Source organism: Hymenobacter segetis, from assembly GCF_038448715.1.
Lineage (GTDB): Bacteria > Bacteroidota > Bacteroidia > Cytophagales > Hymenobacteraceae > Hymenobacter > Hymenobacter segetis.
In genome coordinates this window covers 55861-113531 of the sequence record NZ_JBCEVZ010000007.1, presented here as the reverse complement: position 1 = coordinate 113531, position 57671 = coordinate 55861, and the positions used below count along the sequence as shown (strand labels likewise).

General features: G+C 63.1%; 42 protein-coding genes and 1 other RNA gene (2 of these 43 only partly in view). 17 read left to right on the top strand and 26 right to left on the bottom strand.

Going from position 1 to position 57671, the window contains the following annotated elements; genetic code table 11:
* Window positions 1-407, bottom strand: an RNA gene (gene rnpB, locus AAFH49_RS05055) — RNase P RNA component class A (it extends 4 nt beyond the left edge of the window).
* A 352-nt stretch (window positions 408-759) separates the two neighbouring features.
* On the opposite strand from rnpB, the gene AAFH49_RS05050 reads away from it, so the two are divergent.
* A complete protein-coding gene (locus tag AAFH49_RS05050) occupies window positions 760-4161 on the top strand; it encodes an SBBP repeat-containing protein (RefSeq protein WP_342296414.1) in 3402 nt (1133 codons plus the stop codon).
* Window positions 4162-4343: 182 nt separating this feature from the next.
* A complete protein-coding gene (locus tag AAFH49_RS05045) occupies window positions 4344-4766 on the top strand; it encodes a nuclear transport factor 2 family protein (RefSeq protein ID WP_342296413.1) in 423 nt (140 codons plus the stop codon).
* A gap of 127 nt (window positions 4767-4893) precedes the next feature.
* On the opposite strand, the gene AAFH49_RS05040 is transcribed toward AAFH49_RS05045, so the two are convergent.
* From AAFH49_RS05040 to AAFH49_RS04985, 12 genes are all read right to left on the bottom strand, one after another.
* Window positions 4894-5583 carry a hypothetical protein gene (locus tag AAFH49_RS05040; RefSeq protein ID WP_342296412.1) on the bottom strand — a complete coding sequence of 230 codons (690 nt, stop codon included), beginning with the start codon at window positions 5581-5583 and terminating at the stop codon, window positions 4894-4896.
* Window positions 5584-5624: 41 nt separating this feature from the next.
* Entirely contained in the window at window positions 5625-7487 is a 1863-nt protein-coding gene (locus AAFH49_RS05035; protein ID WP_342296411.1) for a M1 family metallopeptidase, read from the bottom strand.
* A 189-nt stretch (window positions 7488-7676) separates the two neighbouring features.
* The gene (locus tag AAFH49_RS05030) at window positions 7677-9851 is read right to left on the bottom strand and encodes an RCC1 domain-containing protein (protein WP_342296410.1); all 2175 of its coding nucleotides are present in this window, start codon (window positions 9849-9851) and stop codon (window positions 7677-7679) included.
* A 157-nt stretch (window positions 9852-10008) separates the two neighbouring features.
* Entirely contained in the window at window positions 10009-10941 is a 933-nt protein-coding gene (locus AAFH49_RS05025; RefSeq protein ID WP_342296409.1) for a metallophosphoesterase, read from the bottom strand.
* 267 nt (window positions 10942-11208) lie between these two features.
* Window positions 11209-13185, bottom strand: a complete 1977-nt coding sequence (locus tag AAFH49_RS05020) for an ATP-binding protein (RefSeq protein ID WP_342296408.1) — start codon at window positions 13183-13185, stop codon at window positions 11209-11211.
* A 238-nt stretch (window positions 13186-13423) separates the two neighbouring features.
* On the bottom strand, window positions 13424-14056 hold the full coding sequence (locus AAFH49_RS05015) for a hypothetical protein (protein WP_342296407.1): 633 nt from the start codon (window positions 14054-14056) through the stop codon (window positions 13424-13426).
* A 771-nt stretch (window positions 14057-14827) separates the two neighbouring features.
* Entirely contained in the window at window positions 14828-16435 is a 1608-nt protein-coding gene (locus tag AAFH49_RS05010) for a tail fiber domain-containing protein (protein WP_342296406.1), read from the bottom strand.
* A 57-nt stretch (window positions 16436-16492) separates the two neighbouring features.
* On the bottom strand, window positions 16493-20410 hold the full coding sequence (locus AAFH49_RS05005) for a beta strand repeat-containing protein (RefSeq protein ID WP_342296405.1): 3918 nt from the start codon (window positions 20408-20410) through the stop codon (window positions 16493-16495).
* Between the two features lie 144 nt (window positions 20411-20554).
* Window positions 20555-21226 carry a response regulator gene (locus AAFH49_RS05000; protein ID WP_342296404.1) on the bottom strand — a complete coding sequence of 224 codons (672 nt, stop codon included), beginning with the start codon at window positions 21224-21226 and terminating at the stop codon, window positions 20555-20557.
* Window positions 21227-21367: 141 nt separating this feature from the next.
* Window positions 21368-21871 (bottom strand): hypothetical protein, encoded by a 504-nt coding sequence (locus AAFH49_RS04995; RefSeq protein ID WP_342296403.1) that lies wholly within the window; start codon window positions 21869-21871, stop codon window positions 21368-21370.
* Window positions 21872-22063: 192 nt separating this feature from the next.
* Window positions 22064-23290 (bottom strand): Smr/MutS family protein, encoded by a 1227-nt coding sequence (locus AAFH49_RS04990; RefSeq protein WP_342296402.1) that lies wholly within the window; start codon window positions 23288-23290, stop codon window positions 22064-22066.
* A 134-nt stretch (window positions 23291-23424) separates the two neighbouring features.
* The gene (locus AAFH49_RS04985; RefSeq protein ID WP_342296401.1) at window positions 23425-24237 is read right to left on the bottom strand and encodes a DUF2279 domain-containing protein; all 813 of its coding nucleotides are present in this window, start codon (window positions 24235-24237) and stop codon (window positions 23425-23427) included.
* 381 nt (window positions 24238-24618) lie between these two features.
* Between AAFH49_RS04985 and AAFH49_RS04980 the strand changes: the two genes are divergently transcribed.
* Entirely contained in the window at window positions 24619-27477 is a 2859-nt protein-coding gene (locus AAFH49_RS04980; RefSeq protein ID WP_342296400.1) for a DUF4961 domain-containing protein, read from the top strand.
* 86 nt (window positions 27478-27563) lie between these two features.
* On the opposite strand, the gene AAFH49_RS04975 is transcribed toward AAFH49_RS04980, so the two are convergent.
* The 4 genes from AAFH49_RS04975 to AAFH49_RS04960 all read right to left on the bottom strand — a co-directional run bounded on the left by AAFH49_RS04975 (window position 27564) and on the right by AAFH49_RS04960 (window position 34314).
* Window positions 27564-28418 (bottom strand): N-acetylglucosamine kinase, encoded by an 855-nt coding sequence (locus AAFH49_RS04975; protein WP_342296399.1) that lies wholly within the window; start codon window positions 28416-28418, stop codon window positions 27564-27566.
* A gap of 244 nt (window positions 28419-28662) precedes the next feature.
* Complete coding sequence (locus tag AAFH49_RS04970; RefSeq protein WP_342296398.1) at window positions 28663-29484, bottom strand: SusE domain-containing protein; 822 nt, start codon at window positions 29482-29484, stop codon at window positions 28663-28665.
* Window positions 29485-29553: 69 nt separating this feature from the next.
* Window positions 29554-31299, bottom strand: a complete 1746-nt coding sequence (locus AAFH49_RS04965) for a RagB/SusD family nutrient uptake outer membrane protein (protein ID WP_342296397.1) — start codon at window positions 31297-31299, stop codon at window positions 29554-29556.
* 12 nt (window positions 31300-31311) lie between these two features.
* The gene (locus AAFH49_RS04960; protein WP_342296396.1) at window positions 31312-34314 is read right to left on the bottom strand and encodes a SusC/RagA family TonB-linked outer membrane protein; all 3003 of its coding nucleotides are present in this window, start codon (window positions 34312-34314) and stop codon (window positions 31312-31314) included.
* A 643-nt stretch (window positions 34315-34957) separates the two neighbouring features.
* Between AAFH49_RS04960 and AAFH49_RS04955 the strand changes: the two genes are divergently transcribed.
* The 13 genes from AAFH49_RS04955 (at window position 34958) to AAFH49_RS04895 (ending at window position 48130) form a co-directional block, all read left to right on the top strand.
* Window positions 34958-35659, top strand: a complete 702-nt coding sequence (locus AAFH49_RS04955) for a hypothetical protein (RefSeq protein ID WP_342296395.1) — start codon at window positions 34958-34960, stop codon at window positions 35657-35659.
* 3 nt (window positions 35660-35662) lie between these two features.
* Window positions 35663-36880 carry an alpha/beta hydrolase-fold protein gene (locus tag AAFH49_RS04950; protein ID WP_342296394.1) on the top strand — a complete coding sequence of 406 codons (1218 nt, stop codon included), beginning with the start codon at window positions 35663-35665 and terminating at the stop codon, window positions 36878-36880.
* Between the two features lie 312 nt (window positions 36881-37192).
* The gene (locus AAFH49_RS04945; RefSeq protein WP_342296393.1) at window positions 37193-38620 is read left to right on the top strand and encodes an anthranilate synthase component I family protein; all 1428 of its coding nucleotides are present in this window, start codon (window positions 37193-37195) and stop codon (window positions 38618-38620) included.
* Window positions 38621-38635: 15 nt separating this feature from the next.
* Complete coding sequence (locus AAFH49_RS04940; RefSeq protein ID WP_342296392.1) at window positions 38636-39205, top strand: anthranilate synthase component II; 570 nt, start codon at window positions 38636-38638, stop codon at window positions 39203-39205.
* A gap of 136 nt (window positions 39206-39341) precedes the next feature.
* Window positions 39342-40337, top strand: coding sequence for an anthranilate phosphoribosyltransferase (trpD, locus tag AAFH49_RS04935; protein WP_342296391.1), 996 nt, complete (start codon window positions 39342-39344; stop codon window positions 40335-40337).
* Between the two features lie 50 nt (window positions 40338-40387).
* Window positions 40388-41215 (top strand): indole-3-glycerol phosphate synthase TrpC, encoded by an 828-nt coding sequence (gene trpC / locus AAFH49_RS04930; RefSeq protein WP_342296390.1) that lies wholly within the window; start codon window positions 40388-40390, stop codon window positions 41213-41215.
* A gap of 39 nt (window positions 41216-41254) precedes the next feature.
* Window positions 41255-41959: a phosphoribosylanthranilate isomerase gene (locus AAFH49_RS04925; protein WP_342296389.1), complete on the top strand. Its 705-nt coding sequence runs from the start codon at window positions 41255-41257 to the stop codon at window positions 41957-41959.
* Window positions 41956-43158 (top strand): tryptophan synthase subunit beta, encoded by a 1203-nt coding sequence (gene trpB, locus AAFH49_RS04920; RefSeq protein WP_342296388.1) that lies wholly within the window; start codon window positions 41956-41958, stop codon window positions 43156-43158. The genes AAFH49_RS04925 and trpB overlap by 4 nt, the downstream gene beginning before the upstream one ends.
* 26 nt (window positions 43159-43184) lie before the next feature.
* Window positions 43185-43964, top strand: a complete 780-nt coding sequence (gene trpA / locus AAFH49_RS04915) for a tryptophan synthase subunit alpha (RefSeq protein WP_342296387.1) — start codon at window positions 43185-43187, stop codon at window positions 43962-43964.
* A gap of 77 nt (window positions 43965-44041) precedes the next feature.
* Window positions 44042-45046: a 3-deoxy-7-phosphoheptulonate synthase gene (gene aroF / locus AAFH49_RS04910; RefSeq protein WP_342296386.1), complete on the top strand. Its 1005-nt coding sequence runs from the start codon at window positions 44042-44044 to the stop codon at window positions 45044-45046.
* A gap of 261 nt (window positions 45047-45307) precedes the next feature.
* The gene (locus tag AAFH49_RS04905) at window positions 45308-46024 is read left to right on the top strand and encodes a phenylalanine-4-hydroxylase (protein ID WP_342296385.1); all 717 of its coding nucleotides are present in this window, start codon (window positions 45308-45310) and stop codon (window positions 46022-46024) included.
* A 45-nt stretch (window positions 46025-46069) separates the two neighbouring features.
* Window positions 46070-47452: a helix-turn-helix domain-containing protein gene (locus tag AAFH49_RS04900; RefSeq protein WP_342296384.1), complete on the top strand. Its 1383-nt coding sequence runs from the start codon at window positions 46070-46072 to the stop codon at window positions 47450-47452.
* Between the two features lie 96 nt (window positions 47453-47548).
* Entirely contained in the window at window positions 47549-48130 is a 582-nt protein-coding gene (locus tag AAFH49_RS04895) for a hypothetical protein (protein WP_342296383.1), read from the top strand.
* Window positions 48131-48163: 33 nt separating this feature from the next.
* Here the strand turns inward: AAFH49_RS04895 and AAFH49_RS04890 are convergent, their stop codons facing one another.
* The 9 genes from AAFH49_RS04890 to AAFH49_RS04850 form a co-directional block, all read right to left on the bottom strand.
* Window positions 48164-48634 carry an Mpo1 family 2-hydroxy fatty acid dioxygenase gene (locus AAFH49_RS04890; RefSeq protein ID WP_342296382.1) on the bottom strand — a complete coding sequence of 157 codons (471 nt, stop codon included), beginning with the start codon at window positions 48632-48634 and terminating at the stop codon, window positions 48164-48166.
* 119 nt (window positions 48635-48753) lie between these two features.
* The gene (locus AAFH49_RS04885) at window positions 48754-49626 is read right to left on the bottom strand and encodes a dienelactone hydrolase family protein (RefSeq protein WP_342296381.1); all 873 of its coding nucleotides are present in this window, start codon (window positions 49624-49626) and stop codon (window positions 48754-48756) included.
* A 41-nt stretch (window positions 49627-49667) separates the two neighbouring features.
* A complete protein-coding gene (locus tag AAFH49_RS04880; protein WP_342296380.1) occupies window positions 49668-50213 on the bottom strand; it encodes a hypothetical protein in 546 nt (181 codons plus the stop codon).
* A gap of 44 nt (window positions 50214-50257) precedes the next feature.
* Window positions 50258-51565 (bottom strand): ABC1 kinase family protein, encoded by a 1308-nt coding sequence (locus AAFH49_RS04875; protein ID WP_342296379.1) that lies wholly within the window; start codon window positions 51563-51565, stop codon window positions 50258-50260.
* A gap of 6 nt (window positions 51566-51571) precedes the next feature.
* Window positions 51572-52201: a TetR/AcrR family transcriptional regulator gene (locus tag AAFH49_RS04870; RefSeq protein WP_342296378.1), complete on the bottom strand. Its 630-nt coding sequence runs from the start codon at window positions 52199-52201 to the stop codon at window positions 51572-51574.
* 70 nt (window positions 52202-52271) lie between these two features.
* On the bottom strand, window positions 52272-53597 hold the full coding sequence (locus AAFH49_RS04865; protein ID WP_342296377.1) for a cryptochrome/photolyase family protein: 1326 nt from the start codon (window positions 53595-53597) through the stop codon (window positions 52272-52274).
* A gap of 9 nt (window positions 53598-53606) precedes the next feature.
* Window positions 53607-54323, bottom strand: a complete 717-nt coding sequence (locus tag AAFH49_RS04860; protein ID WP_342296376.1) for an SDR family NAD(P)-dependent oxidoreductase — start codon at window positions 54321-54323, stop codon at window positions 53607-53609.
* 69 nt (window positions 54324-54392) lie between these two features.
* Complete coding sequence (locus AAFH49_RS04855) at window positions 54393-54974, bottom strand: hypothetical protein (protein ID WP_342296375.1); 582 nt, start codon at window positions 54972-54974, stop codon at window positions 54393-54395.
* A 26-nt stretch (window positions 54975-55000) separates the two neighbouring features.
* Complete coding sequence (locus AAFH49_RS04850) at window positions 55001-55612, bottom strand: hypothetical protein (protein WP_342296374.1); 612 nt, start codon at window positions 55610-55612, stop codon at window positions 55001-55003.
* A 174-nt stretch (window positions 55613-55786) separates the two neighbouring features.
* Between AAFH49_RS04850 and AAFH49_RS04845 the strand changes: the two genes are divergently transcribed.
* Window positions 55787-57671: the 5' portion of a pyruvate carboxylase gene (locus AAFH49_RS04845; RefSeq protein WP_342296373.1), read on the top strand. Its footprint extends 1556 nt past the window's final position; the window shows 1885 of its 3441 coding nt (coding positions 1-1885); it begins with the start codon at window positions 55787-55789; its stop codon lies beyond the right edge, outside the window.

The window sequence follows — 57671 nt, the reverse complement described above, 5'->3', positions numbered from 1 at the left end:
GTGATGGGTCTGTAAGCCGGGTTTTGTCCGGGGCCGAAGCCCCTGCCTCACCATTTATCTAGGCCAGTCCTCGCGGAAAGGCTCCATCAACCTACCCGCTGGCGCCGGACGAGCCGCCCGGAGCCGATGCGGCCGAAGCCGCGCCGGCGTACCAGCTTATTTGGTCTTTCAACCCCTGAGGTTTACCCAGCCGGGACGGTTGCCCGCCCGCTGGTGCGCTCTTACCGCACCTTTTCACCCTTACCGGCACCGGCCCGAAGGCCGGTACGTAGGCGGTAATTTTCTGTGGCACTCGCTGTCCTGGTTCGCATTATGCTTGCCAGTCCTTCCCGTTAGGAAGCAAGGTGCTCTGCGTTGCCCGGACTTTCCTCGTCGCCCGAAAGCGCCGCGGTGAGGCGACCCATCACTGCGGGCAAAGGTACGCACGCCGCCGGAATGGAAGGATGCGCGCTCGAGATGCCCTTTCCGGTCATTTAGGGCTTGTTTCGGCCCGATAGAGGCCCATTCAGACAGATTTGCGGGGGAATTAAATTAAATTATTGCAATTATAAATTAAATATATACATTTACAATTGTACTGACGCGACGGCTACGCTTATCAGCCCCTTCCACCCCCCGGGTGCCCGTTCCCCCACTGGCCCCGGCAGCAAAGTAGATTCCCAATTCCCGGCGCGGCTGCAAGATGCTCGCGCCGCCCCCTTGGCCCCCTCTCACAAGAGGGGAGAGGGCTGCTTGTGCCACTTTCCCCCCCTTTTCCTTATGGCTGATACTTCCTACTCCCGCTTTTATGTCGGCACGGTTTGCACGCGTCTGCTGCTGATTTGCTGCTGTTTGTTTCTCACCCATGCGCTACAGGCGCAGCAGCAGGTCACGGAGGAATGGGCCGCGCGCTACGACGGCCAGGGCCGCGCGACGGCCGGTGCCCCCATTCTGCCCGACCAGCCCATCTCGATAGCGGTGGACCATGCCGGCAACAGCTACGCCACCAGCACGGCCCGGGACAGCGGCGCGACGGCCTCGAAAATGGTAACGATAAAGTATTCGCCGACCGGCGAAAAGCTCTGGTTGCGCACCTACGCCGGGGGAAGTGCCCAAGCCATTGCGGTAGATAATGCCGGGGGCGTTTACGTCATGGGCACCGTTATATCCACCTACTCACTTACCGACTACCTGACCGTGCGCTACGACGCCGCCACGGGAACGCAAAGCTGGGCCCGCACCTACAACGCGTTGTACGGCGACCCCTCCCTGGGCAATGACAACCCCATTGCCATCGCCGTAGATAATGCCGGCGGCGTTTATGTCACGGGAACCAGTACCCGTTATCGAGTGAGGGTCTTCAGTACCGTGCGCTATGACGCGGCCACCGGGGTTGAAAGTTGGGCCCGGATACACGGCCTTTTCTCCCGCGCCCTGGCCATTGCGGTCGACAACGCCGGCGGGGTCTACGTCACGGGTACCAGCATCGATAATCCTACATTCCCCACCAAACATTACTACGAGACGGTGCGCTACGACGCCGCCACGGGGGGCGAGAGTTGGTACAATACGTACAACCCCATTATTAGTACCAGTACGTACAATTATAGCGACGCCAGCGCCATCGCGGTGGACAACAGCGGCGGGGTCTACGTCACGGGCACCAGCCATGGCGGCTGCGCCACGGTGCGCTACGCCGCGGCCACCGGAGCCGAGAGCTGGGTGGGCACCTATGCGAGTAGCAGTGCCCAGGCCGTTGCGACGGACAACACCGGCGGCGTCTACGTGGCGGGGACCAAAAACGGGGACTACGTGACTGTTCGCTACGCCGCGGCCACGGGGGCCCAAAGCTGGGCCAGCACCTACAACGGCCCGGCCAATGGCTACGACGGCGCCCGCGCCATTGCGGTGGATAACAGCGGCGGGGTGTATGTCGCGGGCATCAGCCCCGGTACCGCTGATAATGACTATGCCACGGTGCGCTACGCGGCGGCCACGGGCGCGCAAAGCTGGGCCAGCCGCAGCAGCGGCCCGGCCAGCGGCAGCGACGACCAGGCCCGCGCCTTGGCGGTAGACGCCGGGGGCGTCTACGTCACGGGCAGCAGCCAGGCGCCTGGGACCAGCCCAATCCTTTACACGGTAAAAATCCAGGCTGCTACCGGTGCCGTCGGATGGTCGGATTCGTATTCCGGGGCCGCCAGTCTGTGGGACGGTGTCACGTCTATAGCGGTAGATAACGCTGGGAACAGCTACGTGACCGGAACATCCAGCGGTAATACAGTGGGCAGTATCAGGGTGGTAACGGTAAAGTATTCGCCCGCCGGCCAACAGCTCTGGATGAGCGAGTACAGTGGCGGGCAAGCCAGTGCTATTGCGGTAGATAATGCCGGTGGGGTGTACGTCACGGGCTATAACAACATCTACGGCACCCCTGGTGGTGACTATGTAACGCTGCGCTACGATGCTGCCACGGGCGCGCAGAGCTGGGTCAGCTTCTACAATGCCCCCGACAACGGCGACGACAGGCCCCGGGCCATTGCCGTGGACAATAGCGGCGGCGTCTACGTCACGGGCTCAACCAATGGCGCAAGCCGGGACTTTGCTACGGTGCGCTACGCGGCGGCCACGGGCGTGCAAACCTGGGCCAGTCGCTATAATGGCCCCGCCAATAGCTACGACCAACCCTTTGCCATCGCCGTGGACAACAGCGGCGGCGTCTACGTCACGGGCCTAAGCAATAACGGCGTACTCTACGATAACGACTACGCCACGGTGCGCTACGCGGCGGCCACGGGCGTGCAAACCTGGGCCAGCCGCTACAATAGCCCTGCCAACGGCGACGATGCGGCCTACGGCATCGCTGTGAACGGCGGCGGCGTCTACGTCACCGGGGTATCAGATAAAGACATGGCTACGGTGCGCTACGCCGCTGCTACCGGGGCGCAAAGTTGGGCCAGCCGCTACAACAGCCCCGCTAACGGTGACGATTTGGCCAGCGCAATAGCCGTGGACAATGCCGGTGGGGTTTACGTCACGGGCTATACCGACATTTTCGGTGCCAACAACGGTGACTATATCACGATGCGCTACGCCGCGGCCACCGGGGCGCAGAGCTGGGCCAGCACCTACAATGGCCCGAGCAACGGTTACGACGCGCCCTGCGCCATCGCGGTGGACAACAGCGGCGGCGTCTACGTCACGGGCAACAGCCTCAATACAGCTTCAATCGGAACCTTCACCGTGCGTTACAATAGCCTGGATGGTTCGGCTGCATGGGGAAAAAGGAATGAAATCCTCAGACCCATAGGTTTGGCCGTGGACAATAGCGGCAACGTGCTGGTGACCGGCAGCAGCACGGGAGCCGTCACCGGCCCCGACTTCCTCACCGTGAAATACAGCCAGGCGCTGGACAACACCTACGCCTTCTACCGGGCCATCAACCTGAATGGCCCGGCCCTCACGCTCGACGGCCACGCCTGGGCCGGCAGCACGGCCCCAAACTATTCGACCAACGGGGCGGGCTTCCAGAACCAGAATGTGCCCTTGGTGCCGGCCACCGACGCGGCCCGGGCGGGCATGATTCGGGCCTCGGTGTACGGCCCCAGCCTGAAACTGACGCTCTCGGCCGTGCCGGCCGGCACTTACATGGCCTACCTCTACGTGTGGGAAGACAACAACCCGGAAGTGTATAGCCTGAGCCTGAACGGGCAGGTGGTGCGGCCCAACTACAACAGCGGCCCGGCCGGCACCTGGGCCAAGCTCGGGCCCTACCCGGTCACGCTTGGTCCGGCCGGCACCATTCGGTTCACCACCACCGGCGGTTGGCCTAATTTCTCCGGCGTCGAGCTCTGGCAGCAAATCGGGGCTCCACCGGCCGGCCGCCTGACCACCGCCAGCCAGCCGCAAGCAGAAACCCTGGGGGCATTCCGGGTGCAGGCCTACCCCAATCCCTCGGCCACCGGCCGGTTCACGCTGGTGCTGCCCGAGGGCGTACAAGGCGCGGTGACGTACTCCCTAGTGTCGGCGCAGGGCCAGCGGGTGGCCACCGGCCAGTTGCCTGCCTCCGCCTCCGGCGCGGCGGTGGAACTGGACCTCGCCCGGCAGATGGGGAGCGGCGGCATCTACTACCTGCTGCTGAGCGGTACCCAGGGCCAGGCCCGCCTCCGCCTGGCGCGCGAGTGAGCACGAAGATGCCAGCGCCCTCGGAAATCAATAGGAAAATTGGTATATTGAAGAAGCTGCGGAGGCAAGCGGAACGCTAGTCGTGAGCCCCGCCGCGGCCGCAAAAAGCGTCTGTTGCCGATAGGGTTGCGGGAAGAGATGAGCTATGTGACAACCCCTCACCATTTATCCATCTCACGGCCATGAATGAGCAACAAAACACCCAGACGGTAAAAACCGGATACGAGCTGTTCAGCAAGGGCGATATTCCCAACTTGCTGAAACTGTACACGGACGATGTTGAATTTATTATTCCCGGCGCATTGAAGGTCATTCCGTATGCCGGCGTGTACCGCGGCAAGGAAGCGGTGGCCTCGTTCTTCAGCAAACTGCACGAGGCCATGGAATTCGAACGCTTCGAGCCGGTAGAATTCATCGCGCAGGGCGATAAGCTGGTGGCGCTGGGCTACGGCAAAGCCCGGGCGCGGGCCACGGGCCAGTCCGAAGAAGAAGAGTGGGCCCACGTCTTCCAGATGCGCGACGGGAAAGTGTCGCGTTTCCAGGTCTACACCGATACAGCGGCGGTAGCGCAGGCCTTCCAGCGCAGCAGCCAAATGGCGATGTGAGTGCTGCCGCTCAGATTTATCGCTGCGGCCCTGAGCTATTGTCAGGGCCGCAGCAACTCGTTTCTGGTTAAGTGGCCAATGCCTGATAAAAAACGGCAAAGAGAATCACGTTGCACTATAATTTTAATTAACCAGGCATATCAGCTTCAAAGCTTTCGGTTAGTTTCTCCATTTCTATCCAATGAATTGTTAACTCGATTAGCTTTTTTAGGTCAGTTAGATTTTTTCCTTCCCACTTCCTTACATAATGAGTCTCATCATTGCCCAGCCATACGGCACGTTTAGCTACTGCTTTGATTCTAGTGTCACTGACGTAATCAGTTATGCATCCCATAAGGGCCTTTTTCTCGATAATTTCCTTTGCGGACGGGTCTTTTGAAATAGCATAGTCTTTTATCAAAAATTCCAATGCTTTTCGATAACCCATTCCGCATATTTCTAATAGTTCAGATTGTTCCGCATGATAAGCTTGATTGTAAATTGTCATAAAAGTCGGAGATATCAACTCTACCGTTTGATTTATGGGAGCTTTGCTAAATGTGCCAATATTAGTTTTCTCAATAAACCAGTATTGAGTTTTCATTAAGTCGGGGTGAGACCCTACTTCTTCGCGTGTGTAATACCCGAAAAAGGCTTTATCACATTGCCGATTAGGACAAACTAATAACAAGGACAAGTCGGTTTGATAGTGGTTTAAGTAGCCATACAAAGCGTAAGGTCTAATGTGCCGATGACAGTTTGGGCAGTGTTGAGGCAATCCAACTATTGTAACTCTGCCACCATTGGTTTCTACAGAAAACGAGGTGTTATCAAACATTAGCGTTTCGTTTAAAACATTGCTTTATTGTAAAACTAACCCTACTTCCCCTCCCACACATTATCCTTCGGGTAGCTGTCCGGCACGAGGGTGCTGCCCAGCGTCACGCGCTTCACGGGTTGCTTGGTGGGGACGGGGACGGTGACGGAATTGGCCCCCGTTTCCCAGACGGCGATGCTGCGGTGGATTTTCTGGGTGGTATTGTCGGCGAAGGTGACGGTGAGGTCGACGGGGACGGGCTTGCTGCCTTTGGCCTGGACGAGGACGTCGTAGCCGGCGGTGCTTTTGGTGACGCGGGCGATGGCCAGGTCCGGGTAGCCGTCATCGAAGAACCAGCGCTGCCAGAACCAGTTGAGGTTTCGGTTGGCGCCGGTATTCATGCTGTTGAAGAAGTCGTAGGGCATGGGGTGCTTGCCGTTCCAGTTGGTGATGTAGGTGTGCAGGGCCTGCGTGAAGAGCTTGTCGCCGAGCATATCCTTCACGTAGAGGTAGCCCATGCCGGGCTTGGGGTAGGAGTTGAGGAAGAAGGGCATCCCGGTTTGCTGGGTGCTGAGCGTGGTGATGGGCAGGTCGTTTTCGGAGGCGGCGTTCTGGGCGTAGCGGGCCACGCCGTAGTCGTCGTCGAGCTTGGGGTCGATGATGCCCGAAATCAGCCACTCGCCGATGGTGGCCCAGCCCTCGTCCATCCAGCCGTACTTGGTTTCGTTGATGCCCATGTAGAAGGGGAACATCGTGTGGAAGATTTCGTGGTCGGTGAGGGTGATGGCGTCCTCGCGGGTGGCGGTGGGGTTGTCGTTCACCATCATGGGGTACTCCATCTGGTCGAGGCCGTCGAATACGGTTTCGTGGGCGTAGGGGAAGGGCCAGCGGGGGAAGGTGTAGCTCATGGCCTCCACCGTTTTGCGGCTGAAGTTGATGACTTCCTTGTAGTCCTCGTGCTTAGGATTATAAGCGGCATCGACGCGGGTGCGGCGCTTGGTGGCGGGGTCCACCACCAGGCTGGTGCTCTGCCACACGTAGTGGTCGGCGGTGGCGAAGACAAAGTCCGTCACGTTCTTCGCCTCGAAGCGCCAGGTATTCTGGTCGGCCTGGGCGGTGATGTCGTGCCGCTTGGCATCGTCCTCGCTGATGATGCTCACCACGGCGTCCTGCTGCTCGGCGTCGCGCAGACGCTGGGCGTACTTGGGGGCCAGCACTTCGGCAGTGTTGGTGAGGTCGCCGGTGGCCCAGACCACGAAGTTTTTAGGCACGGTGACGGCGGCTTTGAAGTTGCAGAAGTCGTTGTAGAACTCCTGGTCGCCGGTGTAGGGCACGCGGTTCCAGCCGTCGATGTCGTCGTACACGGCAATGCGGGGGAAGAAGTAGGCCACGAAATCGGCTCCCGGCTCAATCTCGCCGGTGCGCTGGTGCGAGCCTTTGTTGAGGGTGTAGGCGTAGGTGGCGCGCACCGTAGCCACTTGGTGGGCACCCAGGGCGCGGCGCAGCGTCACGGGCATATTGGTGGCATCGGACTTCAATTTGCTCACATCAAAGGCTTCGCCGTTGATGGTGAGGTTGAAGATTTTGACGCCGTCGCTCACGTCCTCCGGGGCGATGGCGCGGCTGCGGGGGGCACCCTTCTGGTAGAGGTTGGGGTAGAGCTTGAACCAGATTTGCTTGAGCGAATCGGGGCTGTTGTTGATGTACTTGATATCCACCGTGCCGGACACGAGGCGGGTGCCGGGGTTGAAATTGACGGCCAGGTCGTAGTCGGCGGTGTTTTGCCAGTAGCGGGGGCCGGGCGCGCCGGTTTCGGCGCGGGTGCCTTTGGTGTAGGGGACTTGCAGGTTGCGCGGCAGGGGCAGCGGGCGCTGAGCCAGGGCGGGGCCGGCCAGCAAAAGGAGGGCAAAGGGGAGGAAACGCATGAAACGGAAGAAGCAGAAGAAACGGCAGCAGCGCCGCCAAAGCACAAAAGAACAGTGGGCGAGGTGAAAGAACGTGATGCCGGGCACACGTAGGGGCGGGGCTTGCCCCCGCCCGGACGTTGGCACCGTCGCAACGATTCCGTTCAACGCCCGGGCGGGGGCAAGCCCCGCCCCTACTTGCGCTCAGCCCTAAAACACCTGCAGCGGCACCGCACTCATCATCACCAAACCCAGCTGGGCCGACTCGTTGCCGCCCCACATCCAGAGGGTGCCGTCGTCGCGCACGGCGGCGGAGTGACTGTTGCCGGCGCTGGCCGCCTGCCACTGCTGGCGGCTAAACAGCTCGGCGGGCTGCGGGCGGGCATTGGTGGTGCCGTCGCAGAGCTGGCCGGAGCTGTTGTTACCCCAGCCGTAGAGGGTGCCGTTGGTGTCCAGGGCCAGGATGTGCGCGTTGCCCGGGCTGATGCTGTGCCAGCCGCCGGTGGCCGGGGCGGGCAGCGCGTGGAGGGCGTGCGCGGTGTCGGTGTAGGGGCCGGCGGGCGACTGGCCCCAGGCCCAGAGGCTGCCGTCGGCCCGCAGGCCCAGGAGCTGGCCGTTACTGGTGTAGACGCTCTGCCAGGTTTGGCCGGGGGCGAGGGCGGTGGGCGTGGGGTAGTTGGAGGCGGGGTCGGGCTGGGCCTGCGGGTTTTCGCCCCAAGCCCAGAGGGTGCCGTCGGTGCGCAGGGCAAGGCTGCTGGCCGCGCCGGCGCTCACGCTGCGCCAGTTGCTGTCGCGGCCCACCTGCCGGGGCTCGAAGTAGGGGTCGACGCTGCCGATGCCGAGCTCGTGCCGCTCGTTTTCGCCCCAAGCCCAGAGGGTGCCGTCGTCGCGCACGGCCAGGGTGTGCTGGGGGCCGGCGCTCACGGCCTGCCACCGCATATCGTTGTTGATTGCAGTCGGCCAGAAGCAGTCCTTGAGCTGGCCCACCCCGAGCTGGCCTGCAAAATTGCCTCCCCAGGCGTAGAGGGTACCATCGTCGTGCAGGGCCAGGCTGTGGGCCATGCCGGCCAGCACGGTGCGCCAGCCGCCGTAGGTGGTAATCTGAACCGGCGCGGGGCGGTCGGTGGTGGTGCTGTCGCCGAGCTGGCCGTAGCCGTTATTGCCCCAGGCCCAGAGCGTGCCGTCGGTGCGAATGGCCAGGGTGTGCATGCCGCCGGCGCTCACGCTGCGCCAGTTGCGGTCCTTGCCCACTTGCAGGGGCGCGGGGTTGGCGTGCGCGCCCAGGTCGCGGTGGCCCACCTGACCCTGGTCGTTGTAGCCCCAGGCCCATATCTGGCCGTAGGACCGTAGCGCCACCGAGTGACTGGCCCCGGCGCTGAATCCCTGCGCGTCCCAGTCATTGGCCGAGCCCACGCGCACGGGGGCGTAGCGCATCTCGGTGCTGCCATCGCCGAGCTGGCCGGTCTGGTTCAGCCCGAAGGCGTAGAGCTGGCCGCTGCGCGTCGCGTCGCCGGGGCTGCTGCTCAGGGCGAGGGTGTGCATCTCGCCGGCGCTCACGTTCTGCCAGCTGCTGCCGATGCCCACACGGGTGGGAGTGAGGCGGTCATTATAGTCGTCGTCGCCGCGCTGGCCGCAGCCGTTATTGCCCCAGGCCCAGAGCGAGCCGTCGGCGCTGACGCCTGCGGTGTGGTGGGTGCCGGCGCTCACGGTCCGCATTCGCACGGCCCCGAGGCTGACGGGGTGCCGCCGCAGGTCGGTGGTGCCGTCGCCCAGCTGGCCCTGCTCATTGAAGCCCCAGGCAAATACTTCGTCGTCGGTGCGCGTGGCTACGGTGTGGCGCAGGCCAGCGCTCACGCTGCGCCAGCGGGTGTCGGTGCCGATTTGGGTTGGGGACTGGTGCCGGATGGTGTTGTCCGGGCCCAACTCGCCCAGGAAGTCGTGCTCGTTGTAGCCCCAGGCCCAGAGGGTGCCGTTGGCACGCACGCCCACCGAGTGGCTGTCGCCGGCGCTCACGCACTGCCAGTCGGTGGCGGTGCCAATTTGCACGGGCCGGTGGCGGGTTTCGCTGGTGCCATCGCCGAGTTGACAATAGCTGTTCTGGCCCCAGGCCCAGAGGGTGCCGTCGGTGCGGATGGCGAGGCTGTGGCCCGGGCCGGCGCTCACGCTACGCCAATCGGTATCCTGCCCCACCCGCACGGGGCCGTTGCGCGGGGTGGTGGTCCCGTCGCCGAGCTGACCGTAGCTGTTGCTGCCCCAGGCCCAGAGCGAGCCCTCAGCCCGAATGGCCAGGGAGTGGTACCGGCTGGCAGCGGCATAGAAAGCGCCCGTGGGCAGCTGGGGTAGGGCGCGTAGTAGCGGCGGAGCGGCGGGGGAGTTGTTGGGCATTAATTAAGAGGGAAAAGGGGTGAAGGGTAAGGGTTTGGAATGATTGGGCAAGCCGCACGATGTAGGGGCGGGGCCTGCTCCCGCCCGGACGTTCGCGCCGCTGCAACGATTCCGTTCAACGACGGGCGGGGGCAGGCCCCGCCCCTACATCGTGCGGCTAATGCCCGCCTACCGCGCGCACCAGGCCGGTGGGCGTGAGCGTTTGCTCGCCGTGCCAGCGGTAGCCCACCAGCTCGCCGCCCCGGGCCACGCTGTAGTCGAGGCACACGGAATGGGGCGTGAGCAGCCGGGGCTCGCCCTTTAGCCAGTAGTGGCCGAAGAAAACGGGCGTTTCGTCCTGGTAGTAGCTGGCGTTGGGCAGGGCGGCTACATCCACGGGCTGGCCGGCCAGGGCTTCGATGGGTTCGAGGAAGTAATCGTTGTAGGTGGCGGCGGCCGGGTCGCGCCACCAGGCGGTGCGCATCTTGGTGCGGCGGTGGCCGTCTTTGTCGAAGAAGTGGTGGGGGCGGGGCAGGTCGGTTTCGTGCCCTTTGAGGGTGATTTCGACGGCATTCATCTCCTCGGAGCCCTTGCGGCTGGCCCGCAGCAGGAAATCGGGTGTGAGGCGGTCGTCGGGGAGCTGTGCGCGCAGGTAGGCAATGTAGCGGGCATCCCAGCAGGCGTGCACCACGCGCAGGCCGGGCAGCTCCAGAAACAGCGGCAGCGTGTAGAACCACGCCAGGTAGTCCTGCCATTCCACAAAAAGCTCCTTGCTGCGGAATTCCTTAATGGTTTCGATGTGCTGGAGAATGTGGTTCGGGAGGTGGGGCCGTACGTGCCCGCCGCCGGGGTAAAAGCTCCAGAAGGCAAGCGCGTTGTACTCGTGGTTGCCCATCACGGCGAGGGCCGCGCCGCCGTCCACCATGCCGCGCACGATTTGCAGCGTCTCGCGGATGGCCGGCCCCCGGTCAATAAAGTCCCCCACGAAAATGACCTGCCGGCCGCCGGCGTGGCGGTACACGCCGGCATCGTCAGGAAGATAATCAAGCTGCTGGAGTAGCTGGCGCAGCTCGGTAGCATGGCCGTGGATGTCGCCGATGAGGTCGTACATGGGAAAGGGGGAATGAAGAAAGGAAATCGAAACGCAATGTTAATCAGTTACAGCCGCAGCCAACCAAACAGCAGGCCCAGCGGGGCGACATGTCGGTAGTAAGACCGTAATAATTACATCGCCAAAGCCCCGGCGGGGCGGCACTCGTTCAATGAGTGTCGCCCCGCCGGGGCTTTGGGGTTTTCTTCAGCTGGTTTTGCTACCGATATGTCGCCCCGCTGGGGCTTACCGAGGCTTGCAGCTCATTTCAAGTCATACGCTGCCCACCTATCCCGGCAAACACGCCACCACGTCAAACCCCGTAGCCTCCGCCACGACGTTCAGCGCCCCGCCCACGGCCTCGGCACGCTGGCGCATGTTGGCCAGGCCGTGGCCGCCGGGGCGGGCGATGGGGGCGGGGCCGGGGGCGTCGTCGCGCACGGAGAGGCAGAGCCGGCCGGCGTCTTCGGTGAGCCGCACGGTAACGCGGGTGGCGCGAGGGGCGTGCTTTACCACGTTGTGCAGCGCTTCCTTGTAGATAAGGTAGAGGTTCTGGCACACGGCCACGCCGGGGTGCAGGGCGGCGGCGGCGGGGCTCACGGCAAAGTCCACGGCCAGGTCGGCATCGGCCAATACCTCGTGAGCGTGGTCGCGCATGTGGGCCAGCACCTCGGGCAATTGGGCGGAGGAGGTGTGCAAGCCCCACACCACGTCGGCCATCTGGCGGGCGGCGCGGCGGCTGGTGTCGCTCAGGCGGTTGAGGCGGGCCAGGGTGGCTTCGGGCGGGGCGGGGGCTTCACGGAGCAGGTCGCTTTGCAGGCTGATTTGGGTGAGCAGCGCCCCCACGTCGTCGTGCAGGTCGGCGGCCAGGCGCTGGCGCAAGGCCGCGTCGCGGGTGGACTGGCGGCGCTGCTGCCGGCGGCGGTAGCGCCAGAACAGCCCGCCCGCCAGCACCAACGCCCCCAGCACCAGCGCCCCGATGCCCGCCAGCTGGCGCTGGGTGCGCAGGCGCTCCAGCTCCTGCCGCTGCCGCAGCAGGCGCTCGCGCTGGCGCACCACGTTCAGCTCAATACCGGTGCGCGAGCGGGCGGCGCGGGCCTGCACGGCCGCCAGCCGGCGGCCATTGTCCTCGCCCCCGATGCTGTCGGCGTAGGCCCCGGCCAGGGCCTGATACTGGTAGGCGGCGTGGCCGCGGCCGAGGCGGTCGCTGGCCTCGGCCAGCACCTGGGCCGCGTCGCGGGCCTGCGGGCGCAGGTGGCGCGGCCGGGCGGTAGCCAAGGCCCGCGTGGCGTAATAAACGGCGCTGTCGGGGCGGGCAGGTAGCCAGGCGCGGGCCAGGAGCAGGGCGGCCCGGGCCTCGTGCTCGGGGCGGCCGGCAGCGTGGGCCTGGCGCAGCAGCTCCCGGCCGGCGCGGCGGGCCACCGGGTAGTCGGCCAGGCGCTCGGCCATCTCGGCCATGCTGAGCTGCATGTCTATCAGGCCGGGTTTGTTGGTCACCACCGCGTAGCTGGCCAGGGCCTGGGCATAGTGGTCGCGGGCGGCGCGCCACTGCTGCTGCTGGCGGCTGAGGTCGCCGGCTACCTGGGAGAGGTAGCCGGTGGACATCAAATCGTGGGCCGGCCCGGCCAGTGGGCGGGCCTCGTTCATGTAGGCCCGGGCGGTAGCGTACTCGTCCAGGGCAAGCTCGATGCGGGCCGCCATCACCAGCTGAAACAGCAGCACCCGGGGGCTGCCCATGGCGCGGGCCAGGGCCAGCCCGTCCAGGCTGGGGCCTAGGGCGGCGGCGTAGTTGCCCTGCTCCTGGTAGATGCGGGCCAGGTTGTAGTTCACCCGCGTCTGGGTGTAGCGGTTGCCGGTGCGCACCGCCAGCGGCAGCGCCAGCCGGGCGTAGTAAATGGCCGAGTCGTACTGGCTGTGCGCGCGCAGGTAGTAGCTCAGATTGAACTCGGCCTCCAGCAGGCCCCGCGCAAAATCCAGCTGCCGAGCCAGCCGCAGCGCCTGCCGCGTGAGGGCCAGCGACTCGTCGGCCGCGTTCATGCGCAGGGCGAAGGCCAGGGTGTTGAGGCGGCTCACGCGCTGCGTATCGGGGCGGGTGTCGCGAGCCAGCAGGTGGCTCAAGCTGTCGCGCACCACGCGCAGGCGGGCCAGCGGCAGGGGCGGCCCCTGTGCCCGGGCAGGGCCACTGCCCGGCAGCAGGCCCAGCAGCAGCAGCCCGAGACAGATAAGCCGAAATCCCGGGCCGGTGGAAGTAAGCGTTTTAATCAAGGAAGACAAGGTAAGCACTACTGAAGGACGGGAGCTGCCGGGGCGGGGCGGGCACCCACCCGCCGCCGGTGTTGCTCCCCCGGGAGCAGGCATCGGCGGACAGGCGCCCGCCCCGCCCCGGCAGCCCAACCCCCAATAACGAAACACAGGCCCGCGCAACCACTGCGCGGGCCTGTCCAAAACGTCTGATACGGGCGAACGGCGGGTTTTAGTCGGCCAGTGGCGGCTAAAACCCGGCCTACACGTGGCTGCCGCCGGGCACCAGCAACATGTAGGTGGCGCTCTTGTTCCCTACCACCACGTTTTTCTTCAGGTAGTAGGCGAAGTAGTCGCGCTGCTCGGCCACGGCGGGGTCCACGTTGGGGCGGTTGTCGAAGTAGGGCAGGTGCGTGACGGTGGCCAGCAGCGTAAACTCCTTCTCGCCGGTACGGCAGCACCAGATTTGCAAGGCATCAAAGCCGTTTTTCACGCCCCCGATGTTGGGGTGGATGCCGTCCATCTTCACCTTGAGCACGGGCGCATCGGCCGCAATGCGCTCGGTGGGCTTGTCGGAGCTGGTGTTCAATTCCAGCAGGTCGAGCACTTCCGACGAAACGTTCATGGTGTTTTTGATTTGCTTCACGCCGGCCCGCACGGCCGCCGAAGTCAGCTCCTCCTGCTTCACCAACTTGCCCTGGGCCGTGTCGAAAACCTTCTGGGCCGTATCGCGCACGCCGAACAGGTCCAGCTCCGCCTGGGCCGCCCCGGCGGCTACTTTGAAAGTGTCTTTGGGCAAGCCCATGAGTTCGGTGGCATTTTCGATGGTATCGACGAAGTTTTGGAGAAAAATCCGGCGCTCAGCTTCGCGGCGGGGGTACCAGTCATTGGTCATCTTGTAGAAATAAAATGTGGAGGGATGGGTTATTACCCGAAGGATGAATCAAAAGTAGACGCAGGGGTAGCCACTGAATAGCGTATAAATACCTGATTTTGAAACCACGTACTTCTACCTGGTTTCTAGCGCTACCACCCCGGCTTTAGCAACTCCCTCCGAATACCTGCTGACCTCGCCCACCAGCAAAGCCCCACCAACGCCTCCCGGGGCAGCCCTGCTCTTATCGGGGACGTACCCCTCATTCCCGGCGAGGACCCCCTCGCGCTCACCGGGGGCTTCCCCGCGCTCACCGGGGGAGTCCCCGCATCCGGCGGGGGAGTCCCCGCATCCGGCGGGGGAGCCCCCGTGCCCACCGGGGGAGTCCCCGCGCTCACTGGGGGAATCCCCGCGCCGGGCGGGGGAGTCCCCGCGCCCGGCGGGGAAGGCTTCCGCCAGCAGCTCCCTGTTGCCAAAGCTGCTACCCATCGCCACCCCATCATCATTGCCCACAAAAAAACCTCCGGCCAATGGCCAGAGGCTTTCAAAAACTACCCCGGCCGACATGCAAGCGGCGGACGATAGTAGGAAGGGACCTTACTCCAGCGTGAGGCGCAGGGCCTTGCTGCCGGTGCGCACCACGTACACCCCGGCCGGGAGCCCGGCGGGCAGGGCCAGGGCGGCGGTACCGGCGGCATCGGCCGTGGCGGTAAGCACGGGGCGGTCCAGGGCATCGAACCCCTTCACTACCGCGCCGCTGGGGACTTTTGCAGCGGCCAGGGGCGCGCGCCGCTACTTGCGGGCCTGAGCGGTGGCGGGGGGCGTTTCGCCCAGCAGGCGGGCCATCTGCTCTTGTAGGCTAACCAGCGAGGCGTGGTCGGCGTCGGCCTGGGCGGCCCGGCCTTCGAAGGCCGCAGCTTTGGCGGCCAGGGCGGTGTTCTGCTTTTCCAAGGCTTCCACTTTGCGGGCCAGCTCTTGGGTGGCGCTCACGTTGAGCATGCTCAGGGCCTCGTAGTCTACCGAGCGCACGTCGGGGTGCTCCAGGCCGAAGACGAAGACCTGGGTGCCGGCCAGAGCCCGGGCGCGGCGCAGCACCAGGGTGCGGGTGCCGGCGGCGGCGGGGCGGGCCAGGGCGGCCAGCACGTCGCCGGTTTGGCCCATCAGCCTGAGGCGCTGGCCGGCGGCGGCGGCCGTGGGCAGGCCGGCGGCGGGCAGGGTCAGGGCCACGAGCGAGTCGCCGGGCAGGGCCTGCACGGCGGTAGCCAGGGCGTACACGTCGGGCAGGAAGCCCGTTTGCTGGTGCACGGCCTGTGGGAAGACGGCCTCCACCTCCTGGGCAATCACCTTTTTGAAGGCCCGGTTGCCGAACTGCACCTTGTCGCGCATGGTGTAATCGGTGATGCGCAGCTTATTGAGCAGGGCCAGGTCGGCCGTGCGGTCGCTCAGGCCCACCACGGTTTTGAGGCGGCGGTCCGAGACGGCGTTGAACTCGCTGGAAAGGATGCGCCCGGTGGCGCGAATGCTGATGCCCGTCCCGTTGGCACCAATGCTGCCAGAGCCCGTTTGGCCGCTGCCGTTCAGGTAACCGAAGCTGTAGGCACCCGTGGTGGCCGTGGTTTGCACGTCAAGGGGGAAAGCCGGGGTGCTGGTGCCGATGCCCACGTTGCCAACGCTGTTCCAGGTCAGGGCCGTGGTGCGCGTGCCGCCCTGGTTGGTGCCCAGCACCCCGCCGGCGTAGCCGTAGAGGGCCGGGCCATTAACGTTCAGGCCGTTCCAAAGCTTGCCGCTTCCGTAGTAACCCAGGCCGTGGTTGGTGTCGCGCAAGAGGTAGTCGTTGGTCAGGGGAATGAGCACGTTGCCGTTGACTTCCAGCGCCTGGCCGGGGGCGCTGGTGCCAATGCCCACGTTGCCGGCCTGCGTGATGCTCAAGCGGGCGGCCGAGGTGGTGTAGAAATCCAGCCCGTACTGGTTGCCACCGGCGTTGCGCTTGCTGCCGATGCCCTCGCCGCTGATGGTGCCGGCAGCCCCAAAATGCAGGATGTTGGCCGTGGTGCCGGTGTTGGCCCCGGCCGCGTCCACAATCAGGTTGGTGCCGGCCTGCAGGTTGCCACCTACCGTGCCCGCGCCGTTTAGGTTGAAGCTGCCCGCTTGCTGGCTGGCGGGGTTGTTGAGGATAAAGCTGCCGGTGCCGGTGCCGCTGGCGGCCGTGGTTTGGGTGGTGCCGTCGGGGAAAATCAGCCCGTTGCCGGCGGTGCTGATTTTGAGGTTGCCGCCCACCACGTCCAGCCGTTCGGTGGGCGTGAGGGTGCCCACGCCGATGTGCTGGGCGCGGGCCGCGAAGGGGACGGTGGCGAAGAGGGCGAGCAACAGGGCGCGCCGGGAGAGAGGAGAGTATTGCATGAGGAAAACAGGAAGCACGGAGCGGTTAAGATTGAAGAAGTGAATGCGGCCGGTGGACTATTCCACCACCAGGCGGCTGGTGAAGCGGCCGGCGGGGCCGGTGTAGCGCAGGAAATAGACCCCGGTGGCCAGGCCCGGCAGCGGCACCGCGCCGGTGGGGCGGCCGTCGAGGGCTACGGTGCCCAGCACCTGCCCCAGCACGCTGAGGATGTCGAGGGTGCCGGCTTCGGCCGGGCCGATGTAGCGGTAGGTAGCGGCCTGTCCCGCCGCCACCCGCGTGGGGAACACGGCAAATTGGTGAGTTGGTGAACTGGTGAGTTGAACCGTGCGCACGGGCGAGTAGCTGAACTCGCCGCTCTGGTCGGTCTGGCGCAGGCGGTAGTAGAGCAGGGTCGCGCCGCCGGGCAGCTTGGCGTCGAGCAGGGCGTAGTCGTGGCGGGTGGCGCTGGTGCCCGCCCCGGCCACCGTGCCGATGGCCTCGAAGGCGGTGCCGTCGGGGCTACGCTCCACCGTGAAGCCGGCGTTGTTCAGCTCCGAGGCGGTGGTCCAGCGCAGGCGCACGGCCGCCGGGCCGTCGGCCAGCGCTGTGAAATCGACGAGGGTGACGGGCAGCGGGTTGGCGGCGTTGCTCACCGTGAAGCGGCTGAGCGAGGTGGGGCTCATGCTGATGCTGCGGCTGCTGGCGTTGGCCACGGGGCTGCGCACGGCCCAGGGCTGGCCGGAGGCGCTTTGCTGCCACACGCGGGCCTGGGTAAAGTTCGTGATGCCGTTGTCGTTATCCGGCAGCCAGCTCAGGGTGAGCTGCACAGGGGCGTTGGCAGCGGGCTGCGTAGCCGGGCTGACGGTATAGATGCGGTCGATGCCCTTATAGGCGGTGTTGGTGAAGTTCACGCCCCGGCTCACGTCGTCCGTCAGCAGGCCGGCCGTGCGGGTGATGGCCACCGTGCCCAGGTTGTTGGTGGTGGGGTTGAGCACGGCCCCGTGGCCAAAATCCACGGCCGCGCCGCTCACGGCGCTGCGGGTGACTTGCAAGCTGCCCAGCACGTAGCGCCCACTGGCCTCGCCGCTGAGGGTGGCCCCGTTGGGCAGGGACAAGGTACTGACGACAGTGCCGTTTTTGGTGTTCACCAGGCCGCTGAGCAGGTTCAGGTTGTTGGTCACCGTGAGGTTGCCGGCCAGGCGCAGGGTGTTGGCCCCGGCCGTGGCCTTGTTCACCACCACGCGGTAGAGGCTGGCCCCGCCGGGGGTTAGCAGCTGGTCGGCCGCCCCGGAAAAGGTGACGGCGCTGGTGCCGGGCGTCACGGTGCCGGCGTTGTTCAGGTCGCCCTTCACTTCCAGCGTGCCCGCGCCCAGGTCGAGGGTGCCGGGGTTGGTCAGGGGGCCGTCCACGCGCAGGGTGCCGCCGTTGGTGAGGGTGCCGGCCTGGTTGCCCAGCCCGCCGGGGCCCACGTAGAGAATGCCCCCGGCCTGCACCGTGAGCAGGGTGCCGGTGTTCACGATTTCGGCCCCCGGCGGCGGTCCGTTGTAGGTCACGCTCACGGTGTTGCTGGCCAGGCTGGCGTTGCTGGCCGCATCCTGGGCCGCGCCGGCCGCCACGCGCACCGTTACCACGCTGCCGCTGCCGGTGGGCGTGACGGTGAAGGTGTAGGTGGTACCGCCGCTGGTGCCGCTCACGGTGCCGCCCGTCAGGGTGCCGTTGCTCACCACAAGGCCGCCGGCCGCCAGGCCCGTCACGCCTTCCGAGAACGTGACGGTGAAGGGAATGGGCGACACGCCGGTGCTGCCGCCGGCCGTCGTGCTGAGCGTAGCCGTGGGCGCGGTGTTGTCGATGGTGAGCGAGCCGCTGCTGGTGGCCGTGCCGCCCGGCGTGGTCACGCCGATGGGACCGGACGTGGCCCCGGCGGGCACGGCAAAGGTGATGGTGGTGCCGTTGACCACGGTAAAGCCGGTGATGGCGACGCCGTTCAGGGTCAGGGCCGTGGCCCCGTTGAAGTTGATGCCCGTCACGGTGACGGTGCGGCCCGTGTTGGCGCTGCCCGGCGAAAAGCCGCTGATGGTGGGCGGCGGAATAAACGTGAAGGCGCCGCTGCTGGTAGCCGTGCCGCCCGGCGTAGTGACGGCGATGAGGCCGGAGCTGCTGCCCGCCGGCACCACGAAGGTGACGGTGGTGCTGTTGACGACGGTAAAGCCCGGGATGGCCGCGCCGTTCAAGGTCACGCCCGTGGCCCCAGTGAAGTTGGTGCCCGTGATGGTAACGGTCTGGCCCACCGGCCCGCCCGGGGGTGAAAAGCCGCTGATGGTGGGCGCGGGCACCACCGCGAAGCTGGTGCTGCTGGTGGCCGTGCCGCCCGGCGTCGTCACCCGGATGAGGCCCGTGGTGCTGCCCGCGCCCACCGTGAAGGTGAGGCTGCCCGTGGTGGGCGTACCCGTGATGGTGCCGGCCGTGCCGTTCACCGTCACGGCCGTGGCCCCGGTCAGGTTGGTGCCCGTCACGGTTACGGTTTGGCCGATGGGGCCGCTCGGGGGCGAGAAGCCGGAAATGGTGGGCGTCACGGAGTAGGTGACGCTGGTGGTGCCGCTGGCGGGGTTGCCGTTGCCGGCCGCGTCCTGGGCCGCGCCGGCCCGCACGCTCACGCCCACCACCACGCCGTTGCCGGAAGGGGTGACGGTGAAGGTATAGGTAGTGCCGCCGCTGGTGCCGCTCACGGTGCCGCCCGTCAGGGTGCCGTTGCTCACCACGAGGCCGCCGGCCCCAAAGCCCGTCACAGGTTCCGAGAACGTGACGGTGAAGGGAATGGGCGAGGTTGCCGTGGGATTGCTGGCCGTGGTGCTGAGCGTGGCCGTGGGTGCCACGGTATCGACCGTGAAGGTGACCGTGGCCGAGCGGGCACTCACGGGCACGCCGCTGCTCTGGGCCGTGGCGTACACCGAGTGGCTGCCCTGGCCCAGGGCCGTGGGCTGGACGACGGAAAAGGTGCCGCCGCTGGTGGCCGTGGTGGTGAGGGCCGTGCTACTGCCGTCCACATACAGACGCACCGTGCTGCCAGCCGTGGCCGTGCCGCTGTAAGTAGGCGTGGCGGTGGCCACGGTGCTGCCGTTGGCCGGCGCGGTGAGGGCCGGGGTGGCCGTGATGATGGGCGTAATGGTCATGCTCCCGTCGTAGTCGGTGCTCAGGCCGAAAGTGCCCGTGCTGCCCGTCGCTATCCACGACGAGCCGCCGCCACCGCCGCCGGCAATAAAGGAGCGGCCGCTGCCGCTACTCGTGCCACTGCCCCCGCCGTAGTAGCCGCCGCCGCCGCTGCCGCCGTAGTTAGTGCCCGTGCCGCCCACGTTGTTGCTGGCCGCCCCGCCCGCCGAGCTGCCGACCCCCGCCTGCGAAGCTCCGCCGCCAACGCCAGCACCGCTCCCGTCCCCTCCGGTTGGGGTGCCCCCGCTGCCTCCTGCGTAGTAGTCGCCGCGGTCGGTAGCGCATCCGCTGCCGCCGCCACCCGCCACCAACAGCGCATTGCGGCTGGCCAGGTAGTCGTTGGTTCGGGCGCCATTGCGCCGCAGGTCGGTAGCCCCCCCACCAACGCTGATGGAGGTGCCCGAACTGAGGTTGTAGAAGCCGCTATTGCCGCCGCCATTATAGCCCACCAGAACAGAGGGGCCACTGCTGCCACCGCCGGGGCCAAAAAAGGCACTGCTGCCGCCCCCGCCTACCACCACGGTCAGGGTTTCGCCGGGGATTACCGCCACCGTGGCCTGCACAACGGCCCCATTGTTTGCACCCGTGGCCACTACCGTCAGCTGCGTCACCCCGGCCGGCACCACGTAGCTGTCCGTGCCACCCGTATAGGAATAGGTGGTGGCGGTCTGGGCCTGGGCCACCCCCGCTACGGCCAGCAGCAGGACCAGCAGCAGCAGGCAGTACGCCAGGGCGCGGCGCAGGAGTTGGTGGGCCGCGCGGGCGGCCAAAGCGTAGGGGTGAATCATGCAGGCAGGGAGCGCGCCGGCTCCCGGAGTAAGGCGCTGGGCCGCGGGGCCCCCGGTAATAGAAACGACAAGGGTATTTCCCGCAAAGGTCTGGCCCCCGGCAACACGGCGGTATCGCATGAACATGTGGTTTTGGGCGGGGGCTTAGCCGCGCTGGCGCTTCAGCGTCTGGGCCAGCAGCTCGGCTTTGGAGTTCACCTGGAGCTTGCGGTACACGTTGCGGATGTGGCTGCGCACAGTGTCGATGCTCACGAAGTGGCGCTCGGCGATGAGCTTGTAGCTCAGCCCGTCCTCGATGCCGTGCACCACCTCCAACTCGCGCGCCGTGAGGGGCTCGGCCAGCAGCTTCTCCAGGGGCAGGGCCGCCGCCGGGGCCACCAGCTGCTGCTGAAAGGCCTGCACCACGAAGCGGGCCACGCCGGGGCTCATGGGCGAGCCGCCGGCCGCCACCTGAAGCAGGTGCTCCTTGAGCTGGGCCAGGGGCGTGTGCTTGAGCAGGTAGCCCACCGCCCCGGCCCGCAGCGCTTCAAACACGCGCTCGGCATCGGCGTACACGCTCAGCATGAGCACCTGGGCCTCGGGCAGCCGCGCCTGAATGAGCGGAATGCCCTCGATGCCGGTGAGGCCGGGCAGGCCGATGTCGGAGAGGATGAGCTGAGGCGACGCCGCGGCCGTGGGCAACTCCCGCAAAAACGCCTCCACCGAGTCCACGATGAGCACGCAGCGGAACTCGGGCTGGGCGCAGAGGTAGTCGTGCAGGGTCTCGCGGATGGCGGCCTGGTCTTCGATGATGGCCAGGGCCAGGGGGAATTGCATGGTACAAAGGTCCGGCGCATTCCCATGCGGCGGTATCGCATGAACGTGTGGTTTTTCGAGAAAGCCGGCCACAAAAAAGCCCCCGGCCAGATGGTCGGGGGCGATGGGGGCAATGCGGGCCGCTGAGGCCGGCGCCGTGGGCTAGTTGCCGTTCTTAAGCAGGGTCCAGTTCGTGCCGTCGGAGATGGCGGTGATGGTTTTGGTGAGGCCGCTGGTTTGCATGAAATAGGGCAGGCCGGCAGCGGCCGTGGTTCCACCCTCGAAAATGGCCCCGCCCGATGTGCTCAGGTAAGCAATGTTGCTGGTGCTGTTGTTGCGCACGTAATAAATGCGGCCGGGGCAGGAGGTGGCATCGGGCAGGCGGTAGAAGTCGGCCCCGTTGACGGGCGAGAGGCCCACGTAGCCCGCGTTGCCCAGCGGGGTGCCGGCCCCGCTGCCGGCCAGGCCGTTGACCACGCCCACGGCCACGGTGCCGGCCACTTGCAGCGTGCTGGTGGGCGCGCTGCTGGTGCCGATGCCCACGCTGCCCGTGCCCGTAATGGCCAAGTTGTTATCGCCCGTGGCAATTGTGGTAGCCTGCGTGAGGGTGCCGCCGAGCACAACATTCGACCCGGATTTCGTCAGGCCGTTGCTGGCCGAGGTCACCGCGCTGGAGCTAAGGGTGCTTTTTCGTCATTAAATTATTCCGTAATGAATAGGGCGATTTTAAGGACTACAAAAGTACAGGCCCGCTGATGGCTAATGGATGAAAAAAAGCACCCACCCGGCCGCCGGGGCCAGATGGGTGCTTTTTGTCGGTGAAGGGTGCCGTGCGGGTGGCCGCCGTGCTGCGAAGTATTACTTCAGCCGCACCAGCGTAGCCCCGAAGCCGAACTTCTCCTTGCGGGCATCTTCGAAGAACTTGATGTCCTTGTTGCGGCTCAGCTGGCGGTGAATTTCCTTGCGCAGCACCCCGTTGCCCATGCCGTGGATGAACACGATTTCGTGCATGTTGGTGGCCAGGGCACGGCTCAGTGCATCCTCAAACGCATCGAGCTGGAGGCGCAGGATGGCGGTGTTGCTCAGCTCCTCCTTGTTGTCGGGGCGCAGGGCTTCGAGGTGCAGGTCAAGCTCGTGGGGCGGGGCCACGATGGGGCCGGCCGGTTTGGCTGGCGCAGCGGCGGCTACCACGGCGGCGGGCTTAGCGGGCGCATCTCCGCTGAGCTGAGCTTTGAGGGCGGCAGCATCCACGCCGGCGGGTTTGGCCGGGGCGGCGGGGGCAGGAGCGGGGGCTTCCTCGGCCAGCTTCTCGGGCGCGATGGCAGCAGCCGCCTTCTCATCCAATTGGAAGAGGTAGGCATCCTTGCCAATCACCGGCGCGGGCCGCTGGCTGCCGTAGAACGTGCTGGCCTTGAAGGCCTGCCGCTTGGTGAGCAGCTCGTAGGCGGCATCGCCATTGAGCTTGGTGGGCAGCAGCTGGAACACCACGGCGGGCCAGGCCTCAAAGTCCTTCATGTGCAGGAAGGAGAGAGGCTTGGTGCTGGTTTTGGGGCCGAGCTTGTCGGCGGCCAGGGCGCGGTAGGGGCGGGCGGCGGTTTCCTCGCCGTAGGTAAAGAGCACGTCGGCTTCGGTGTTGTTGATGAGCGTGACGCCCAGCAACTCCGGCGACTGATGCACCAGGGCCAGAAATAGTCCTTTGGCGGCGGCTGGCTGCTTGGTGCCGGCTCCCGGCCCGTTGCTGCCGGCCGGCTTGGCCACGCCTGCGCCGCTGGATGCCACGGCGGCCAGGGCTTCTTGTAGCGAGGGCTGCACCGGCTTAGGCGCGGCGGGCGCCGAAGCGCGCTTGCTGTTGTCCTTCTTGCTGGCGTTGGCGTTTTTGCCGGGCGTCTGGCCGGGGCCGTAGTCGGGGGCGGCGCGGTCGAAGTTCTTGCCTTCTTCCTGGGCCACTATCACCACCTCGCGCCGGAGCACGGGAATGGTGAAGTCGTTGTCAATGGCCACTTCCACCAACTCACTGTCGAGCAGGCGGGTAACAATTCCTTCTTCGGTGCCGGTCAAAAGCCGGACTCTATCTCCTACGTTCATAATATCACAGATTTACACCGGCCGGCGCGGTTGCTTGAATGGCAGGAACAGCGGCTGGGACGGGGTGGGTTCGTCAAAAGTACGGGTAGATGGGCAGCGCGGATGGATATTCCGTTTTCGGACCTCGCCTGGCCTTACATATAGAGCCCGTGGAAGCCGAAACCGTTGCGTGGGTTGTACTCCAGCGCCGGGGCCGGCAAATGAAAAATGCTGAGCGTGTAAAACACGCGCTTCAGCAGGACGCTGCGGGTGGGAATGCGGCGCAAATCCACGTCGAGCGATAGATAAAACTGGCGGTAGGGGTTCAGGCCTTTGGCGGCATTGGTGCCGTCGTCGTTGTACACCATGTCCTGGCCGCCGTAGCCGAAGGCCGGTTGCAGCCAGCGCGGCCAGCGGTTGCCGGGCTTCAGGAACGCGCCCACGTCGGCGCAGAGCCAGTAGGTTTGGCCGTTGTAGTCTTTCAGCAGGCGTTCGGGCACGTTGCTGCCCAGCACGTTGGGCCGCATTTTGGCGTAGCTGGTGAGGTGAAATGACCATTTGGGCATGATGCGCACATCGTGCCAGGCCAGCTGCTGGGCCAGCAACCCCGCCGAGCCCAGGAAATTGGCCGCCAAATCGGTGGCCGAGGCACCGTATTCGGGGTCCTGGCCATCGAAGTACTCGATGGGGCTTTGCAGGGCAAACCCTACGAATGAGCCGTACCAAATGGCTTTTTTCTCGCTCAGGCCGGCCCAACGCAGCATATCGACGGCCCCCCGGCTTTCCTGAAACGCGCCCCAGAAGTGGCCGCACTTGTCGAGCTGCTGCCACTCGGGCAGGTCGTTGAACCAGTGCAGCGGCACCCGCTCGCCGGTGTACCAGGAAGTGGCCAGGCCGGCATACACCGCACCGTAGCCCAGCACCGAGCCGCCCACCAGCAGGCGCAGGCGGCGCTTGCGCAGCGCCACTGAATCGACCGGAAAACTACTGAGTGAGGAAGTACGAACCGTGGGAACCTGTGGGGCGGCCGCGCTGTCGGTACGAAGCGGAACCTGGGCGTGGCTGGGTAGCGGCAAAGCCAGCCCACAACCCACCGCCAGCCTGGCCAACCGTCTGCGCCCAATCAAATCCAAAAATAATGAGACAAGCGCCATACGGGCCATAAATAGTGCCCAAAGGTACGCCCCATAAAGCGGGCTGCTGACACCCATAGCGTATCTTGCGACTTGGTTTGCCAACAAAAACAATTAATTACAGCCGTGGCAAACGTTTCGACAAGCGTCCAGCTTAGCCCACCAATCTCAATTCCCGTAGTCACTCCTAATCATTTCGCATCCTAAAAATTCCCAATGCAAACATTTCGACGCCTGACAGCCCTGCTGTTAACCCTCGTGGCCTGGACCGCCCAGGCCCAGGTCACCACCTCGCCGGTGTTCTTCACCGACACCACGCCCGTTACCATCACCTACGACGCCACTCAGGGCAACGGAGCGCTGAATAACTTCACCGGCAACGTCTACATCTGGACCGGTACCGTGACCAACCTGAGCACCACCAACACCAACTGGCGCAACGTGCACAGCTCCAGCTTCGGCGTGGCCGACCCCACCGCGCTGATGACGCGCAGCGCCAGCAACCCCAACATCTACACCATCACCTTCACGCCGCGCACTTATTACCCCATTCCGGCCGCCGAAACGCTGCAGCGTCTGGGCATGATTTTCAAGAATGCCGACGGCTCCGTGGTGGGTCGGGCTACGGGCGGCGGCGACATTTTCGTGGATGCCGCCTCGGCCGCCCTGTCGGCCCGCATCACCAGCCCCACGCCCAACGCCAGCGGCAACCCGTTGTTCGTGAACCTGGGCGCGCAAATCAGCGTGACGGGCACGGCCTCGGCCACCGCCAATCTGGCCTTTAGCCTCAACGGCACGCAGGTGGCCAGCCAGGCCAGCGCCACCACCCTCACCACCACCGTGACAGCCGCCAGCGGCCGCAACGTGGTGCGCTTCACCGCCACCAGCGGGGCCAGCCAGGGCGTCGATTCGCTGATTTTCGTGGTGCGCCCCACCGTAACCGTGGCTGCGCTGCCCGCCGGGGCTAAGGACGGTGTCACGTATCTGAACGGCGGCACGTCGGTTATCCTTAATCTGACGGCCCCGAGCAAGCAGTTTGCCTATGCCATTGGCGAGTTCAACAACTGGCAGACCACCAACGCCGGCTACATGAACAAAACGCCCGATGGCAGCCGCTGGTGGGTGCAAATCAACGGCCTCACGCCCGGCCGCGAATACGCCTACCAGTACCTCGTGGACGGCAACCTGCGCGTGGCCGACCCTTACTGCGAGAAAATCCTGGACCCGAACGACGACCAGTACATCCCCGCACGGACCTACCCCAACCTGAAGGCTTACCCCACGGGCCTCACCACGGGCATCGTGTCGGTGCTGCAAACCAACCAGACGCCTTACGTGTGGACGACCACCAACTTCCAGCGCCCCAGCCGCACCAACCTGGTGGTGTACGAGCTCCTGATGCGCGACTTCACGGCCTTCCACGATTACCAGACCGTGCGCGACACCCTGAAATACCTCTCGCGCCTCGGCGTGAACGCCATTGAGCTGATGCCCATCAACGAGTTCGACGGCAACGACAACTGGGGCTACAGCCCCGATTTCTTCTTCGCGCCCGATAAATACTACGGCACCAAGCAGGCTTTCAAGCAGTTTGTCGACGAATGTCACCGTCGCGGTATCGCCGTGATTATGGACATGGTGCTCAACCACGCCACCGGCCAGAGCCCGATGGTGCAGCTCTACGGCAGCACGGCCGGCCCGTCGGCCGACAACCCCTGGTTCAACGTGACGGCCCCGCATCCTTATAGTGTCTACAACGACTTCAACCACGAAAGCGCCCTCACCAAATACTTCTCGAAGCAAGTGATGTCGTTCTGGCTGCAGGAGTATCACATTGATGGCTACCGCTTTGACCTGGCCGGCGGCTTCACGCAGCAGACCAGCAACGGCAACACCTACGGCAACTACGACCAGAGCCGTATCAACATCTGGCTGGATTACTACCAGCACATGATTGGTGTTGACCCGAACCTGTACCCCATTCTGGAGCACTTCCCCGAAAACCGCGAAGCCAAAACCCTGGCCGATGCCGGCTTCATGATATGGGGCAACGCCGTGAATAATTACAACGAGGCCACCATGGGCTACCTGCCCAACTCCAACTTCAGCTACGGCTACTACGGCAGCACCGCCCAGGGCGGCCGCGGCTGGAATAGCCCCAACCTGGTGACCTACATGGAAAGCCACGATGAGGAGCGCCTGATGTACAAAAACCTCACCTTCGGCAACTCCTCGGGCACCTACAGCACCCGCGACCTCAACACCGCTCTGGCCCGCATCGAACTGGCCTCGGCTTTCTTCTTCACCGTGCCCGGCCCCAAAATGCTGTGGCAGTTCGGTGAGCTCGGCTACGACAAGTCCATCTTCACCTGCTCGAACGGTACCGTGCCCACGCCCTACGGCAACGACCAGTGCAAGCTGAGCGCCAAGCTACCCGTGTGGAGCTACTACCAGGATGCCAACCGCCGCCAGCTCTACGAAGTGCAGCGCGCCCTCCTTGCCCTCAAAAAGCAGGAGCCCGCCTTTGCCAACCCCACCAGCTACACCCAGCAGCTGGCCGGTGCCGGCAAGTCCATCCACGTGAGCAACGCCACCCAGAACATCACCGTTATCGGCAACTTCGACGTGACCACCACCACCATTGACCCCGCCTTCCAGCGCACCGGCAAGTGGTACAACTACCTCTCCGGCGACAGCATTACCGTAACCAACGCCAACGCCCTCATCACGCTGGCTCCCGGGGCCTACGCCGTCTACACCACGCGCCGCCTCAAGAAGGCCACCCTGCTGGGCACCACCGCCCGCCGCACCGAGGCCCTGCGCCTCGTGGCCGTGCCTAACCCCACCAGCAGCACCGCCAGCCTGCAGTATGAGCTGGCTACGCCGGCCGCCGTTACCGTTACCGTCCACAACGTGCTCGGCGCTACCGTGCGTACCATCAGCAGCCGCGCCACGCAGGCCGCTGGTTCGCACGAGCTCACCCTGCCCGTGCAGGATTTGGCCAATGGCATCTATGTGGTGCGCCTCAGCACCGGCCAGCTGATGCAAACTACCCGCCTCGTAGTGCAGCACTAACGCTGTCCATCCAAGGCCACAAAAAAGGCCGCTTCCATTTGGAAGCGGCCTTTTTTTATGCGGAAGCTGTTGAGAAATCCAGACTTCTACCGTACCGGCAGCTCGTCGTGATACGCTACCAAATCATCGATAGGGGAGCGGATAATCTTGCCTACTTCCATGCCGTGGGTTTTGGCCACCTGCGTCAGTACGTCGCGGAAATTGTAGCCCACCGAGCCCACGCAGTTGAACGTGTACTCCTGGAAGCGCGGGTAGTGCAGCACCAGGTTCTGGAAGAAAGTCTCGAAGCCTTCGAGCACGATTTCGCGGCAGTAGCTCACGTTGTTGTGGTCGTAGGCAAACTTGGCAAAATTGGCCAGGTAGCGGTTGGGCAGCGGCTGGTTGTAGAGGCGGTCCAGAATGTCGTTGCGCGAGCCCAGCGAGTAGGTTTCCTTGAAAATCTCCTGCAAGCCGTCGGGCAGCAGGCCGCGCAGGTAGTCGCGCAGCAGCCGCTTGCCGAAGTACGAGCCCGAGCCCTCATCGCCCAGGAAATAGCCCAGCGAATCCACGTTGTAGATGATTTTATCGCCGTCGTAGAGGCAGGAGTTGGTGCCCGTGCCCAGAATGGCCGCGAAGCCGGGCTTGTGGCCCAGCAGCGCCCGGGCGGCGGCCAGCAGGTCTTCGGTCACATGCGCCTTGGTCTTGGGAAACACCTGGCGCAGGGCCGCCGCAATCACCTCTGCCTTTTGCGCCGACGACACGCCCGCGCCGTAGAAATGCACGTCGGTCACTTCTTCGCGGGGCAGCGTGCTGGGTAGGTTCTGGTTGAGCGAGGCCACGATGGCCGCCGTGTCCATGAAATCGGGGTTGTAGCCCTCCGTATTAAAGTACACGCGGTTGTGCGCGTCGTCGAGCTGGCACCAGCTGCACTTCGTTGAGCCGCCGTCGGCAATAAGTATCATAGTAAAAAGTATGGTTTGGGAGGGGCAACGAAAGTAGCAACCATCCCGGAAAAAAGCGGGAAAACCCCTCTGAACAAACGTTTGCGGGGTAGTTATTTTAAGAAAAAGCGTTTTCAGTACGCTGGATATCCTGTTTTGGACAGCAATGCTGGCCCTGGCCCATTAAGCAAAAAGCCGCTTCCATACAGGAAGCGGCTTTTTGCTTAATTGACATTCAGGAAATACCGGTTTGCCCGGAATTCACTTATTTAACAAGCGTTACCGTGCCAGCCGTCGTGGCGCCCGACCCGGTTACTTTGAGCTTGATGGTGTACGTGCCGGCAGTGCCGATTTTCAGGTTCGGTGGGTTGCCGGTGGCCAAAGCCGTGGTGCCGCCTACCGTCAGGGTGGTCACGCCGCTACCGGCACCGCCCAGGTTCACGGCCCAGTCGTTGTTGCGGCGGAATTTGAATTCGTCAGCGTTCAAAGCCATCGTCACAACGTAGGCATTCTCCGAGCAGCTCCACTTCAGGGGCACGTCGGTGCTCCAATCAACTCCGGCCAGGCCAATGAGGGACCAGGTATCCGAGTTCGGCGCTACGCACTCGTCGTAAGGAGTGGCGCTGATGCTAACCGCATTCGAATAGATGGCCGACTCGTTATTGGCCACGAAGGTCTTGAGGCGAACCTGCAGCGTCGAAGCCTTGGTGAGCGGGGCTTTCAGGTTAATCAGCGCCGCGTTGAGCTGGCCAACGGTCAGCTTCAGCGAAGCGGCTTTATCGGTGCCGGCTACCAGCTCGTATGGGTTGGCAAAAGCGCCATCCGCAGAAATCTGCAGCGTGTAGATAACGGGCGAAGTGCTCGTCGTATTGTCAGACAGCGTATACGTGTACGGCGTCCAAGTATACGTAACGGCATCGTTGTCTTTGTTGGCCCGCAGCAGCACGCCCGCGTTGGTCGTATTGCTGCTGAGCTTGGGCGCGTCGCTGAAGGTTGCGGTGGTGCGGATTTCATCCTTTTTGCAGGACGTAAAACTCACTGCCAACAAGCCGGCCAGCAGGGCTGTAGTAAATAAATTCTTGGTCATAACGATTAAGCTGGTGAGGGGTGGGAATTTGTCCCTGACCCGCTAACAGCAGGTCAGGGACGAAAAGTTTTAGTAACCCGCGTTTTGCTTCAGGTTGGGATTAACCGTCAAATCGGAAGTGGGCAGGGGATACAGCTCGCGGAAGCCTGGTACGCCGGTTCCGTTGGCCACGCCACCCTTCCAGGGCCACACGTAGGTGTTCTCCACAAAGCGGCGGAAGCGGATGAGGTCGGTGCGGCGCACGCCTTCCCAGAACAGCTCCCGGCTGCGCTCGTCGAGCAGGAACTCGGGCTGGCCGCCGGTGAGTTGCGAGATGGTGGCCCAACTTACGTCGGCGCTGTTGTCGCCGTAGGCACGCCGGCGGATGTTGTTCACGTAGGTCATGGCAGTGGTTTGGTCGCCGCCGCCGCGCACTACTGCTTCGGCGTAGATGAGCATCAGGTCGGCTGCGCGCAGCATGGGGTAATCCACGCTCGAGAAATTCTGGGCACCGCCCTGGGCCGCGCCGGCCGAGTTAACGTTGCGGAACTTCAGCACGCCCGGACCGCGGGTGAAATCGCTCAGGTTCGTGATGCGCAGGTACTGGCGCACTTTGGCGGTATCGGTCAGTTTGGGCTGGTAAGGCCGGCGGGGAGGAGTTATCCAGAAACGACCGCGCGAATCGCGGGTCGTATCGCCGCCGGCTTTGGCGAACTGGTCGACCAGGGCGCTCGTGCCGCGCAGGCCGCCCCAGCCCGTGCTCTGGCCCACCAGCTTCTGCCACGGAGCCGTGGTCGGGCTGGTCGAGCCGTTGATGAGGAAGGTGGTGCCGCCGTAGCTGCGCGTGGTGTTCACGTCGTAGATAATCGGCCAGATGATTTCCTGCGTAGCCGGCCCGGTGTTGTTGTCAGCCAGGAAGAGGCGGCCGTAGGCCGACGCAGTGGCGTTGGGCGTGTTGGCCAGGTTGTAGCCGGCATCAATAGCCTGCTTGGCGTACTTGGCCGCATCGGCCCAGCGTGCCACGCCGTTGCCGTGCGTGGTGTTTGCCGTCGGCAAATCGCCGGTATACACTTCGGCGTTGATGTACAGACGCGCCAGGAAACCCCAGGCCGCAGCTTGGTCTACCCGGCCGTACTGGTTGGCCTTGGGCTTGGGCAGGGTATTGCCGCAGTCCAGCAGCTCGGCTTCAACGAAGTTGAACAGGTCCTTGCGGGTGGCGTAGGGCGGCGTGTCGCCGGTGTTTACTACCGTCGTTTCGGTGGCTTTCGGCCCGTTGCCAAACAAGTCAATTACGTGGTAGTAAGTCACGGCGCGCAGGAAGCGGGCATCGGCCCGGTAAGCACGTACCGCAGCAGCGGCATCGCCGGTGATGCCGCGGGCGCTGAGCTTTTCATCCGTCGACTCCCGCAGGAACTCGTTGCAGATGGAAATCTCGTAATAGAGTCGGTTGTACAGGCCGTTGATGAGCAGGTTGCTGGCGTTCCAGTTCATGTTGTGCCAGTCCTGGATGCCCGGGTCATTCCAAGCCACCACGGCTTCGTCGGTCGAGAGCTCCTGAGCGCTCCAGTACTGGCGCAGGTAGTTGCCCGTGCCGGCGTCGATGCCGCTGATGTCGCTGGACGAGCCGGAGTCCGGGTCGCCCTGGCCCGACACGGCAAAGCCGGCGTAGAGCTTCGCCATGACCTGGTAATAGCCGGCCTGGCTGGTGTACTGGCGGTCAGGCGTCAGTTCGTATTTGGGATTCTGGTCCAGGTCCTTGGTGCACGAGGCGCTCAGGCTGGCGAGGGCAGTGCCCAGGGTGAGAGTGGTTAGCCCCCGAAATAAAACGTTTTTCATGAGAAGGGAGGATTAAAAGCCAAGGGCCAAGCCAAACGTATAGGTGCGGGCACGCGGATAAAAGTTCCGGTCGATGCCATCGGTGATTTCCGGGTCAACGCCTTTGTAGCGCGTCACCAGGAAGGCGTTCTGCACGCTGCCCGACAGGCGGAGCGTGGTTTCGCCAAATATCTTGCCCACGTTGTAGCCCAGAACGATGTTTTCGCAACGCAGGAACGAGGCGTTCTGCACGTAGTAATCCGAGTCAAACGGCTTGTTGGTGCTGAAGCGCGTCACCAGTACATCCGGCGACAGGTTGCTCACGAAACCGGTCGAAGTGTTGGCACCGGAGAAGTTGGCACCGCTGGCCGTGTTGGCGTTGTACACGTAGTTGCCGATGTTGCTGCGCAGGGTAACACCCAGGCTGGCTTTGCGGTACGACAGGTTCGAGGTGAAGCCCATCGTGACCAGCGGAGCCGGCTGCTTGTACTGATAGTAAGCACCGTTGTTGGCGAACAGGCCTTCGATGGGCTGGCCGTTGGCATCGTACACCTGCTTGCGCACGTAGAACGAGTTGCTCTGGTAGCCTACCGAGTTGATTTGGATGTAGTTGCCGGTGCCCACGCCCGGGTTGCCGAAGCGGTAGCCGGCAAAGCCTTCCAGCTGCGTGCCCAAGTCCGTGATTTTGTTCACATTATAAGCCCCGTTAAGGTTCACCGACCAGTTCACGTCGGTGGTGCGAATCACGTTGTAGTTCAAGGCGACTTCAACACCGCGGTTGCGCAGCGAGCCGATGTTGCGGTTCAGCTGGTTGTTGTTGTTCGAGCCGGCGGGTACTGCCACGTTGGCCAGCAGGTCGGTAGCCGTGCGCTGGTACACATCCACGGTCAGGCCAACGCGGTTGTCGAGGAAGCCCAGGTCCAAGCCGGCGTTGTAGGTGTTGGTGGTTTCCCAGGTCAGGAACTGGTTGTAGCCCAGCGGCGCGGCGGTGATGCCGGTCGTAGTGCCAATCGGCCCAATGGGGTACTGGGTGGTCGAGCTGCCAATCTGGTAGCGGGCAATGGCATCGTAAGCGCCGCCAATGTCCTGCTGGCCCGTGCGGCCGTAGCCCACGCGCAGCTTCAGCTCCGAGATGCTGTTGTTATCCTTCAGGAAGTCCTCGCCCTTGATGCGCCAGGCCAGGCCCAGCGCGGGGAATGTGCCGCTGCGGTTGCCGGCGGTGAAACGCGACGTGTTGTCATTCCGCACCGTGGCCGTCAGCAGGTATTTGTCTTTCACGTTCAGCGTAGCCCGGCCGAAGAACGAGAGCAGCACGTACTTGTTGTAGTAAGCTGGCAAGGTCAGGATTTCGCCCGGCTTGAACAGCGTCGTCTGGTCGGAGCGGGTCGTCAGGAAGTTCAGGCCCTGATTCTCAAACGACTGGTAGGCGTGGCCCGCCTGAATCGTGAATCGCGTGCCGCCGAACTGCCGCTCATACGCCAGGTAGGCTTCCAGCAGCTTCATGTTCTTGTCCTGCGACGATGGCACGTAGGAGCCGTTCAGGCCCGGTACGTTGGGCTGGTCGTTGTTGTGGGTGCCGAAATCGGTGGGAGCCACCGAGATGCTGCCCCGGCTCCGGGCCAGGTCCACGCCCAGGTTCAGGTTGGCGCGCAGGCCTTCGATGCCGTGAATCTTGTAGTCGAACTGCACGTTGCCGATGAGGCGCTTCACCGTGCTGATGTCGTTGCGGTAGTTGAGCGCCGCTACGGGGTTGCCCGGGGCCTGGCCCAGCGGGTTGGCCCCGTTCAGGAACTGGTAGTAGCCGCCGTAGGGGGCGTAGATGGGGTCGGTGGAGGTAACGGGCTGCGTCGGGTCGTAAAACGCGGCGTTGGCAATCTGGCCGTAGTCAGCAAAGCGGTTATCAATCACGGAACCCTTGGCGTTGATATCAATGCGCAGGTGGTTGTCGAGCAGCGTGGGGTTGAGGCTCACCGAGCCTGTGTTCCGCACCAGCTTGTTGGTGATGACGAGGCCCTGCTGGTTGAGGTTACCGTAAGAAACCCGGAACGGCACTTTGCCCACCGCGCCGCGCAGGCTGACGGTGTTGTCGAAAGCCTTCGCCGTCCGGAAAATCTCCTTCTGCCAATCGGTGTTGGCCGTGCCCAGCGTCGCAACCTGCGACGACAAGGTGCTGTTGGCCTTCACTACTTCGCGGAACTCGTCGGCCGAGAACACGTCGTAGCGACGGGCTACGGTCGAGATGGACGCCTGGGAATTCAACTCAACGTGGATTTTCTCGCCCACCAAGCCACGCTTCGTGGTGATGAGGATAACCCCGCCGGCTGCCCGGTTGCCGTAGATGGCCGTTGCCGAAGCATCTTTCAGCACGGTCACGTTTTCGATATCGTTCGGGTTAATCAGCGTCAGCGGGTTCGAAGCGCCGTTGATGCCTTCTTTGTCCACGGCCACGCCGTCGATTACGTAGAGCGGGTCGCTGTTGGCATTCAGCGACGAGTTGCCGCGAATACGTACCGTAGTGCCCGCGCCCGGCGCACCGCCAGCCGTCGAGATGCTCACGCCGGCCACTTTGCCCTGAATCAGCTGCTCGGGGTTGGTCACCTGGCCCTGCACAAACTGCTTCGAGTCAATGGCCGTTACGGCACCGGTGATGTCCTGCCGACGCTGGGTGCCGTAGCCCACCACCACGGCCTCGGCCAGTTGGGTGGTGTTCTCCTTCAAGCCTGCGGATGCGTCCGCATTCTGGCCTGCCACTACCGTCACGGGAACGCGAACAGCGTTGTAGCCCACAAACGAAATCACAACCGTGTGCGGACCGGCGGGCACGTTCTGAATGCTGTAGGTGCCGTCTACGTTCGAGGAGCTGCCCAGTGAAGTGCCCTCGATGAGGACCGTAGCACCGGGAATGCCTTCGTTTTTGCTGTCGGTGACGCGGCCGCTAACCGAGCCGGTCGACTGAGCAAAGGCCGCCGAAGGGAGGAAGCCAAAGCCCGCTAACAATAGCAGAAACAGGAGCTTCGCTAAATAAGGGTGTCTCATGGGAAACTTCTTAAATGTGTTGATGGTGGGAAATTTTTAAAGATTGGGGCTGCAAGTTACCAAAAACTTGCGTTACAGGAGGTTTAAAGGCGTTTTTTTAAAAATCACGGGACTTCATAAAAGCGAAAAAACGTTTGCTCAAAATCGGGCTTTTTTGACCGATATTTAAGTGGTAAATAATTTGAAAATGATATTGATTTAATTTATTAAGCACTGTTTAACAGATGTATAACTGACGTGTTGGCGGGCGGTGCTACAGGGTGCGCAATGCAAACGATTCGGAGTTGGGGCGCACATTGCTTCCAAAAGTGACTTTTTTTGAGGTTTTTCAGGAAAAAATAAGTTTAAAAGCGGCGATTTTTTTGGGTGTGTAGCTACTCATCCGGGGTGTGTAGCTACTCATTCGGACGGTTTGCGGCGGCCTGGTGCTTTCCTTTGCCCAGGCCTGCCGCATCCCCAAAATCGATTGTCGGGCGGACGGGTAAAGCCACGAAGTCCGTTCGGCTACCTGTGGTTAATCATCGTTGCCAGTAGCGTATTCCGGTACGTTCCGGCTCATAATGGCACTGTTTTCCCTCAGCTGGCGCAGTAATTGCCTTGCCGGGCCATATTCTCCTCGCTACTTTTGGCTTTTCCTCAGAAAATGAAAAAGCACCTACCATTACTCGCGTTGCTACTGGCCGGTACGGTGACCGGGGCCGTGGCCCAGTCTCGGCCTGGCTCCCACAAGCCCGCCCCCAAGAGCGCGGGCAAGCCCGCGCCCAGTGCCCGGGGAGTGGTGAAGCCGCCGCCGGTATACACGCCCATTACCACCCAGCGCGCCACCGACAACGAGGATGCGCCGCCGCCCCTGGTGGTGAGCAAGCTGAAGCTGAAAAAGCCGGTGCTGGTGTATTACGAAGAGCCCGCCCCCGGCAAAACGGTGCAGCAGCTCATCATGTCGGAGGAAAACCTGACCCTGCTCAAAACCCTGGACCTGGAGCACCTCATGTCCCGCCGCGAAGTGTTTGTGGACGGCCTGGGCAACCTGACCCCGCCGGGGGCCGACGTGGCCAAGTACCGGCTGCTGGGCACCAGTGCCGTGGCCGAAACCACGCGCCGCCCCGCCGGCGATGGCCGCAGCTTTTTCTCTCGCCTGAAGGTGCCGTCGCCGGGAATCCTGTACGTGGTGCGCGAATCGGCCGAAGAATACCGGCACTTCGTGAAGGGCCCGCAGAAGAAGGGGGCCTTGCTCGATTTCCAGGCCAACGGTCTGCCGGGCATCGACTCTGTGCGGGCCGTGTACACCCTGCGCAAAACGGAAGCCTCGGAGCGGGGTGCCGGCAGCGGCGAAACCATACGATAACCAATGAACCAACTACTGCTTTTGAAACGCACGGCGCTGCTGGCCAGCACCCTGGACTTGGCGTGCAGCACCGCCAGCGCCCAAGCCATCCTGAAACTAACCCAAGTGCCGGCCACCACACCGACCCAAGACACGCTCTTCGTGGCGGGCTCTTTCAACAATTGGAACCCGCACAGCCGCGCCTACGCCTTGCAGAAGCAGGCCGACGGCACCTACCAAATCAGCCTGCCGCCCAGCCTGGGCACCATCGAGTATAAGTTTACCCGTGGCAGCTGGCCCACGGTGGAAGTGGACGGCAAAAACGACCAGATTGCCAACCGCAAAGCTGACCTGACCACGACCCGCGAAATCACCAACCAGGTGCTGGCTTGGAACGCCCAGAGCGACGCTGCTAAAAAGCACACTGCGTCGCCGCAGGTGCGCATACTGTCCACCTCCTTCGCCATGCCGCAGCTGGGCCGGCAGCGGCGCGTCTGGCTCTACCTGCCCGCCGACTACGCGGCGAAACCCGCCCGGCGCTACCCCGTGCTCTACCTGCACGATGGCCAGAATGTGTTCGACGACGCCACGAGTTTCGGCGGCGAGTGGGGCGTCGACGAAACCCTCGACCGCCTGCGCAAGGCCGGCCAGGATGCCACCGGCAGCATCGTGGTGGCCGTGGACAATGGCGACCAGTTCCGCTCCGATGAGTACATTCCCTGGGCCAGCGCCGAGCTCAAGGACCAGCCGCATAAAGGCGGACAGGGCAGCGCCTACGTCGATTTTCTGGCCCTCACGCTCAAGCCCTACGTAGATGCGCACTACCGCACCCGGCCCGAGGCGACGCATACCGGCATCGCCGGTTCCAGCCTGGGCGGGTTGATTTCGGTGTACGCCGCGCTGAAATACCCGAAGGTTTTTGGCGAAGTAGGGGCGTTTTCGCCAGCCTTCTGGGTGTGCAACGATTCGCTGCGGGCCTATGCCAAAACCCACCCGGCGGCGCGCACGGCGCGCTTCTACTTTGTGTGCGGCACCAAGGAATCGGAAACTATGCTGCCACTGATGGCGCAATGGCGCGATGAGTTGCGGTCCGAAGGCGTACCGGCCGCCAACCTGGCATTTTCGGCCCCTGCCGATGGGGAGCATCGGGAATGGTTCTGGCGGCGGGAATTCCCGGCGGCCTACCAGTTTCTGTTTGGTTCGGCGGTGAAAACCAGCACCTCGGGGGCCAAGCGGAAGTAGAATCGGGGCTTCGCACTGATTTGAATATTGGTGAAAACAGAACCATGTCATTGCGGGTTTCGTATGGAATTTTGCTAGTGATTGTGTTAATCTCAAAAATGCAGCCTTATCTTTGCAACGCGTTTCAGTCGAAGCGTCTTTTTTAATATGAACTCGACTCGTATTTCTCAGGCTTGGTGGTGGCAGCTCCGAAACATCGGACCGGCCTGCCTGTGCGCCTCGTGAAGTCAACCTGATTTTACCCTGCAATCACAAAAAGCCCGGCCCATACGCCGGGCTTTTTTCGTTTTTGCTGCTTCCTTTTTCATCCTCGTGCCTTACCAACTCTTCACCCGCTCCCGCCGCCTGCTCGCCGATACCGTGACGCCCGTGGGCCTGTTTCTGCGCCTGCGCGACCAGTACGCCAACTGCCTGCTGCTGGAAAGCGCCGACTATCACGGCCAGCAAAATGCCTTCAGCTACCTGGTGTGCGAGCCGCTGGCCACGTTTGAGCTGCGGCGCGGCGGCGTGTTACGCCAGCTGCTGCCCGGTGCCCCTGAAACCAGCGAAACACTGGCCCACCCCCGCGAAGCACTGGCCCGGCTGCGTGATTTTGCCGCTGCCGGCACGCCCGATGCTTCGGCTGAGAAGCTGCCCTTCATTAGCACCGGCCTGTTTGGCTACATGGGCTACGAGGCCGTGCAGAGTTTTGAGGACGTGCAGCTAAGCCCTGATAAGGTGCCGGCCGGCGACATTCCGCTCATTCGCTACGGCGTGTACCGTTACGTCATTGCCTTCAACCACTTCCGCCAGGAACTGCACCTGTTCGAGCACGGCGTAGCCGGCGAGACCCTGGCCGAAACCGACGGTCTCGACCGCCTCGAAAACCTGGTGCGCCACCCCAGCGTGCCCAACTTCGGCTTCGCCACGGTAGGCGAGGAGCAGACCAATCAGACGGACGAGGAATTCCTGGCCCGCCTCACGCAGGGCCAGGCCCACTGCCTGCGCGGCGATGTGTTCCAAATTGTGCTTTCGCGCCGGTTCCAGCAGGGCTTCTCGGGCGATGAGTTCAACGTGTACCGGGCGTTGCGGTCCATCAACCCGTCGCCCTACCTCTTTTACTTCGACTACGGCGACTACAAAATCTTCGGCTCCTCGCCCGAGGCGCAGGTGCTGGTGCAGGGCCGCGAAGCCACGCTGTTTCCCATCGCGGGCACCTACCGCCGCACCGGCGACGACGCTGCCGATGCCGCCGCCGCCCAGCGCCTGGCCGCTGACCCCAAGGAAAACGCCGAGCACGTGATGCTGGTGGACCTGGCCCGCAACGACCTGGCCCGCCACGGCACCAAAGTGGAGGTTCGCACGCTGCGCGAAATTCAGTTCTACTCCCACGTCATCCACCTCGTAAGTAAGGTAACGGCCGAACTGGCCGAAAACACCGACACGCTGCAGGTGGTGGCCGATACCTTCCCAGCCGGCACGCTTTCCGGCGCGCCCAAGTTCCGCGCTATTCAACTGATTGACGGACTGGAGCCTACTGCCCGCGGCTACTACGGCGGCTGCTTGGGCCACCTGGGTTTCGATGGCAGTTTCAACCACGCCATTATGATTCGCTCGTTTCTGAGCACCGGCAACCAGCTGTATTTCCAGGCCGGCGCGGGCGTGGTGGCGGCCTCCAAAGTACAGTCGGAGCTGGAGGAGGTGCACCACAAGCTGGGGGCCTTGCGCGCGGCGTTGCGGGCCGCCGAAGACGTAAAATAATTCCAGCCTATCGCCATGAAAATCCTCGTTCTTGATAACTACGATTCCTTCACCTACAACCTGGTGCACCTGCTGCGTGAGCTCGGCCACGGCCCCAACCTGACGGTGACGCGCAACGACCAGCTCACCCTCGAAGCCGTAGATGCTTACGATGCCATCCTGCTCTCGCCCGGCCCCGGCATTCCAACCGAAGCGGGCTTGATGCCGGCCATCATTGAAAAATATGCGCCCACCAAGCGCATCCTGGGCGTGTGCCTGGGCCACCAGGGCCTGGCCGAAAGCTTCGGCGCGGAGCTCTACAACATCCCGGCCGTACTGCACGGCGTGGCTAATGAAGCTGAAGTAACCGTATCTGACGAACGCCTCTTCGCGGGTTTGCCCGAGCGGTTCCAAGTGGGGCGCTACCACTCTTGGGCGGTGCGGCCCAAGTCGATGCCCGCGACGCTGGAAGTAACGGCCCGCGACGCCCACGGCGAGGTGCTGGCCTTCCGCCACCGCGAATATGACGTGCGCGGCGTGCAGTTTCATCCCGAAAGCATCCTCACCGAGCACGGCGCGCAGATGCTGGAAAACTGGCTGAGCTAGGCCGTCAGAATATTAAAAGGTCGTCATGCTGAGCGCAGCCGAAGCATCTCTACCTCCATTACTAACTAACTGCTGCAACGAAGCGGTAGAGATGCTTCGGCTGCGCTCAGCATGACGTTCTGAAAAGAAAAATCCCTTGAAACAGATTCTCACCAAGCTTTTCGACCACCAGCCCCTCACACACGCAGAGGCCCACGCCGCCATGCGCCAACTGGGCGAGGGCGGAGCCAACCCGGCCGAAACGGCGGCCTTCCTGGCCGTGTACCGCATGCGGCCCATCACGGTGGCCGAGCTGGCCGGCTTCCGCCAGGCGCTGCTCGACCTTAGCCGCGACCCGGAACTGGGCACGCACGAAGTCGTGGACATCGTGGGTACGGGCGGCGACGGCAAAAACACGATTAACATCTCCACGCTGGCCTGTTTTATCGTGGCCGGGGCGGGCACGCTGGTGGCCAAGCACGGCAACTTTGGCGTGTCGTCGGTGTCGGGGGCGTCCAATGTGCTGGCGCATTTTGGGTACAATTTCGAAGCCAGCTCCGACCAATTGCGGCGACAGCTCGACCAGGCGGGCATCTGCTTTCTACACGCGCCCGCCTTCCATCCGGCCATGCGCCATGCCGGGCCCATCCGGCGCGAGCTGGGCCTGCGCACCTTCTTCAACATCCTCGGCCCGCTGGTGAATCCGGCCCGGCCGGCCGCCCAGCTGCTGGGTGTGTTCAGCCTCGAACTGCAACGTCTCTACCACTACCTCATGCAGCCCACCGGCACTCGCTACGCTGTGGTGCATGCGCTGGATGGCTACGACGAGCTGGCCCTCACCGGCCCGGCCAAAGTAGTTTCCTCCTTCGAAGGCGAGCGGATGCTGACCGCCGATACCCTGAGCCTGCCCACCTGCACCGCCGAAGACCTGGCCGGTGGCAGCACCGTGGCCGCCGCCGCCGAGCTGTTCAAGCAGGTCCTCGATGGCCATGGCACCGCCGCCCAGCGCAACGTAACTACCGCCAACGCCGCCCTGGCCCTGCAATGCGCCCGCCCCGGCCTGAGCTGGGCCGAGGCCCTGGCCCTCAGCCGCGAGTCGCTGGACTCGGGCGCGGCCCGGCGGGCGTTTGAAACCATGCTGGCCACCCAATAAATTTTCTATATGGCGCGAAGCAAATCCTGCGCGCTGCTGTTTTCCAAGTCATGTCCCAATCCACCATTCTCGATACCATCGTCGCCCACAAGCGCAAGGAAGTAGCCAGCCGCCGCGAGCTGGTGCCCGTGAAGCTGCTCGAAACTAGCCTTTACTTCAACTCGCAGCCGCTGTCATTGCGCAAATACCTGCTGCGCGAAGGCGGCAGCGGCCTCATTGCTGAGTTCAAGCGCAAGTCGCCCTCCAAGGGTTGGATAAACCAGTATGCGCCCGTAGAGCGCACCACGCTTGGCTACATGCAGGCCGGCGCGGCGGCGCTGTCCATCCTCACCGACGCCGAGTTTTTTGGCGGTAAAAACGAGGACCTGACCACGGCGCGGCGCTTCAATTTCTGCCCCATCCTGCGCAAGGATTTTGTGGTGGACGAGTACCAGATTCTCGAAGCCAAAAGCATAGGAGCCGATGCTGTGCTGCTGATTGCGGCCGTCCTCACGCCCGCCGAAGTCGACTCATTGGGCCGCCTGGCCCGTTCGCTGGGCCTCGAAGTGCTGCTCGAAGTGCACGACGGCGAAGAACTGGCCCGCTCCGCCAACGCCGACGCCGTCAACCTCATCGGCGTAAACAACCGCAACCTGCACGATTTCAGCCTGAGCCTCGATACGTCGATGGCGCTGGCCGAAGCCATTCCGCAGGAATTTGTGAAGGTGTCGGAAAGCGGTATCTCAACGGCTCAGGCCATTGGCCAGCTGCGCGAAGTCGGTTATCGGGGCTTCCTGCTGGGCGAGGCGTTCATGCGCCACGCCCGCCCCGAGCGTGCCTGCGCCGCGCTGGTGCAGGAAATCGCAGCTCTGCCGAAAACCGAATCTGCCGTTGCCTAGCTGCCGGAAATGAAAATGCCCCGCCCAAACCTGTCTGCTTTGGCGCTCGCCGCTGGCGTACCCGGCGCAGCTGTGCCATCAACTCCGGCCGCTACCCCATCGCGGCTGCTGGTGAAGGTGTGCGGTATGCGCGACGCGGCGGCGCTGGCCAAAGTCGCCGCGCTGGGGCCGGACTTTCTGGGGTTCATTTTCGCGCCGAAATCACCGCGCTTTGTGGGCGACGTACTGGCTCCGGAACTGGTGCGTGCCCTGCCGCCAGCTATCTGGAAAGTGGGTGTGTTCGTGAACGAAACCACCGAAAATATCTTCGCCACGGCCCACCGCTTCAGCCTCGCCGCCGTGCAGCTGCACGGCCAGGAAACGCCCGCCCAGTGCGAGGAATTGAACGAAGGCGGCCTGCTGGTGATGAAAGCGTTTTCGGTAGGGGAGAAGGTTGATTTTGATGCCCTGCTGCCTTACGTGCCGTATTGCGACTACTTCCTCTTCGATACCAAAGGGGCCGTACCCGGCGGCAACGGTACCACGTTCAACTGGAATCTGCTGCAATCCTACAATCTGCCCGTACCCTATTTCCTGGCCGGCGGCTTGGGGCTGGAACACGCTGCCGAGTTGGCGGCCCTGCGCTTGCCCTGCCTGGCCGGCGTCGATTTGAACAGTTGTTTTGAAACCGCGCCGGGCGTGAAAGATGCCGCCCGCCTGGCCCAAATGCTCACTCAATTGCGCCCCGGCGCACCATCGATATGACTCCCACTACCTCTTACCAACAGCCCACTGCCCGCGGCTACTACGGCCAGTTCGGCGGCGCTTTCGTGCCCGAAATGCTCTACCCCAACGTGGAGGAGCTGCGCACGCAGTATCTGGAAATCATGGCCGACCCGGCATTCCAGGCCGAACTGCAAGGCCTGCTGCGCGACTACGTAGGCCGGCCCACGCCACTGTTTGAAGCCAAGCGCCTGTCGGCCAAGTACAACACCCGGATTTTCCTCAAGCGCGAAGACCTCTGCCACACCGGTGCCCACAAAATCAACAACACCGTGGGGCAGATTCTGTTAGCCCAGCGGCTGGGCAAAACGCGCATCATCGCCGAAACCGGGGCCGGGCAGCACGGTGTGGCCACCGCCACCGTCTGCGCCCTGATGGGCCTGCCCTGCGTGGTGTACATGGGGGCCATCGACATGGAGCGCCAGGCCCCCAACGTGGCCCGGATGCGCCTGCTCGGGGCCGAAGTTCGCCGCGCCGAAAGCGGCAGCCAGACCCTGAAAGATGCCACCAACGAAGCCATTCGCGACTGGATTGCCAACCCCGTTGATACTCACTATATCATCGGCTCCGTCGTCGGCCCGCACCCGTACCCCGATTTGGTGGCGCGCCTGCAAGCCGTTATCAGCGAGGAGATGCGCAAGCAACTGCTGGAAAAAACCGGCTCCGAGCTGCCCGATTTCGTGGTGGCCTGCGTGGGCGGTGGCTCCAACGCGGCTGGGGCATTCTACCACTTTCTGGATGAGCCGGATGTTCGCCTGATTGCGGTGGAAGCTGCCGGGCACGGCATCCATTCCGGCCATTCGGCGGCCACGTCGGTGCTGGGTACGCCGGGCATCATCCACGGCAGCAAAACCTTGCTGATGCAGGACGAGCACGGCCAGATTACCGAGCCATACTCGCTGAGCGCGGGACTTGATTACCCCGGTATTGGCCCGCTGCACGCCTATCTGGGCGAGGTGGGCCGCTCCGAGTTCATTGCCATCACCGATGACGAAGCTCTAACGGCTGTGGCCGAACTGAGCCGCCTCGAAGGCATCATCCCCGCCTTGGAGACGGCCCACGCATTGGCCGCTCTCGGACAAATCGGGGCTGGGCCGGATGACGTGGTGGTGGTAAACCTCTCCGGCCGTGGCGACAAGGATTTGGAAACCTACCTCAAAAACATGGACAAGCTGGTGTAGCCTGCGGCTCCCCAACGCTATATTATATGGACCGCATCAAACACGCCTTCGCGAGCAAAACCAACCTGCTCAATACCTACTTCACCGCCGGCTACCCCAGCCTGCACGATACTATCCCGCTAGCTAAAGCCTTGGTGGAAGCCGGGGCCGACATCCTCGAAATCGGCATGCCCTTTTCCGACCCGCTGGCCGATGGACCCATCATCCAAGGCAGTAGCAGTGTGGCCCTGGCCAATGGCATGAACCTGCCCGTGCTGTTCGAGCAGCTGAAAGGCCTGCGCGCTGCCGTGCCCGAAACGCCGGTGCTGCTCATGGGCTACCTCAACCCAGTGATGCAGTTCGGGGTGGAGGAATTTTGCCGCCAGGCCGCCGCCGTGGGCATCGATGGCCTCATTTTGCCCGACCTGCCGCTCGCGGAGTATGAAGAGTTCTATCAGGAAACCTTCAAGAAATACGGTCTGAAAGCCGTATTCCTCATCACCCCGCAAACCTCAGAAGAGCGTATCCGTCGCCTCGACAATCTCTCCGAAGCCTTCCTGTACCTCGTGTCCGGCCCCGGCACCACCGGCGGCACTACGTTGCCCGATGCTGTCGTGCAGGAGCAATACTTTGAGCGCATCGCCGCCCTGAAGCTGCGCAATCCCCGCCTCATCGGCTTCGGCATTGCTGATAAAGCCGGTTTCGACCGTGCCTGCCAGCACGCCGAGGGTGCCATTATCGGCTCGGCCCTCATCCGTGCCTTGGAGGATGTGGATGATGCGCCGGCTGCTGCTGGGCGTTTCGTGCGGGTCATAAAGCAGGCATAAGCAATTTCATTCAATCTCAAGAACGTCATGCTGAGCGCAGCCGCAGTATGACGTTCTTGAGTTAACTCATTCATTCCGTGATAATCCAATTAGAAAAATCTGCCTCAGTAGCCACCATCACCGAGCACCTGAAGCAGCAGGGCTACAAGGCCACCGAAGTCACCACCCAGCACGCCCACTACTTGGTAGCCATCGGCAAAAAGGACTTTGATATCCGCACTATCGGCCAGCTGCCGGGCGTGCGCGACGTGCACCGCGTGAGCGACGACTACAAGCTCGTGAGCCGTAAGTGGCGCGTGAAGCCCACCGTGCTCGACCTCGGCGACGGCGTGACCATCGGTGGTAACTCGCTGGCCATCTGCGCTGGGCCGTGCAGCATCGAGAGCGAAGCCCAGATGGAAAAGGTGATGGACCACCTCGTAGCCAACGGCGTGCGCCTGATGCGCGGTGGCGTGTTTAAGCCCCGCTCGTCGCCCTACGCCTTTCGCGGGCTGGGGCTGGAGGGGCTGCGCGACTTCCACCGCATGGCCCGGGCGCGCGGCCTCAAAATCGTGACCGAAGTGATGCAGGTGTCGCAGGTGGAGGAGATGCACGATTTTGTGGACGTGTTCCAGGTCGGCGCGCGCAACACCCAGAATTTCAACCTGCTCGATGCCCTGGGTGGCGTGGACAAGCCGGTGCTGCTGAAGCGAGGTATCTCGGGTTCAATTGAGGAATTGCTTTCCTCGGCTGAGTACGTGTTTTCGGGCGGTAATGAGAAGCTGATTCTCTGTGAGCGCGGCATTCGGACCTTTGAAACCGCTAGCCGCAATACCTTGGACTTGAACGCAGTACCCATCCTGAAAGCCAAGAGCCACCTGCCCGTGATTGTGGACCCTTCGCACGGCATCGGCATCCGCGAGTACGTACCCACGATGGCGCTGGCCGGCGTGATGGCTGGGGCCGACGGTATCGTGTACGAAACCCACGAAACGCCCGAAACCGCCGCTTCGGACGGAGCCCAGACGCTGGATTTTGATGAGTCGGCCCGCCTTATTCGCAACCTGCGGCGCGTGTACCAGCTGCGGCAGGAACTTGAATAAAGAAAAATTAATGTGGGGAAATGCTTGCATTCCCGAAATCGGTTCCTAAATTCGTCTCACTCATGCGCCACCAATTCGTCAATTGCATTAACACCCTAATGACCGCCCCCAAACAGGGAGCGTACGGGCTGCGATTGGCGCTACCGGAAGACGAGGCATGAAACCCGACTTTCTCTAGAAACCTTCAAAAGCCCGAATCCGCCAGGATATCGGGCTTTTTTTTCGCCCCGTTTTAACCACGCTTACCTTTTTCGTTACGCTATGTTTACCAAGTCCAACCCCGCCGCCGCCACCAGCCAGGACCAGCTCATCTGGAAGATGCTGTTTGACCGCCAGACTGCGCTGCTGCACCGGCGGGCTGTGCCGGCGTTTTGGGAAGGATTGACCCGGCTGGGCTTTCGGCGCGAATCCATCCCCGACATTCGGGAGCTGAGTGCGACGGTGGAGGCCGAAACTGGCTGGCAGCTGGCCCCGGTGGGCCGCCCGTTTGAGCCGGCCGCGTTTTTCGCCCTGCTGGCCGAGCGCAAGTTTCCGATTGTGACCCGTATCCGGTCCATGCAGGCGTTCGATTTCAGCCCCGAGCCGGACTTGTTCCACGACCTGTTTGGGCACGTGCCCATGCTGCTTGATGAGGGCCTGGCCAACTTCCTGCACGAGCTGGGGCAGGCCTACGTGGCCCAGCCGGCGGGCTCGCCGGCGCGGGAGCAGCTATGGGCGCTGTACTTCTTCACGGCCGAATTTGGCATGGTGCAGTACGATGGCAAGCCGCACCTCTACGGGGCGGGCCTGCTGTCATCGGCCGGCGAAATACATCACTGCGTGAACGAGTTGACCCCGCGTCCGGCTTTCGACCTGGCCACCGTATTGCGCACGCCCGTGACCGGGGCCCGCTACCAAAATCAGTATTTCATGTTGCCCGCCTGGGACCAGCTCACCGAATGCGTGGCCGAACTGGCTGGCATGTTGGCCTTGGGCTAAGGTCGCTGATGGCGAAGGCATGGCGCTATGCACTAGCTTCGCAGCATGCTGTTTGAATTTGGTGCGCACAGTGCGCTGCTGTTGCCTTTTGTGGTGCCGGGGCTGGTGCTGGCGGTGCATTTGCTGATTCGGAGCTTCCGTTTCGGCGCGTTGCCCAATGGGCTGCTGGCGCTGCTGCTGTTCCTGAACGTGCTGCCCGTGACGCAGTGGATGCTGGGCTACGCCGGCTGGTACGACAGCCACGACGGCCATTCCACGGCAATGTTCTACGTGCCGTGGCAGCCCTGGCTGGCCTGGGGACCGGCGTTTTACCTTTACTTCCGCAGCCTCACCAACCAGGAATTTGAGCTGCGGAAGCATTGGCGGCACCTGCTGCCGGGGCTGCTGTTTGCGGGCCTGTACGCGGGCGCGGCGCTGTACGATTTGGTCTGGGGCCGGGCCTTGCACGGCTGGGCGCTGCCTTATCACTTCGGTACCAAAGGCGCGGCGGCTAACTTCCTCGATATGCTGAGTGCACCCGCCGAGTGGCTGGGCTATGCCTTGATGCTTGGCTATGGCCTGGCCACGCTGCGGCTTTTTCGCCGCTACCGCCGCTACCTCGACGACAACTTTTCGGACACGGCGCGGCTGCGGTTTCGGGGGCTGCGCGATTTGCTGGTGGCCGCGCTGCTGGGCTTGGTGCTGTGGGTGGGCTTTGAGGTAGTGAACTGGGCCGTTGGGCCGCTGGGCTACGGCGACTACTGGTACGCCTACTTCGCCAATGGCGCGCTGATTTACTACCTGAGCATCGTGGGCTTACAGGCCAATTTTGCCGCCATGACTCCGTTGCGCTTTGAGCCCGAGGCGGCTGGCGTTGCCGGGATTTCCTTCGGCACCGGGCCACTGGTTTCTCCCGAAATGACTACCGGGCTTGGCACGACAGCCGAAGAAATTCCCTTAAGGGAGGCTGCTGCCCAAGCTGCCCCAACTGCTGACTTGCCATTTGTCAGTGCCACTGAAGTGGCAAAAGCTCCCGAAGTAGCTGCGGTTGCTCCCAGACTGGCCGGGGCAGTTACACCAAGTGAGGAAACCGCCGATGCGCTGGCCCCCGAGCTACACCCGTGGCGCACCAAGCTGCTCGCCCTGATGGCCGAGGACCAGCCCTGGCTGGAGCCCGAGCTTACCCTGGCCGAGCTGGCCCACCGCCTGCGCACCAACACTTCGCTGCTCTCCCACGTCATCAACACCGGCTGCGGGCAGAACTTCAACGACTTCGTGAACCGCTACCGCGTGGCCGAGGCCGAGCGCAAGCTGCAGGACCCACGCCTGGCGCATTACTCCTTGGTAGGCATTGCGTTGGAGTCGGGGTTTAACTCGAAGTCTACTTTCAACCGGGTTTTCAAGAAGCTCACCGGCCGCACGCCCGGCGAGATTGCGCGGCCCAAATGATAAATTGGGACGGCTCAGGCCGTAAGTTGGAGCGCGACCGGGGCTGAGCAGGGAGAATTTTGGGGCATCGATTCACCAACCCCACTTCCCCCGTTTATGAAATATTCTCTCCTTCCCTTTTTTGTAGCTGTGGCATTGTCCGCGCCCTTTGCCGCAGATTTCTCCGCCCGCTTCGTCAGCCCTGATAACAGCGGCATGTATGAGCATTACGCGGTAAAGGCAAAAGCCACGCCCCGAATAACAGCTGCCGAACTCTCGGCTCTGCTTGCTCCAAATTGGCGCGGTACGCTTACTTACCTCGACTATGGTTCCCATAAATCGGTTGTGCTCAATACCGGCTTGCAGGCGCTAATGAGCCGTCCCGACCGCTTCGTCCTCCGATTCGATTACGAAGAACCCAACCACACCCACGTTTTTGGCACCGATACCCTGACGGTGGCATCCGGCGGCACCACCTTGCACTGGGACGGCACCGACTTCGCCGTGAAAGCCAAACAGTGGCTGCCCGGCCAAACGCTGCGCCTGTTGCTCGAAGGCGCTGGTCAGGACGATAACCGTCCGGTAGTTATCCGCAAAACACTGCTGTTGAGCGCGCAACACTTCTCTATCCGTAAGCAGGTGCGGCTTCCGGCTGATACGGCGCTTGTGCAACGAAACTTCTACCAATTCGCCCGCTAACGCAAATTACCGCCATCAACAACTGGCCATTGGTCAATATCCCCAACCCAGCCGGCGATACACGAAATGCAGCAGCCACAGCGGCCCAATCAACAGAAACTGCAGGTCCTTGAGGAAGCTGGGTTTCTTGCCCTCCACCTTGTGGCCCCAGAACTGGCCCACCCAGGCCAGCGCAAAAATGATGAGGCAAATACCCCACAGCGGCAGCGCCGCCGCGCCCGCCACCACGCGCAGGGCCAGCGCCATGGCCACCCACACCAGCACCATGCCCAGCGCCAGCCGCCCACTCAGCCGCACGTAATAGATGAGGGCCAGCGCCATCACCAGCGTGCCCCAGTTCAGCCACGGGCTGATGTGTTGGATAGCCGCCGGCACTGGCACCGACCACAGCAGGCCAATTAATGAGAACATAATCAGTGGCACGCATACCCAGTGCACCAGCTTATTGGTGGGGTTTTGGTGGCTTTCGCCGTATTCGGACAGGAGGGAGGCAAGCGGAGCCATAACGGTGGGAATTTTAGTAGCGCGGGCTTTTAGCCCGCGAGGAGGATGGTTCAGGCTCACCAAAGTAGCAAAAAAAAGCCTTCCCAATTGGGAAGGCTTTTCCTTTTCAAATCCAAAAACTAGGCTTTCGATTTGAAGCGGCCGCGCAGGTAAGCCAGCGCCTGGCCGTGGGCTTTGGCGGCGTATTCCTTGTTGAATTTGGGGTTGGAGGGGTTGGCGAAGGCGTGGTCGGCATCGTAGCTCTCGATGGTCACGCTTTTGCCAGCGGCGGTCATGTCTTTTTTGAACTGGCCCACCACCTCGGGGTTAATCCACTTGTCCTGGCTGGCGAAGATGCCCAGCACGTCGGAGTTCAGGGTTTTGAGTTTGGCTACGTCTTTCTCGGGCATACCGTAGTACATCACGCAGCCCACGGTTTGCTTGCCACCGAGCAGGGCTTCCTGCAGGCTCCAGCCGCCGCCGAAGCACCAGCCGATGCTGGCCAGTTGCGCCTTGGGGCCGGCATACATTTGGGCCCCCTTGAGGATGGCCGTGGCGCGCTCGGTTTTCACCTCGCCCATGTATTTGCCGGCTTCTTCGGGCGTGGTGGCTATTTTACCATCGTAGAGGTCCACGGCGATGACGTTGACATCGGGCATTTCGCTGGCGAAGGTGGCGGCTTCCTTCTTGATGTAGTCGTTCAGCCCCCACCACTCGTGAATCACGAACAGGTACTTGTTGCTGGGCTTGGCGCTTTTGATTTCGAAGCCGTGGCCGGGCGTGCCATCGGGGGTTTTGAACTCAATCATTTTGCCCTCACCGGCATAGGAATAGGGCAGGGGCGCGTCGTGGCCGCCCGAAAAATCCTTGTCGGTGGCGAGCATGGCGAAGGCCTCGGTGGCCGAGGCCGACAGGTTGCCGGCGGGGCGGGCGCAGCAGCTGGCCATCTTTTGGGCCGAAGCCGAGAAGGTGAGGCTGAGCAGCGCCGCGCCGAGGGTAAGAAACTTTTTCATGGGAATTGGTGAGAATTGAAACGAATGAGCCTACCCAACAGCTAACCCGGCAAAACTTCCCGCGAAATATTGCGAAGTTTTGGCAATTCGCGTGCTGCCCGGCTGCGCAGCGCGGCCGAGTTGGTGGTGCTCAGGGCAGTTTCGGCGGTAGCCACAACTTCGGCGGCCAGTTCGGGGTAGGGGCCGGCCAGTCGGGCGGCCGCCGTGAGGGCGTAGGCACGAATGGCGACCGGCTCACGGGGAGCCCTCAGCAGGGCCAGGCAGGTATCGAAGGCCAGGGCCTGCCATTCTTCGGGCACTGGCACGAATTGTAACACCCGCGCCACGGCCCGCCGGATGGCCGGGTGCTGCTCCGAGCCGGATTGGGCGGCGGCCAGCAGGCCCGGCAGGTTGGGCACCAGCCACTTGGGTCGGCGCTCGCCCACCCAGCCCAGCACGTCGGCGGCCAGCTGGCGCTCGCGCTCCGCGCCGTACCAGAACAGCTGGAGCAGCTCGGCCAGGGCCGTGGGGTGGGCGCAGGCATAGTCGGCCAGGCGCTGGGTCTGGCGCGCCGAGTGTTCCCGCAGTAGCTCGGTTCGGAGGTTCACGGTCGAAATGTAGCACATGCTTTAGCTTGTGCTACAGGTTCGCGCTACGCCGGAATCCCGGTTTCGATGGAAGCGCCCAGCTCCGTGAGTAGCGCGAAGAGGCCCACGTAGGTCCGGTTCAAATAGATAAAATGCTCGGAGCCGCGCGGCTCGCGCTGCTTGCGCAATTCAGGGTCGGCCATGAGGTCGTCGCCGAGGGCGTAGAGGGCAGCCATGTAGGCCGGGTCGCCGAAATCGAAAGTGGCCTGACGGAAGGGGCGGCCCACCAGCTCCAGCGACACCCGCATGGTGCGCAGGTAGAGCGCCCGCATGGCCGGCGCATCGGTAGCGCGGAGCACGCCGGCCTGGATGAGCAGGGCTTCGAGGCGGGCTTCGTCGGAGAAGGTTTCGGGGGCCAGCAGGGCGGTGAACAGCTCGTACACATCCTGTGGTACGTCCTTCACGCAGCCAAAATCGAGTACGCCGAGGGTGCCGCCGTTATCGGCCCGCATCAGGAAATTGCCGGGGTGCGGGTCGGCGTGCAACTGGTGCAGGGTGTTGAACTGGAATTGGTAGAAATCCCACAGCGCCTGGCCAATCTGGTTGCGGATTTCCTGGCTGGGGTTGGTGGCCAGAAACTCCTTGAGGTGCTGACCGGGCAGCCAGTCCATGGTGAGAATGCGGGCCGTGGAATACTCGGGATAATAAGCCGGGAACTCCAGGTGCTTCAAATTCTGGCATTTGGCCGCAATTTCCTGGCCGCGCCGCAGTTCCAGCTTGTAGTCAGTTTCTTCGAGCAGGCGGGTTTCGACTTCCTCCAAGTAGGGGCGCACCTGGGCTTCGTTCAGGCCCATGATGCGCAGGGCAATGGGCTTCACCAGCCGGATATCTGACTTGATGCTGTCGGCCACGCCGGGGTATTGCACCTTCACGGCCAGGGCTTTGCCATCCTTGCGGGCAAAGTGCACTTGCCCGATGCTGGCCGCCTGCCGCGCCTCGGGCTCGAACTCATCAAAAAGCTGAAACGGCGACTTCCCGAACGCATCCCGAAATGCTTTCACCACCAACGGGCCGGAGAGGGGCGGGGTCGAATACTGGGCCTGGGCAAACTGCTCAGCGTAGGCCGAGGGCAGCATGTTTTTCTCCATCGCCAGCATCTGGGCCACTTTCAGCACGGACCCTTTCATCTCGCTCAGCGTGCCGTAGAGCTCGGCGGCGTTGGCCGCGTGCAGGTCCTCAGTAGTTGATTCCGCGCCGACGGCCTTCTTGGCGTAGTGCTTGATGTAATTGGTGCCGACGTTGAAGCCGGTTTTGGCAAAGCGGGCGGCGCGGGCCACCTTAGTGGTCGGGAGGGATGTTTGGGGTTCGTCCATTGTTATTTACTTCCGCACCAAAAACCGCACGAAATCCACGGCCGAATCAATCGTATTACGGCCCACCAAATCGAAGCTCAGCGTCACAGCCTTTTCCACGGCAGCATCGGTGCGCTCGAAATTCACGGTGTCGTCCTTGGCAAAGTAGCCGAGCACGAACAGCGCCTGCTGCCAGAAAAAGCGCGGGTAACCGTCCTGCACCAGCGGGCGGTTGGCGATTTCGCCGGTTACGCGGCCAGCACTAAGCAGGTCGCTTACGAAATATTCAAAGTCCTGCCGGAAGTCATCGAGCACGCGGGGCGACAGCGCCGGGATGCGGTGCAGCGAGCGGCGCAGGCTCATCAGGGCGTAGGAGCGGTTGCTTTTGAGGATTTCGAGCAGCGTGTAGTAGAACGCCAGCAGCTTTTCGCGGCTGCCGTAGCCTTCCCACACGGGCTCGGCGGCGGCGGTTTCGCGCGCCTGCCGGCCAAAATCGGCCCAGATTTCCCGGTCGATGGCCTCGAAGTTGGGGTAGCTCTGGTAAAATTCTGATTCGCTCAGGCCAAGCTGCTGGGTGAGCTTGAATACCGATTGCGGCGGGTGGCCTTCGTTGAGCACGAAGTCGAGATAGGCTTGTTTGATGCGGTCCTTTTCCATGGAATTACAACCGCTTCGCAGGCCCTGCGGTTCGGTGGTCAGCCCATTAAAAATCAACAGCTTTTCGGCTTTAGCTGGCCGCGATGCGCGCCGCCCGAATGGCTTCCACGGCCCGCTCGCGGCCAAACTTGTGCTCCACAATTGGCGCGGGATATTTTGAAGTCCCTACTTCGGGCACCCAGCGCTTGATATACTTCATCTCCGGGTCGACTTGCGCCTGCTGGCTCTCGGGGCTGTACACCCGGAACCACGGGGCTGATGTGGCACCGGTGCCGGCCATCCACTGCCAGTTGCCCACGTTGTTGGCCATGTCGTAGTCGAGGAGCTTATCGGCAAAATACCGCTCGCCCCAGCGCCAGTCGATGAACAGGTGCTTCACTAGAAAGCCGGCCACGGTCATCCGCACGCGGTTGGGCATATAGCCGGTTTCGTTGAGCTCGCGCATGCCGGCATCCACCAGCGGGTAGCCGGTGCGGCCCTCGCACCAAGCCCGGAATTCGTCCTCATTGTTGCGGTAGTCAATATGCCGCATCTTGGGGTCGTAGCTCTCGGTGGCGGTGTTCGGGAAATGCCAGAGCAGCATCATGAAGAAATCGCGCCAGATAATTTCGGCCAGTAGCTTTGGGTTCAGCTCCTTTGCCTGGCGCATCACCTCGCGCACGCTCAGCGTGCCAAAACGTAGGTTCAGCGACTCGCGGGTGCTGCCGTGCTCGTTGGCGGGCGTGTCGCGGGTCTTGTGGTAGTTGCGCACGATGCCCTCAGCCGGCAGCTTCACCGGCGGGAAGTATTGCTCTTTGCGCTCGAAACCCATGCTTTTCAACGTAGGGCGCGGGCCGGCTTTTTCTTTGGAAACGTGGTGCAGATTGGCCTTCTTGAATGCTGTTTTAGAAGCGTGCGGCTCCAAAAGCTCATCGGTGAGCTTCGCCGTGTAGGCTTTTAGGTAAGCCCCGAAAACCTTGGGTACGGTGCCCGATTTGGTCATTATCTCCTCTTTGGCGAAGATGACTTGGTCCTTATAAGCGTGAAATTCCACATCGTGCTTCTTCAGCATGGCGGCTACAGCGGTGTCGCGCTTGGTGGCGTAGGGCTCGTAGTCTTCGTTGGTATGCACGGCGGCCACGTCGAAGTCTTTCAGCAGCTGCTCCAGCACAGCCAGCGGCTGCCCATAGCGGGCCAGAAATGTGCCGCCGGCTGCTTCGGTTTCTTGGGCTATTTTCTCCGCTTCATCATGAATGAAGGTGAGCCGGGCATCGGCTTTCTCGGGCAGGTGGTCCAGGATTTCCTTGTCGTAAATGAACAGCGGCAGCACGGGCAGCCCGCTGGCCAGTGCCGCCGCCAAGCCCGCATTGTCATGAATGCGCAGGTCACGCCGGTGCCAGAAGATGCAGATTTTCATGCCTGTTATCTACTTCAATTTCCCCATGCCGCCATCCACGGCCATTACCTGACCAGTCACGAACGAGCTGTGGTCCGACAGTAGAAACGAGGCCGTGTAGGCCAAATCCTCGGGCTGGCCGATGCGCTGCAAGGGGTGGCGCTTGCCGCCGGCCTCCACCTTCTCGGGCGAGTTGAGCAAGGCGGCGGCCAGCGGCGTGTTGGTGAGCGAGGGCGCGATGCAGTTCACGCGCACGCCACTAGCAGCGTACTCGGCGGCCAGGGCGCGGGTGAGGCCTTCCACGGCCGCCTTGGCGGTGGCAATGCTGGCATGGAAGCTCATGCCCGTATCGGCCGCCACGGTGCTGAACAGCACGATGGAAGCCGTGCCTTCGGCTTTTTTCAGCCGCTTGATGGTGGCCTGGATGACGCGCACGGCTCCCAGCACGTTCAGGTCGAAATCGGCCTGGAAATCTTCCACGGGGATGCGTTCAAACGGGCGCAGCTTGATACTGCCGGGGCAGTATACCACGCCGTGTAGTACCTCGGGCAAGCCGTCGAAGGTCGGCCCCACGGCCTGCGTGGCATCGTAGTCAAAATGCGTGGTGTTCAGGGCCTGCAGTTCCGGCGAGCGGTGGCGCGAGGCCGTGAACAGGTTGACCCCGAGGCCGCTGAGCAGCGTGGCCGTTGCCAGGCCAATGCCCGACGAAGCGCCGATGATGAGGATGTTTTTCTGGGCAAAATCCATAGAAGAAAGCTAAGGGCAGGAATGCCTCGCTAACCCACTATTTGCCCCGAAGGTTTGGGACTGGCGCAGTTAGCGGCCCAGCGTCAGGTCGAACCGGCCGTCCCGGAGGTCGGCGTCGGGCGCGCTGCCGACCGCCGCAAAGCGCATGCTGAAGGTGCCGCTGATGTGCTGGGTAGTTGGGTCCCAGGCCGTCACGACGACCTCAGTGGCCGGCTGGGCGGCCAGGGGCTGGCGGGGGCCGTTTATCCATTCCTTGTTGGCTGCGTCGCGGGTATCAACCTGCAAAAACGTGTGGCCGGGCACTGCTACGTAGCGCCCCACGCCTCGGAAATGCAGCAATTGCCATTCTAGCCCGTGTTGCACCGCGCCGGGTCCGATATAGTTCTGGTCATCTACTGAACCGATTACTAACGTGCTGTCGGGGTATAAAAAGCCGTCGACCGGCCGCGACCGGCTGCCAAATGAGAAAACAGCAGAAATCAGCGAGCCGTAATTATGCGCTACCACGGGCAAGCTGTTGAGTTGGTACGCCACGGTATTGGTTTGGAAAACCGGTACGCTGGGCAACGCCGGCTCTACGTCATCGGCCGTGAGGGTGCAGCTGGCCAGGCCGCCCAGCGCAAGCATGAAAATCGGAAAACGAGTGGTCATGGCAGCAGTAAAAACAGGTGCGCCGGCTACTGGCCCGAGCGGTGCAATGGTGAAAGCAAGACTGAAACAGTGCCCAAAAGGCAGAAAACCGAGTGTTCCGGGTTCAGATTGGCCTGCCCAACCAGCCCAAACCGGGCATTGCCGTCGGCGTAAGCCGTCGACTGCCAGCCCACTTCCAGCGGCAGGCCGATGGCCTGGTAGTCGCGGTAGGCGTAATAATGCGTGGCATCGGAGGAGAGCAGGCCGCTTTTGCGCAGGCTATAGCGATACTCACCCAGCTGCCGCCCGCTCACGTAGGCCACGCCCGCCGCGGCGTAGAAGTAGGACCGGCCCGCCGCCAGCGGAATGCCCAGCAGCACCGCCGCTTCCGTTTGCTGGGAATTGGTGTTGACATCGTCGCCGAACAAGTGGGCTTTCGGCTCCTTATCCGGTCCCCACCATTTGCCGCGCAGCCGCCCATAGGCCAGCCAGTGCGGAGCCTTGTACCCGCTGTGCATCTCCAGCCCATTGCCCACGCCCAGCCCGATATACCACGCATTGGCCGGGGGCGGAACCGACGTAGCTGAACCAGGAGCCGCGGACTGCGCCTGCGCCGGGCCGCTCAGCAGGGCGGCCAGCAAATAGTAGTTACGTTTCATGGAGTGGAGGAAGGACTGGCGGAGGTAGCGCCAGGGCCAGCCAAATATAACGTTCAACCCCCAACCTGAAGCGGGTGTTCGCAACGGGCTTCGTTGGGGAATTGCAGGGAAATATGGTATTGCAGCAGCCTTTCCCCTACATTCGCCGTATCGCGCCTATCACCCACTGCTTCTATGAACATAACCAAACTCCTGGTCGCCAACCGTGGCGAAATTGCCATTCGCGTGATGCGCGCCGCCACCGAGCTCAACATCCCCACGGTGGCCGTGTACACCTACGAGGACCGGTACTCGCAGCACCGCTACAAGGCTGATGAAGCCTACCAAATCGGCCGCGACGACGAGCCGCTGAAGCCGTATCTCGACATCGAGGGCATCATCCGCATCGCCAAAGAAAACGGCGTCAACGCCATCCATCCCGGCTACGGCTTCCTCTCGGAAAATGCCACCCTCTCGCGCCGCTGCGCCGAGGAAGGCATCATTTTCGTCGGCCCGCGCCCCGAAGTAATGGAAGCCCTCGGCGACAAAGTGCGCGCCAAGGAAGTGGCCCAGCAGTGTCAGGTGCCCCAAATCGAGAGCAGCGAAGCCGACTTGGTCGACTTCGAAACCGCCAAAGCTGAGGCTAACCGCATCGGCTACCCCGTGATGCTGAAGGCGGCCAGCGGCGGCGGCGGGCGCGGTATGCGCATCATTCGCGATGATGAGCAGATGGAGAAGGGCTTTTTTGAGGCGCGGAACGAGGCCCTGAATGCTTTCGGCGACGACACGGTATTCCTGGAGAAATTCGTGGAGCGCCCCAAGCACATTGAGGTTCAATTAGTAGGCGACCACCACGGCAACCTCGTGCACTTATATGAGCGCGACTGCTCGGTGCAGCGCCGCTTCCAGAAAGTGGTGGAAGTAGCGCCCGCCATGAACCTGCCCGACCACCAGCGCCACCTCTTATATGAGTACGCTCTGCGCATCGGCCGGGCCGTGGGCTACGACAACGTGGGCACCGTGGAATTCCTGGTGAACCCCGAGCAGGACCGGATTTACTTCATCGAAGTGAACCCGCGTATTCAGGTTGAACACACGGTGACCGAGATGATTACGGGCGTGGATTTGATTAAAACCCAGATTTACATCGCCGCCAATTACAAGCTCAGCGACCCTGAAATAGGCCTTGGGGCCGACGTAGTGCCGCTGCGCGCCGGCTTCGCGGTGCAGTGCCGTGTGACCACTGAAAACCCCGCCAACGACTTCAAGCCCGATTACGGCACCATCGTGGCCTACCGCTCGGCCGGCGGCTTCGGCATCCGGCTCGACGAAGGCTCGGTGTACCAGGGCGCGGTGGTGTCGCCGTTTTTCGATTCGCTGCTGGTCAAAATCTCGGCCCACGCGCCCACGCTGCACGGCGCGGCCCAGAAAATGCTGCGCGCACTGGATGAATTCCGCATACGCGGGGTGAAAACCAACATTCCGTTTCTGAAGAATATCGTCGGCAACGAGGAATTCCAGACCGGCCACGCCACCGTCGATTTCATCAAGGACCACCCCGAATTATTTCAGTTCGAAACCCGACAGGACCGGGCCACGCGCCTGCTCGGCTTCATCGGCGAGACGGTAGTGAACGGCAACCCCGACGTGCGCAACCTGCTCGACCCGCGCGCCAACCCGCGCCGCCCGCACATCCCGCACTTCGAATACACCGAGCCCGCCCCCGGTACCAAGCAGAAACTGGACGAGCTCGGCCCCGAAAAATTCGCCGAATGGCTGCGCAACGAGCCGCTCATTCACTACACCGACACCACCCTGCGCGACGCCCACCAGAGCCTGCTGGCCACCCGTATGCGCACCTGGGATATGCTGAAAGTGGCCCGCGCCTACGCCCAGCAGCACCCCCAAACCTTCTCCCTCGAAGTCTGGGGCGGGGCCACCTTCGACGTGGCCCTGCGCTTCCTGCACGAAGACCCCTGGGAGCGCCTCGCCAAGCTGCGCGAAGCCATCCCGAATATCCTGTTGCAAATGCTCATTCGCGGAGCCAACGGCGTGGGCTACAAGGCTTATCCGGATAACC

Excerpts from the sequence above, each read along its gene's own strand:
- AAFH49_RS04865 (WP_342296377.1), bottom strand. The coding sequence starts at position 53,597 with ATGAAAATCTGCATCTTCTGGCACCGGCGTGACCTGCGCATTCATGAC.
- AAFH49_RS04965 (WP_342296397.1), bottom strand. The coding sequence starts at position 31,299 with ATGAAAAACGTTTTATTTCGGGGGCTAACCACTCTCACCCTGGGCACT.
- AAFH49_RS04890 (WP_342296382.1), bottom strand. The coding sequence starts at position 48,634 with ATGGCTCCGCTTGCCTCCCTCCTGTCCGAATACGGCGAAAGCCACCAA.
- trpB (WP_342296388.1), top strand. The coding sequence starts at position 41,956 with ATGACTCCCACTACCTCTTACCAACAGCCCACTGCCCGCGGCTACTAC.
- AAFH49_RS05040 (WP_342296412.1), bottom strand. The coding sequence starts at position 5,583 with ATGTTTGATAACACCTCGTTTTCTGTAGAAACCAATGGTGGCAGAGTT.
- AAFH49_RS05035 (WP_342296411.1), bottom strand. The coding sequence starts at position 7,487 with ATGCGTTTCCTCCCCTTTGCCCTCCTTTTGCTGGCCGGCCCCGCCCTG.
- AAFH49_RS04870 (WP_342296378.1), bottom strand. The coding sequence starts at position 52,201 with ATGGAAAAGGACCGCATCAAACAAGCCTATCTCGACTTCGTGCTCAAC.
- AAFH49_RS04940 (WP_342296392.1), top strand. The coding sequence starts at position 38,636 with ATGAAAATCCTCGTTCTTGATAACTACGATTCCTTCACCTACAACCTG.
- AAFH49_RS05050 (WP_342296414.1), top strand. The coding sequence starts at position 760 with ATGGCTGATACTTCCTACTCCCGCTTTTATGTCGGCACGGTTTGCACG.
- AAFH49_RS05015 (WP_342296407.1), bottom strand. The coding sequence starts at position 14,056 with ATGACCAATGACTGGTACCCCCGCCGCGAAGCTGAGCGCCGGATTTTT.
- AAFH49_RS04970 (WP_342296398.1), bottom strand. The coding sequence starts at position 29,484 with ATGACCAAGAATTTATTTACTACAGCCCTGCTGGCCGGCTTGTTGGCA.
- AAFH49_RS04855 (WP_342296375.1), bottom strand. The coding sequence starts at position 54,974 with ATGACCACTCGTTTTCCGATTTTCATGCTTGCGCTGGGCGGCCTGGCC.
- AAFH49_RS04980 (WP_342296400.1), top strand. The coding sequence starts at position 24,619 with ATGCAAACATTTCGACGCCTGACAGCCCTGCTGTTAACCCTCGTGGCC.
- AAFH49_RS04975 (WP_342296399.1), bottom strand. The coding sequence starts at position 28,418 with ATGATACTTATTGCCGACGGCGGCTCAACGAAGTGCAGCTGGTGCCAG.
- AAFH49_RS04955 (WP_342296395.1), top strand. The coding sequence starts at position 34,958 with ATGAAAAAGCACCTACCATTACTCGCGTTGCTACTGGCCGGTACGGTG.
- AAFH49_RS04960 (WP_342296396.1), bottom strand. The coding sequence starts at position 34,314 with ATGAGACACCCTTATTTAGCGAAGCTCCTGTTTCTGCTATTGTTAGCG.
- AAFH49_RS04860 (WP_342296376.1), bottom strand. The coding sequence starts at position 54,323 with ATGGATTTTGCCCAGAAAAACATCCTCATCATCGGCGCTTCGTCGGGC.
- trpC (WP_342296390.1), top strand. The coding sequence starts at position 40,388 with ATGTCCCAATCCACCATTCTCGATACCATCGTCGCCCACAAGCGCAAG.
- AAFH49_RS05045 (WP_342296413.1), top strand. The coding sequence starts at position 4,344 with ATGAATGAGCAACAAAACACCCAGACGGTAAAAACCGGATACGAGCTG.
- AAFH49_RS04850 (WP_342296374.1), bottom strand. The coding sequence starts at position 55,612 with ATGAAACGTAACTACTATTTGCTGGCCGCCCTGCTGAGCGGCCCGGCG.
- AAFH49_RS04885 (WP_342296381.1), bottom strand. The coding sequence starts at position 49,626 with ATGAAAAAGTTTCTTACCCTCGGCGCGGCGCTGCTCAGCCTCACCTTC.
- AAFH49_RS05000 (WP_342296404.1), bottom strand. The coding sequence starts at position 21,226 with ATGCAATTCCCCCTGGCCCTGGCCATCATCGAAGACCAGGCCGCCATC.
- AAFH49_RS04905 (WP_342296385.1), top strand. The coding sequence starts at position 45,308 with ATGTTTACCAAGTCCAACCCCGCCGCCGCCACCAGCCAGGACCAGCTC.
- AAFH49_RS05025 (WP_342296409.1), bottom strand. The coding sequence starts at position 10,941 with ATGTACGACCTCATCGGCGACATCCACGGCCATGCTACCGAGCTGCGC.
- AAFH49_RS04900 (WP_342296384.1), top strand. The coding sequence starts at position 46,070 with ATGCTGTTTGAATTTGGTGCGCACAGTGCGCTGCTGTTGCCTTTTGTG.
- AAFH49_RS04875 (WP_342296379.1), bottom strand. The coding sequence starts at position 51,565 with ATGGACGAACCCCAAACATCCCTCCCGACCACTAAGGTGGCCCGCGCC.
- AAFH49_RS04990 (WP_342296402.1), bottom strand. The coding sequence starts at position 23,290 with ATGAACGTAGGAGATAGAGTCCGGCTTTTGACCGGCACCGAAGAAGGA.
- AAFH49_RS05030 (WP_342296410.1), bottom strand. The coding sequence starts at position 9,851 with ATGCCCAACAACTCCCCCGCCGCTCCGCCGCTACTACGCGCCCTACCC.
- AAFH49_RS04895 (WP_342296383.1), top strand. The coding sequence starts at position 47,549 with ATGAAATATTCTCTCCTTCCCTTTTTTGTAGCTGTGGCATTGTCCGCG.
- AAFH49_RS05010 (WP_342296406.1), bottom strand. The coding sequence starts at position 16,435 with ATGCAATACTCTCCTCTCTCCCGGCGCGCCCTGTTGCTCGCCCTCTTC.
- AAFH49_RS05005 (WP_342296405.1), bottom strand. The coding sequence starts at position 20,410 with ATGATTCACCCCTACGCTTTGGCCGCCCGCGCGGCCCACCAACTCCTG.
- AAFH49_RS04950 (WP_342296394.1), top strand. The coding sequence starts at position 35,663 with ATGAACCAACTACTGCTTTTGAAACGCACGGCGCTGCTGGCCAGCACC.
- trpA (WP_342296387.1), top strand. The coding sequence starts at position 43,185 with ATGGACCGCATCAAACACGCCTTCGCGAGCAAAACCAACCTGCTCAAT.